We start from the raw sequence: 56,605 nt of genomic DNA on the forward strand, positions 1-56,605 counted from the left end.
CCGACCCAGGTGAAGCACCGCTGCTGATTCCCGCCATCGAACACCACCGGCGGATACCCGTGCGCCAACCGCCACAGAGTCCGGGTGATGAAGAAGCTACTGTCCTGACCGGGGCCGTAGACATTGAACAACCGCAATGTCGTGAACCTCAACCCACGCCGCCGCCCGAGATCGAACAGCAGTTGCTCGGCCAGCAATTTCGCCATCGCGTACACCCACCGCGGACGACTCGCGTCCCCGATCACGCAATCGGCCGTCTCCGACCACGGCACCTTCGGATTGCGGCCGAATACCTCACTCGTACTGACGAAGACCATCGGCAGGTCGCGTTCCAGCGCTGCGTGCGCCACCACCCGCGTTCCGTTGAAGATGACATCGGCCACATCCTCGGCGTCCCGCAGGTAATGCGAAATCCCTACATGAGAGGCCAGGTGGAACACCTGGTCCGCGCCGTCCAACGCCTCCGCGACCGCGCCCGCGTCGCGGACATCGACGACGCGGCAATCGACGTCGACGCCGCGCCTCGACTCGGCTACTCGTGAGCATTGCCCGACGTCGACCAGATCGAGAACCGCCACCTCATCGCCGCGCGCCTCGAGCCGCCCGAGCAGATGACCTCCGATGAACCCCATGCCACCTGTGAGCACGATTCTCGCCACTGTGCACTCTCCTCCCCCGAATCTATTGGCCCTGATTCGTTTCAACGTACAAAGCAGGGCCATCACCAAATAGTGTGAGCCACCAAAACAGCGAGTGTCAATCCCAAATATATTGCCCTGTAACGGTTTTCATATAGCCAGCGCGAAGTGGCGGTGTCGCGTCAACGTGAGCGCACCGCCGCGTCCGACATCGCAGAAACAGTTGTCTACCTGCCGATACCTCTCCAGATCACTTCGTCGATCTCTATCTCGGCCCCCGGAGGTCCCCTCTCAGCCCCGAGCATCGACGCACTTCGCCGCAGCCGTCTGCACGCCTCGCTCGCCATGTGACCGGCCGGCCACCTGAACCGCTGATTGCGGCGAACACCAACTTTCCCGTGCGGCCGATCGCCAGCAGCGGTGCACGGCGAAATTCGGCTTCGCCAGGACACCGCCGGACAGAATCTCGGCGATTTCCTCGCACCGCCGCGGCGTTCATGCCGATTCGTTCCCAGTGGGCCGCCGACGACACGGCAGGGCTCCGCCGTTGTCGACGTGGGCTTGGAGGTCGTCACTGATCGCGGCGTACACGGACTTCGCGTGACTGGTCGCGATCGTGGCGCTTTGCTCGCGGGTCCACCCCAAGCGGATCAGGATGCCGATGGCGGCATCGAGTTCACTGGTGTAGCGCGGCTGATCGTCGTGGCTGGCAGCCTCGATCACGCGGGTGAACGTCGCGGTGTATTCGGTGCCGTACTGGGCGATCAGCTCATCGATGAACGCCCAGGTGCGCAGCAGAACGATTCCTTCCTCACTCCGCAACGTCGGCTGCGGCACCTGAGGCGGTTGATCGATCATCCCGACAGCACGGCCCAACTCGACGGGCAGGCTCGAACAGACGCCTTCCGCCCGGATCTCGGTTCGGTGTTCCATGATTGGCCGCTTTCATAAGTGTGTGCGGTTGGCGCCTCTGAGGCCCAGGGCGTTCGATGTGTCGCTGATGAACGGCTGACTTCGGCGAGGACGAGAGCCCGGCTGGACCCGGGCTGGACGCTTCGACCGCCCGATCGAGAACTCTCGCCAAATCAGTCCTCACCAGCGCGGTAAGGCCGGGACCTCGCCGCGCATAGCGGCGGTGGCTTCCTCGCTTCGCGTGCAGTGCTTCTCGTATCGGCCGATTTCGGCAAAGACGGTTCCCGGGTGTGGTCGATCGCCCGACAGCGGCGGAATGAGCCATCGCCGTCCCCGGGTGCAGGGGCCGGGCAGGATCACGACACTGTCGGCGCTGACGGTCACGGCTTTCGCGGCCTCGAGTGCCTCCTGCCACCGCGCATACAGGTCGGCCGGGGTCGGGTCGGTCAGCATGATCCATGTGCCGTTCTCGACGATGATCACCGGGCCGGGTTCGGTGAGTCGATCGTGGACCCACACCCCTAACGCCTCGTGCATCGCGACCGCGCCGACGGTCGTCCAGCGCCGCACGACGATGTCCTGTGTTGCGCGGACGATGTCGCAGTCGAGACGGCAGAACCGCAGGTACTGATCTCGCTCCATCAGCACGTCCGGATCGATTTCCGGAGGAGACGGCCTCACGACTTCTCGCCCACGGTCGCGGCTCGTCGTTTCGGCGGCCTGGCCGTGGCGAGGTGTTCGGCAACCTTTACGCTCTCACTCATCTGGATCCGTCCTCTTCCCCGCCGGCAGCGGGCAACGGCTCGGCATCGAGCCGTTGACGCACCCGGCAATGCGGTGAGCACCGCTCGTGCAGTCGCTGCGCCTGGAGGGCTTCGTGATCGGTCAGTGTCCCGGAGTCGGAGAGGCAGTCCGCGAGGTTGGTGTAGAGGTGGGGCAAGGTGTCCGGGGCCAGGTATCCAGGCATCGATTCGCTCATAGGGGTCACGGTTTCCGTGCGAGGCCGCCGTAGGCGGGAAGCGTGCGGTGTTCACCGATCCGGGTGTGGTTGGGTCGCCAACGGCTGATCGATGTGAAGCCGGGCGCGACCAGGTCCAGACCTTCGAACACCGCGCGGAGCTGGCCCTTGGAACGCGGCACATAGGGGACGGCGCCGGTGGTGTTGTAGGTCTGGCACATCGCGGTGTACTCGGGGCAGTCGTCGGTGCCGTCCCACAGCAGCAGGTAGCTGCCCGGTGGGACGGCGGCCATGATCGTGTGGACGATCCACAGCATGTCGATGTAGGAGCGTGCATGGCCGAGTACGCCCATGAACATCACCGCGATCGGTCGCGTGAAGTCCAGGAGGTCGGCGGCACGGGTGAGGATCTGTTCGGGGTCGTGGAAGTCTGCCTCGAGGCAGGAGGTGGCCCCGTCGGGGGTGGTGCTGGTGAGCAGTGCCCGCGCATGGGCGATGACGAGTGGGTCGTTGTCGACGTAGACGACCTTCGATTCCGGCGCGACGGCCTGGGCGATCTCGTGGGTGTTGACCGCGGCCGGTAGGCCGACGCCGATGTCGAGGAACTGCCGTACACCCGCACCCGCAGCGAGGTAGCCGACCGTGCGGTGCAGGAACTGGCTGGACTGCACCGCCATCGTGGTGATGGCGGGATAGACGGCGGTGGCGGCGTCGCCAGAGATCCGGTCGAGGTCGTAGTAGTCCTTGCCGCCCATCCAGTAGTTCCAGACGCGTGCCGAATGCGGAATGTCGGTGCGGATCAGCGGGCACGCCGCGCCCGCGGGAGCTGCCGAGGCGGTCACAGGGTCTTCACCTGCTTGGCGACCGGTCCCTTGGCACCGGTGCCGGACTGGAATTCGACGCGCTGTCCCTCGGTCAGGACGCGGAATCCTTCGGCCTGGATCTCGGAGTGGTGGACGAAGATGTCTTTGCCGCCGTGGTCAGGGATGATGAACCCGAAACCTTTCTCGGCATCGAACCAACGAACGGTTCCGTGTTCCATGATCAAGGTCTCCTCGGCTGGGACGAGTGGTTGGCTGTGGGCTGTGGGCAGGTGTCGCGGTTGGTCGGAGACTCGTCGGCTGCCCGATGGCAGGCTGGTCGCGGAGCGGATCAGCGAAGCAGGAAATGGTCGCTGGTAGGGAAGCTGCTGTAGGTCGTCGACTGCGAGGCGGGCCAGACCTTGTCGCAGGGTGTGTTCTCGGCGAAGGGCTCCGCTACGCATCCGGCCGCCCGGTAGCGCTGGATCGGGTTTCAGCAGGCGCAGTCGAGCGATACCCGCGCGGCGGTCTCCTGCGGGATCCGGCCCCGTAGTGAGCCAGTGTGGGATCTCTGCGGCCATGACAATCCCCTTCCCTGTCTTCGAGACGCAACTGGTCACCTTGTGCTGTCATCGACTGGATTCCGCGGTGGAGCCATCAACCGCCCTCACGCCATCCAGGTAGGCGGGCAGGGACTGGTGTCCGTGGGAGATGAAGCTCGGCAACGGCTTCAACTCGACCGCCTCGACAGCGAGAGCGAGTTCGGGGAAGCGCCCGAACAGGGCAGACAGGGCCTCGACGGCTTCCAGGCGGCCAGGGCCGCGCCCAGGCAGTGATGTGGCCCGTACCCGAAGGACAGGTGCTCCTTGTTCGGACGGGCGGGGTCGAAGGCGTCAGGGTCCGGTTCGTGCCAATCAGGGTTGCGATTGGCGGCAGCGATCGCGGCGATGATTGCCTCACCCGCCTTGATATGCACGTCGGCGATGTCGATATTGGCGATCGCGTACCGCAACGGCAGGTTCGCCACCGGCGGCGCATACCGCAACGTCTCATCCACCAACTGTGACCAGGTGACGGTGCCGGTCCGCATTTGTCTCAGCAGTTCGGGCCTGGTCAGTACCTGATACACCGCCTGGTCGATGAGGTTGACGGTGGCGGCCCGATACCTGGCGTGCTCGGCACCGGAGCTGCGCAACGCGTTCGGACGCTTCTCCATCATCGGCCGCACCGGGCATTCCAACGGAATACCGCGCTGCCAGACGCTGGGATCGGCGGGGAAATATTCGGGATCGTTCAGAATCCCCAGCGCGGTCCAATAGCCGACCACCAACGTCGCGGGAACACCCGGAGCCAACCACACCGGCGCCAACGACCCGAACCGCTCCCACATCCGCTTGTATGCACCGTGTGGGTCGGCGGCGAAGTCGGCGGTATAGATCGGGACACGGAATTCGCTGCCTGTCTCGCGAGATCGCCCGTAATCCGGCGAGCGCGACGCTTCGAATGGGCAATCGGATGGCGCAATCATGAATAGCTCCAAATCAAGCGAATATTGGCAGTGGGATCACGGAGAGAGATCCAGAAATGGTCCTTGAATGCCGGGCCACCTCCAGCTCGACATCGCTGCCTCATCGCACGCACTCCGGCACTCTCGTCGGACAGGACTCGCCCGTGCGGTATCGGCGAGACAGCCGAACCTTCACGACGAGTGCGAAATTCATGCACCCCAGCATCGGCACACGATGAGGAAAGGGGAACTGCACTGCCACCGCACCGCACTGCAATACCACTGCACATCCACACTGGGCGACTGCCGCTCGCCGGCGGCTCGGTGGAAAACTGGGTGCCATGATGGAACTCAACGGCGCCCCGGTCACCGGCGCCGACCTCGCCTCTCTGGCACTGGTCGGCTACGGACACTTCACCTCGATGCGGGTCGAGGAAGGCAGCGCGGTGCGTGGCCTGAACCTGCATCTGGACCGGCTGACCCGCGACTGTCGCACGGTCTTCGCCGCCGAGCTCGACACCGACCGCGTCCGCGAATACATCCGGCACGCCATCCGCGAAGCCGCCGCGCCGCTCATCGTCCGGGTTACCATGTACGACCCGGCGCTCACCCTCGCCAGGCCCGGAGCCGACGCCCAACCACAGGTTCTCATCACCATGCGGACCGCGCCGCCCGCGGCCACCACCCCGCTGCGGCTGCAGTCGGTCGTATACTCCCGCGACCTGCCCAAGGTCAAACACGTCGGCCTCTTCGGTGCACTGCACCAGCGCGCCCTGGCCCAACGCGCCGGATACGACGACGTCGTATTCACCGAACCGGACGGCACGATCACCGAGATCGGCACCAGCAACATCGCGTTCATCCGAGGCGACGGTCAGCTGGTTTGGCCCCACGCCGAAGTACTCGTCGGCACCACCATGCGGTTGATCAACCAGGTCCGCGACGAAGAAGTCCTCACCGAGCGAGTCACCCTCTCCCAACTCCCCCACTACACAGGAGCCGTGGCGACCAACGCCGCGACCGGCGTCCGTGCCGTCACCGGCATCGATGACCACCAATGGCCCGAACACGCAGCCACGGCGAAACTGCGCGCGCACTACGAATCCATTCCGCCACAGCGGATCTAGCCTCAACCCACCACGAACGGCCACTAGGCTGATACGCCACCGCACACAAAAGGGGGGCTACGCGGAGATGATCAGCCTGGTTCAGCCGTGGACCGGAGTAGAAGTCGCAGCACTGCGCCGGGCCCGACGCATGACGCTCATCGAGTTCGCCGCCTACCTCGGAGTCAGCGAACGCATCGTGTCCACCTGGGAAGCCAAAGGCGCTGACACCACGCCGCGCCCAGTCAATCAGGCCGCTCTGGACACCTCGCTCCAGCGATTGAATCCCGACGAACTCGCCCGCTTCCTCCAGCTGGTGCCGGCTGAGGCCATCACCGACGCCCGCCAGGAGGAAGCCCTCGCCCAACCCGACCGCACCCGCCATCCTGTCGATGGACGGTGGATGAACAGGATCCCCGACGGCGTCTACCTGTCCGGACCGCTCGACCAACCCGTCTGGCTGCCCGAATACTGGATCGATACCTACCCGATCACCAATAACGACTACGCCACGTTCGTCACCGCCGCCGGCCACCCGCCACCCCAACACTGGAACGGCCGCCGCCCACCACCCGACATCACCGATCACCCCGTCGTATGGGTCACCCACGACGACGCCAGCGCCTACGCACAGTGGGCAGGAAAGCGACTCCCCACCTCCCAAGAGTGGGAAAAAGCCGCACGTGGCCCTCGCGGCGCGACCTGGCCCTGGGGAGACCAAGCAACCCCAGCCAAATGCAACTGCAAACGCGACCGCACCCAAGGCACCACCACACCCGTCGACCGCTACAAGTCCGGCGTCAGCCACTACGGCGTCTACGACCTCGCAGGCAACGTCTGGGAATGGCTCAGCACCGAAACCAGCTCCGGCCGGTACGAACTCAAAGGCTCAAGCTTCCACTCCCTGCTCGAAACAGCCGCAGCAGCGATCTTCAACGACGCCGACCGACTGATGCTCGACGACGACACAGGCTTCCGCTGCGCCACAACCGATCTGAAAGATCCGGCTGAATAGACTGCCACCGTTGTGAATCTTCGGCGATCTCGGGCCCAGGGCCCTTCGCGGTCACCGCAAGCTCCCCAGAACGCACTCCTCTGAATTGCTGCCAATGTGCATCGCAGTCGCGCCGTTCAAGCCGAGGCGTACCCGCGGTTTCGCGACGGCGATCGGGGCCGCCACGTCCAGGCGGGTCATCGAATCCGCTGTCCACGGCTTGGTCGAACGCCACCGCCGACCCGGGGACACGCACCTGTGTGTGGCCGGAGGTGTCATGGAGGACTTTGTCGCCGTCCGCAAACTCCGGACCGGTGCCGGGTTCGCCGATATCTACGCCGCGCCCGCGTGCGGAGACGCCGGCACCGCGCTCGGCGCGGCCCTGGTGGTCGCCGCCGCGCACGGCCACCGTCCGGATCGGCTCGAGCACATCCAGCTCGGCCCGGCCTTCACCGATCCAGAAATCCACGCGGTCCTGGCCGAGTGCGCGATCGCCTCCACCGTCACCGACGACCCGGCCGACAGCGCTGCCGAACTGTTGGCCCGCGGCCACATCGTGGCCTGGTTCCAGGGACGAATGGAGTACGGGCCCCGCGCTCTGGGAGCACGCTCGCTGCTGGCCGACCCATCCACCGTGGCGATGCGAGAGCGGGTCAACCGCATCAAACGACGCGAAGAGTTCCGCCCCTTCGGCCCGTCGGTACTGTCCGAACACGTCGCAGAGTTATTCGGCCGCAACGACATCCGCGCACCGTTCATGTCGTTCACCCTGCCCACCGCCGATCGCGGCCCTATCATCGCGGCCACCCACGTCGATGCCACCAGCCGACCCCAGACCGTGCCGCCCGGCGGTGGCCTGTATCGGCGGCTGATCGAGCGATTCCATCAGCGCACCGGCATTCCCGCTGTGCTCAACACCAGCCTGAACTCCGGCTGGGAACCGATCATCGCCGACCCGGCCCAAGCGCTGGCGTTCTTCTTTACCTGCCCGGCCGATGCGCTGGTGATCGGCTCCCACATCGTCACCAAACACCGCGACCGGCGGTGACACGCGATGTCGCAGCCGTTGAAGCTCCTCGCCGACCAGATCGCCACCCACACCCGCTACTCCGAGCACAACTTCGACCTCAACGCAGACGTCGCGGCCGCACTCAGGCTGTCCGGCAGCGAACAGACCATCGATATCGGATGCGGCACGGGACAATTCCTGCGAACCCTGCGCGAGCAGGGACACCGCGGCGACTTGTTCGGAACCGGAATCCGCCCCGAGGCCGCCGCCGCGGCCGCCGCCCTCGACGCCGTACACGCCGTGCACACCGATGCGCTCCAGCTGCCGTTCCCCGATAGCATGTTCGACCGCGCGACCGCCATGCACCTGCTCTACTACCTGAGCGACCCGGCAGCGGGGTTGGCGGAAATGCATCGGGTGACCCGGCCCGGCGGGACGATCGCGGTCACCGTCAACCACACCGTCACCGCTCCACGGTTGCGGGCACTGGTCGCCGAACACGCAGCACGGTACGGGTTCAGCCCGCGCCCAGCCTCCCATATCTGGGCCGAGAATCCACGCACCGCTGCACCGTTGGATGTCGATGCCGCAGCCGAGTTGATATGTGTCGAGTTCGGGCACGCCACCGCCTGGCGGCGCGACGACGCCCTGGTCTTTCCCACCCCTGACAGCGTGCTGCCCTACGCCGACGTGCTCGCCCGGTTCGTCTGCGGCGTCGGCGAGGACTCACCACATCGCGCGCAGATCCTCTGCGAGGTCGGGGCCGAGGTACGTTCCTGGTTCGCCAGGCACGGCCGACCGTGGCGTGACCCGAAGGGCTACACCATCCTGACCGCCGACACCTAGCGTGGGGCCGCCGCCGGACCGAGCCGGCTCCAGTCGAAACCGAGCTCACCCTTATCAGCGATGACCTGCTCCCACCACGACCGGTGCTCGACATACCAGGCGACGGTCTCGGCGATACCGGACTCGAAATCGTGGACCGGCGCCCAACCGAGCCGGGATTCGATCTTGTCCGGGTTGATCAGATACCGCCGGTCGTGGTTCGGCCGATCCGGGATGTGCTCGATCCACTCCCCCGGATCCCGCTCGAGCGCGGTGACCACCATGGTGGCGATGTCGATATTGGTGACCTCCCTGCGGGCGGAGATGTCGAAAATCGGCAACAGCCCCGGATCGGTCGCCGCCGCGGCCGGGATCGGGTCGAGTTCGGCGTGCAGCACCCGATGCACCGCGGCACAGTGGTCGGCCACATGCAGCCAGTCCCGACGCTGCAACCCATCACCGTAGACCGGGACCTTCTTCCCCCGCAGCACATTCGTCACCGCCAGGGGAATCAACTTCTCCGGCAACTGGAACGGGCCATAGTTGTTCGCGCAGTGCGTCATCCGCAGATTCAGCTGCGTATAGGTTTGCATGTAGGCGCGCACCATCTGATCCCCGGCCGCCTTCGCCGCCGAATACGGCGTCTTCGCGTTCAACGGCGACCGCTCGGTGAACCACCCTTGCCCCTCGGCCAGCTCCCCGTACACCTCGATCGTGGACACGTGCACATGCGAGCGGACCGGCACCAGGCGACTGCACTCGGCCATCACCTGCGCCCCCAGGGCGTTGCTGCGCATGAACGACGACGGCCCCAGGATCGCGCGGTCGTTGTGTGACTCGGCGGCGAAGTTCACCACATAGTCAGGCAGGTACCGCCGATACAGGGCCTCCATCACCGGCAGGTCGGCGATATCGGCCTGCTCGAACACGATCCTGTCGCTCACCGCGTCGAGGTTGGCCGGATTACCGGCGAAGCCGATGTAGTCCACCGCCACCACCCGGGCATCGGGCTCCCACTCCAGCAGCAGGTGCACATAGTTCGCGCCGATGAACCCGGCAGCGCCGGTCACGAGGTAGACGGACATGGTTGCCGAGCCTAGCCCAGATCCGATCCCGCAGCGGCCTCCACCGGAAGCGTTCAAAAGGCCTGATCAACACACCCTCCGCGTCCGGACTGATCACGCACGAAAAGCGAAGATCCGATGTCGACCCCAAGGTGCTCCAGTCCGTCTCTCGCCGGACCGTCCACACCGCGACCAGGGTCGATGCAGACCCCGGTCCGCGACGCCACCACGATCGCGACGATGTTCCACCGCTCGCTAGCATCCGTGATTCGATAACCGCACACCAATCGCTGGGAATCAGCCGTAGGCGCAGCCCTGCACCGCCCTGTCAATGGCCAGTTGGTTCTCCCCGCGGGCGGCCAGCAATCGTCCCCGCTGATGGCCGGTTGGTTTTCCCAACGGTGGCCAGTAATTTCCCCATCGAGGTCAGCGCAGTGGCTTCACCCACTTGCCGAGCACATGCGCATGAGCCTGCGCAGGAACCCTCGCACGTGATCCGGCGGTGCGCGGCGAGTTCCTCTCCCGTGTCAGCCGGTAGGGCGGGCGCGGGGCAAGTAGAGTACGCAACGACCTTGTCCCCATGCGTTTCCGGCGGAGTCTGACTGTGTCGATCAGTGATTCCCATATCGCGGGACTGCTGCACGAGTTGGTGACATCTTGACCTGCCCTACTGGTTGGGTTCCAGATCAGGTGGCTAACTGACGGCCTATCCGAAAGGCTGGCAGTCATGCCACGCGCCTACCCTCCCGAGTTCCGCAGCAGAGCAGTCGCATTGGTCCGAGCAGGACGACCAGCCAAGCAGACCGCGTTCGACCTCGGCATCCACCCGGTCACGCTGTCGAAGTGGCTGCGCCAGGACGACATCGACCACGGACGCCGCCCAGGGATCCCGTCATCGGAGTCCGCGGAGCTGCGTGCGGCCAAGCGGCGGATCCATGAACTCGAGACCGAGCTGGCGATCATCCGCCACGCCGCAAAGTTCCTTCAGGAGGACGTCTCCGGCCCAAAAGCAGGCTCTACCCGGTGATCGACGCTCTCGCCGCCGCCGGAGCGCCGATCGACCGCTGCTGCCGCATCCTCGGAGTCGCCCGGCAGAACTACTACAAAGCCAAACGCAGGCCGACGACACCGACCCAGTTGCGTCGCCAATGGCTGACCGGGCTGATCCGCGAGGTGCATATCGCTTCCCGCGGCACCTACGGCTACCGCAGGATCCACGCCGAACTCACCCTCGGCATGGGCATCCAAGTCTGTCCACGCACCATCTCGGTGCTCATGACCTTGGCCGGCATCCGCGGCCTACCGGGCCCGGTCCGGGTCAAACGCTTGCGCGGTGTCGCGACCGCCGAGGACCTGGTGAACCGCAAGTTCCATCGGCTGGCGCCGAACGAGTTGTGGGTCACCGACATCACCCAACACCGTACGAGGGAAGGATGGCTCTACTGCGCGGCGGTCCTCGACGCCTACAGCCGCAAGATCGTCGGCTGGTCCATCGACTCCCGACCCGACTCCACACTCGTGGTCAACGCCCTGGACATGGCCATCCGAAACCGGCGACCTGAACCGGGCGGTATCGTGCATGCCGATCACGGAACTCAGTTCACCTCATGGGTTTTCGGGGAGAAGATCCGCTCGGCGGGGCTGCTGCCCTCGTTCGGGACCGTCGGCGACGGGCTGGACAACGCCATGATGGAATCGTTCTGGTCCTCGATGCAGATCGAGCTGCTCAACCGCCAGCGATGGAAGACCCGCGTCGAGCTCGCGAACGCGATCTTCGACTACATCGAGATCTTCTACAACCGGCAACGCCGCCACTCCTCCCTCGGCTACCGCACCCCGATCGAGTACGAACTACTCTCCGAGAAGACACCCATCACCGCCGCCAGTTAGCCACCCGGACTGGAACCCAAAGGATGGGGCAGGTCATCTGATCTGTGGTGCCGTGGGGCACTGCTGGAAGGATGGACACCGTGCCCAAGCCCTATCCCAAGGAGTTCCGCGACGACGTCGTGCGGGTCGCTCGCAATCGAGAGCCCGGCCAGAAGCTCAAGCAGATCGCGGCCGATTTCGGGATCAGCGAGTCCTGCCTGGCCACCTGGATGAAGACCGCAGATGTCGAGGACGGTATTTCCGCTGGAACGACCGCCGCCGAGAATGCCGAGTTGCGGGAACCTCGGAAGCGGATCAGGTTGCTCGAGCAGGAGAACGAGGTCCTGCGGCGGGCGGCGGCGTATCTGTCGCAGGCGAACCTGCCGGGAAAATGACTCTTCTATGGCTTCTGTCAAGCGGGAGCCACTGTGTTTTGGAGTTGCCGGAAGACGGCGCGGCAGACGTAGCGTTTGAGGTTGCGGCGGATTTCGCGGGGTGTTTTGCCTTGCGCTCGACTGCGTTCGGCGTAGGCGCGGGTGTCGGGGTCGTAGCTGAGGCGGGTTCGGACGATGATGTCGAAGGCGCGGTTGAGTTGGCGGTCGCCGCCGCGGTTGAGGCGGTGGCGGACGGTGTTGCCTGACGAGGCTGGTTGTGGCGCGACGCCGGCCAGGTTGGCGAAGGCGGATTCGGATCGGATGCGGCCGTGGTGGGAGTAGGCGCAGTAGATGATGGCCGCGGTCACCGGTCCGATGCCCGGGGTGTCTTGCAGGCCGGGTGCGACCTTGTTGACGAGGTCGTTGAGGTGGGTGTGGTTGCTCTTGAGCTGGGTGTCGTAGTCGATGATCGCGCGTGCCAGGCGCCGGGCCTCAGCGCGTGCGACTTTGGTGAGGTGGTCGCCGGAGGTGGCGCGCCAGCCGGCGATGGCTGCGATGGTGGGGTTGGTGATCGGTCGGCGGGCGTCGATGCCGAGGTCGATGGTCCGAAGTAGTGCGGTGAGGGCGTTGCGGCTGGCGGTGCGTTGCTGGTCGAGCAGACGCCGCGCGGCGAGCAGTATCCGCAGGGCTGTGCGATCGCCGGTGGATCGCGGTGCAGCGACGTGTGATTCTTCGCGTCCCAGAACCGATCTTGCCGCTGCCTCGGCGTCGATTCGGTCGGTTTTGCCGTCCACGACCTGTTGTTTGCGTGAGGGCGGCCGGACCTCACCGACCGGGATGCCGGCATCGATGAGGGTCGCGGTCAGGATCGCCCCGTAGGACGAGGTGCCTTCCACCGCGGCGAATACTGCTCCGCTGGTTCGTGTGCGTATCCAGGTCACTGCTCGCGCGAGACCAGCTGGATGCGTGGGAAATTCGCGTGTGTCGACGACGGCGCCGGTGCGGGTTTCGATGGCGACGAAGGTGTGGGTGCGGGCGTGGGTGTCCACGCCGACTACGTATTCGTAGCGTTCGGCGATGCGAGTCATGCGGCTGGTTGTCCTCTCTGTGTCTCGGGCGGTGGGGTCGGCCGGGTCACTCGGAGGCAAATCTGTAATGGGTCACGCGTGGACTGCGCGGACATTCTTCTGATCAGGCCATCCGGGCGGGGTGGTCCGACACCCCGGCCCGCTGCGCGGACAAGTCATTTTCAAGACACCCGACGGATCGGGGTCGGATATACCCGGAGTCACGCGAAGCGAGCCGAAGCGTCAGCCTGCCAGCCGATCTCGGACCGGCCAAGACCATTACAGATCTACCCGCTCGTCCGCGAGCTGGCCGCTGACGGGATTCCCGTCGCGGTGACGTGCCGGGTGCTGAAGATCGCGCGCCAACCGTATTACCGGTGGCTGGCCGATCCGGTCACGGCTGCTGATCTCGAGCAGGCGTATCGGGCGAATGCCTTGTTCGATGCTCACCGCGACGATCCCGAGTTCGGGTATCGATTCCTGCTCGATGAAGCAGCCACCGCGGGTGAGCCGATGGCGGCGCGGACCGCGTGGCGGATCTGCTCGGTCAACAGGTGGTGGAGCAGTTTCGGCAAGAAACGCGGTGCCAAGAACGGCCGCTCGGGCCCTCCCGTGCATGACGATCTGGTCGCCCGGAACTTCACTGCTGATGCGCCGAACATGTTGTGGCTCATGGATATAACGGAACATTTCACCAGTGAAGGGAAGCTCTATCTTTGCGCGGTCAAGGACGTGTTCTCCAACCGCATCGTGGGGTATTCGATCGATTCGCGGATGAAGGCCCGCCTGGCGGTCGATGCCCTGTCCTCTGCTGCGGCCAGGCGCGGCGCGGCTGGTGAGCAGGTCGCCGGCTGCATCGTTCACAGTGACAGGGGGTCGCAGTTTCGGTCCCGGAAGTTCGTTCGTGCCTTGCGCTCTCACGCGATGGTCGGGTCGATGGGGCGGGTCGGTGCCTGCGGTGACAACGCGGCGATGGAATCGTTCTTCGCCCTGCTGCAGAAGAACGTCCTCGACCGCCGGCCTTGGGTCACTCGTGGTGAGCTCCGGATCGCGATCGTGACGTGGATCGAACGGACCTACCACCGCCGCCGACGCCAGGCCAGGCTCGGCAGATTGACCCCGGTCGAATACGAAGCAATCATGACCACAGCAGCCTCTCAGGCTGCCTGACCGAACCTGTCACCGCTTCGTGCAGCAGTCCCGGCCAGCGATGCGGTCTCATTCAGAGCGAGGTCGCGCAAGGACCCGCTCGACTCTTCCATGCTCATCGTGGAGAGCGTGGCGAAGGTGTCCACGCAACCGCCCTCGGAGCTGTGGGGTCTCATCATCGGTGACATCTTGGCGAACCTGCGCGCCGCACTGGACCATGCATTATTCGGCCACATCACCGCTCGCCACTCGCTGCCCGAAGAGCAGCAGAGGGCCATCCAGTTCCCGATCGTGGTCGACGCCTCGAAATGGCCGTCGAAGGACCGGCAGTACCTTCCCCTGGTGGATTCCGCAGTCTGGGCCCACATCTACACCAAACAGCCGTTTCACGCTGCGGATCCGCACAGCGGCGGGTTGCACATCCTCAACGATCTGGTCAACCGCGACAAACACCGAACCCTGCACGTGTTGGTGTCGGTGGGCACCGTAACCTTCGACCGGAACAACGCCCCGATCGCCGAACTTCCGTCCTCAGCCCGTCCGATCACCGACGGCGCCGTCATCGGTCACGCGCGGATGATGAAACGCCTGTGGGGCGAGGGGCCGAAGCTGGTGGACATTCCGGGAGGGGCCGCCTACATCGAACACATCGACGCACCGGGCTTCGATGGAAGGCCGGTCGGTGCTCTGGACCTGATGGAGAACCTAACAGCGGCCACCGAGACCTTCCTCGACGAGCTGCGCACTCTCGGCTGCTGAGAGGAGAAGGAGCGGACGCCAGGTGCCGAGCCCTGTAGCGTTGAGCAGCAACATATTGCATTGCATAGCGCGGGTTGGGCATGTTCGCGTCCAGGGTGACACGGTGGCTCGATCGCGCAGAACGCGGTACGGGCCTGCGGTCACCGGCGCAGGGGTGAGGTGATGAATGGCTCGGATGTGGTGAGAGGGCAGTTCGCGGATCGGAACCGATACGCGACAGAATGAGGGCACTGTTCGGCGCTGGTGCGCCCTGACCACGGGATCGTTTGCGAGAACCGTACCGTCGGCTTCCGCGCAAAGCCGTGGCTGCGGCGGCGGGGGGCACGGGGATCTCAACCGGATCGATGATCGCGGCAGGGCTGGTGTCGCTATGGGTTCTGGGCATGGCTGTCTCCGGTGGTCTCGTGTGCGCTCCAGCGGCTGATCGCCTCTGTGATCAGCCGTGCTGCCGCGCCCGGGGGCGCCGTGGTGGTGTCGATGATCAGATCAGCCGCAGCGCCCAGCCACTGCTCGCGGGCGTCGAAATAGGTCGGCAGATGTTGTAGACGCCACCCCGCCGCACGATGGAGCACCTCGTCCTCGCTGATACGTCGCCGCAACGTAGGTTCATCGGCTTCGACCAGGACCAGGCGCACCGTGTACCCGAGAGCACGCAGTCCCTCGGCCAACTCCTCCCAGTACTGCTGGTTCAGTACCGTCTGCACGATCACCAGGCTCTGATTCGTAGCTCGGGCGATTTCGTCAGCGACGATCGGGGTCAGCCTCCGCCACGACGGCAACTGCTGGAAGTCCGCGACACAGGAGTCGGCCAGCTGCGCGCGCAGCATGAACCCGACGAACTCCGGATCGAACAACCGCCACGCAGGCGTGGAAGCCACCAGTTCCTCAGCAGTCGTGGTCTTTCCCGAGCCGAAGGGACCGTTCAACCACACCATTTCGGACAATTTTCCTCCTGTACCGGGTATTCACGGACAAACCGAGACAAAGAAGCCACCAGGTGATGCACCTGCATACCCACCGCCGCCGCGCCGGGAAGATTCACTGCAAGATCATCGATCACCAGCACCCGCTGCGGCGCGACTCCCATCTCTCGGGCGGTATGGCGGCACAGCGCCGGGGCCGGCACGTGGTGTGACATCTCCGGAAACCACGGCAATGCGCCCACTGTCTTAGAGCTCTAAGGGTGCTTGCGGGTAGGTACCGCGACTGACGCGAGACGCGCTGGTGCGGGGCACACGCACGGTCAGCCGCTCAGCGCGGCAGGAAAAGTCGCTGGTAAGGAAGTTGTTGCAGGTCGTCGGTCACCAGGTCGTCGACCGTGACGCGGGCTAAACCCTGACGCACCGCGTTCTCAGCGAAGGCCTCGGCGACGCATCCGGCTGCCCGGTAGTGCTGGATCGGGACACCCGCGACACCGAAATCGACGATCACTCGGCGCTCCTCGATCACCGCAACGGCGGTCGGCCAGTCCATCCAGGAAGCCGCTCGAGGATGCGCCGCAAGGTCTGCTCGTCACAGCGATACCGCGAACCCTGGCCACCACTGGGACCGGTCCGATACGTCGAACAGCGGATCTCGCACTTGCCGGCGCCGGCGAACAGCGCAGCGCCCGGAACACGCTGCGGTAGAGAGTGATTCATTCGACCTTCCTCCCTGAATAGGTCAGCGAATCCCCCGAAGCCCGAACGGGCGAACTTGTCGTGTCGAGGTGGGCGACCGAGCGGCACACCGAGAGGTTGGCGTTGGCCGTGCCCGACTGCGATGCCCGAGTTCGGGGGAACCAGTCGAATGTAAGCTCCGCCACACAAACAGTCAACCACTTTGCTAGCAAAGTGCTCTGCCATTGGTGATGTCTGCTACTGATACCGTGAAGGTCGTGGCTAGCGAGATCACTGACGAGCGGTCCATCCAGACGCGGATTGCCGACGACATCCGGGCACGCATCGAACTCGGCGAGTACGCCGCGGGCGACCAGCTGCCCACCTACGACGAACTGCGGCAGACCTACCTGTGCAGCACCGGTGTGGCGCGTAAAGCCATCGACCTGCTGCGCCAACAGGGACTGATCATCTCCAGGCAAGGCAAAGGGGTGTTCGTCCGCGAGCGAGCCCAGCCCAAACGGCACGGCATCGAGCGCTACGCCCGCAGCCGCTGGAAGACCGGCGGCACCGCCATCCACGACGCCGAAGCTGGCAGCCAGGGACTGCCGGTCAGACAGCTCTACCGCGAGCTGGGCGAAACACCCGCGCCCGCGGTCGTCGCGACCGCGTTCGGGATCGAGGAGGGGACGCCGGTCTGGGTGCGTAAACGCACCACCGTCATCGACGGCCGTCCCCATCAGCTCGCCGATTCCTACTATCCCCTCGACCTCGCCGAAGGCACCCTGCTCACCGAAGAGAACTCCGGGCCCGGTGGTGGGTTCGCCCGCCTCGACGAAGCCGGTGAACCACTGGCCGAGATCAGCGAGGAGTGGAGCGCCCGCATGCCCAGCTCCCCGGAAAGCGTCGCGCTGCAGCTGCCCGGCGGCACCCCGGTCCTGGACCTCACCCGCATCGTCTACGACACCACCGGACGCGCGGTCGAAGTGATGCTGGCGGTGATCGCCGCCGACACCGTCCGCATGAGCTACCGATTCGCCATCCCCGACTAACCAGCGCCCGGCCAGGAGAACGCGATGCAGCCTTCGATCCCCACCGTCGCCCTCAACGACGGGACCACCATCCCCCAGCTCGGCTACGGGGTGTTCCGTGTCCCCGACGACGAAGCCACCCCCGCCGTGGCTGCTGCCCTCGAGGCCGGCTACCGCGCCATCGACACCGCCGCGTACTACCGCAACGAACCCGGCACCGGCGCCGCGATCGCCGCTTCCGGGATCCCCCGCGAGCAACTGCACATCACCACCAAGGTCTGGCACACCGACCTCGGCTACGACGCCACCCTCGCCGCCGTCGAACAGAGCCTGGCCAATCTGAAGCTCGACTGCCTGGACCTGTATCTCATCCACTGGCCGGTGCCCTCCCGCGACCTCTACGTCGAGTCCTGGCGGGCGCTGGAGAAGATCAAGAGCGACGGCCTTGCCCGATCGATCGGCGTCTCCAACTTCCCGATCCCGCAACTGGAACGACTGATCGCCGAAACCGGCACCGTGCCCGCGGTCAACCAGGTCGAGTTGCATCCCTGGCTGCCCCAAACCGAACTCCGCGAATTCCACACCCGCCACGGCATCACCACCCAGGCATGGAGCCCCCTGGGCCACGGTCGGCTCGTCACCGACCCGACCGTCGAACAGGTCGCCGCCCGCCACGGCAAGACCGCCGCGCAGATCCTGCTGCGCTGGAACATCGAACTCGGCAACCTCGTGATCTCGAAATCCGTCACCTTCCAACGAATCCAGTCGAACCTCGAGATTTTCGACTTCGAACTCACCGGCGAGGACCACGACCTGCTCGCGACACTGGACAACGGAACCCGCACCGGCCCCGACCCCGCCGTCTACGGCGCCCCCTGACATACGGCCCGACCTCGATCGGTGCCCACGACGACTCGGCGAGCCCAGCTGGATGCTCATCCGGATCTCCGTGGGATGACCGTCTGCGGCACCACCAGCGTGCAGGCCACCGTCAACGCCTTGGCGGCGGTGCCGAAGTGCGCCAGGCTCGGTGCCAAGATCGCCGCCGCCCGGGCCGTGTGAGCGGTGTGGGCGATCAACGTGGTCGGCATGAACGTCTGATCGTCGATGGTGAGTACGTCGGTGATGTGGCAGCCGTGCCAGGCCGCCAACTCGGCGAGGGCAGCCCGGTCGGCGGGCTCGGACTCGCTGACCGTGAGGTTCAGCACGGCGATGGCGGTGTCCATGAATCACTTCCGATCAGTCCGCGGTCGCGGAAGTACTGGTAGTCGTTGTCGCTGACGCGCATGGCCGCGACCCGGGTCGAGCAATGCCACGGGCACTCGCCATGCAACTGCAGCGCGTTCGCGGCATCGGCCGGTGACCGCACCGGCCAGCCCGGGTTGTCATGGCGGAGCTCCTCGGCCCGGGCCGTCGAACCGCGGATGCGGCCGATCGAGATGACCTGGGCGGCCGACGGTAAGGGGTTCGTCTCCCGGGTATCAGGGGGCACGGCCGCCTCGTCCACTGGTGTGATGACAGACCTCCCGCTATCGTCCGGCCGCGATGCCGGTGATGAACGTGCGACCGTCCCGGTCCTCGGTGGTGATCTTTTGGACGCGCGCCGCGGTGGGTGCCTGAGCGGGTATTGGGTGGTCAGCGCGACCCTCCACACCCGCTCATTGCCCTCGGTGCCGGTTCCCGCAGCCGGGCTGATCTGGACGCAGTACCGGGTCCCGACCGGGGTGTTGTCGATCCCGAGTTGGATCACCTCCGCTGCGGGAACGGCAGCGTCCGCGGTGGTCAGGGACCGAGCAGTGTGTCCTGAACGGGCCACGAAGTAGGCGTGTTCGAACGCCAGAATCACCCCCGGCCCGCTACCCGGGTCACCGACCCTGCTGCCCGAAACCGCGTCACCGCTGACCTGCTCAATGCAGCCGTCCGCCGTCCAGTCAGCCCTTTCGTCCAGCGCGAGTCTCGACCCAGCGGGGGCAGATCCAACAAGATTCTCGTGTGCACCCATGGTCGTGACCGCCAGGATGCCCACGGCGAGAGGGCCAGCAACCGCCACCGCGCGTCTCAGGAGACGCCATCGGGCGACACCCACGCGACGCACTGCTGCGGGGTCCGGCCCCGCGGTGAGCCAGTGCGGAATCTCAACAGCCATGAACCCGCCCTCCCCCATCGCTGAACAACACCGACTCGCCCCGGGCTGTCATCGACCGGATTCCGCGGTCGAGCCACCAACGGTCCCCACCCCATCCAGATAGACGGGAAGCGATCGGTGCCCGTGGGAAATGAAGCTCGGCATCGGCTTCAACTCACCCGCCCCGGCAGCCAGGGTCAGTTCAGGGAACCGCCCGAACAGGGCAGGCAGCGCTTCGACGGCCTCCAGGCGGGCCAAGGCCGCGCCCAGGCAGTGATGCGGACCATATCCGAAGGAGAGGTGCTCCTTGTTGGGGCGGGCCGGATCGAACTGGTCGGGGTTGGGGTCGTGCCGGTGCGGGTTGCGGTTGGTGGCGGCGATCGCGGCGATGATCGCTTCACCGGTTCTGATCCGCACATCAGCGATGTCGATATCGGCGACGGCATACCGCAGCGGCAGGTTCGCCACCGGCGGTGCGTGCCGCAACGTCTCCTCTACCAACTGTGACCACGTGATGGCGCCGGTTCGCAACAGTCTCAGCAGATCGGGCCGGGTCAACACCTGATAGACCGCCTGGTCGATGAGATTGACGGTCGTCTCATAGCCGGCACTGATCACCAGTAACAAGGTGTGGACGAGCTCTTCCTCGGAGAGCCTGTCGTCGTTGTCACGGTGCTCGATGAGCAGGCTGGTCATGTCGTCCCCCGGCTCGGCCCGGCGCCGCTCCACCAATGTGGTCAAGGTGGCGACCAGTTCGGTGAACGTGTCGTGCGGGTCGCGCTGCGGGGTGGTGGAGAAGATCTCGTCCACACACACCCGCAGCCGCGGCTGGAGATCGTCCGGGACGCCCATCAGGGCGGTGATCACCCGCAGCGGGACCTGGGTGGCGTATTCCTCGCGCAGGTCGACCAGCGACCCGACCGGTCGGGCAGCGAGGCCGTTGAGCAGATCGACGATGATCTGCTTGATCTGAGGCCGCAACGCAGTAACCCGGCGCGGGGTGAAAGCGGGGCCGATGAGCTTGCGCAGGCGCTGGTGCTCTTTGCCGTAGGCGGTGAACATGTTGCGCACCGACACCCAGGTGATCAACGGCCAATCCGGGGGCACCTGCCCGGCACGGAATCGCGGCCAGTGCTGGTGGGCGTCCTTGGATACCCGCCAGTCGGTGAACAGCTCCTTGAGCACCTCGGCGTCGGTGACAGCCCAGGCAGGAATATCGCCGGGCAGCACCACCCGGACCAGCGGTCCCTTCTCTCGCAGCGCGATGGCCTCGCCGAGGATGTCAGTGCCGGTGACATCCAGCACCACCCGATCAGAATCAGAATCAAGCTCAGGAGCAGGGGCAGGGGCAGGGGCAGGGGCAGGGGCAGGTTGCAGATCAGTCATTGCGGTTGCCTAACAGTCAACGATCGGACGAAACGGGAAGCGGCGGGGCGGGTTTGAAGACCACCGGCAGCGCTTCCAAGGACCGGTGAAACGGTCCCGGGCGCCACCTGAGTTGGTCGGCGGGGACGGCGAGTTCGATTTCAGGTAGGGCGTCGAGCAGTTGATCGATCGCATCCCCGGCGATCAACTCCGCCGGTGTGCGCGCCGGGCAGCGATGCGGTCCTGCACCGAGGCCGAGGTGAGATTCGTTGCCGTAGATGTTGCCGCCGACCACGGCCGGGTCGTTGTTGCAGGCGGCCAGGCTGATCACGATCGGTTGATGCGCAGGTACCCACATCTTGTCGTCGATCAGCTGAGGTTGGCGGGGATAGGACATGCAGAAGTTCGCTAACGGGGGATCACGGAACAACACATGGGTGAGCGCGTCACGCGTCGAGACCGCGCCTCCGACGACCCGGCCTCCGAAATCCGGGCGGGTCGTCATCAGCGACACCGTGTTCACTATCAAATTCGTCGATGGCTCGGTCGCCGCCGCATACAGAGTGAACAGCTGATGCACCGTCTCGGTGTCATCCAGGCCGGCGGGGTGAGCGAGCAGCCAGGAGGTGATGTCCTTGCCCGGACGGACACGCTTGCGGGCGACCAGCTCGGCCAACGCCGTCACCGCGAGTTGATTACCCTCTGCCGCCTCGTCGGTGGTATCGAACATCATCGCCATCCCGGCAGCGATTCGCCCGCTGATGTCGGGGTTGCAGCCGATCAACTTACTGATCACCTCGAAGACCAGCGGGAACGCGTAATCCGCGAGCAAATCCGCCTGCCCCTCGACGCAGAACCCGTTGATCAGCCTGACGGCGGCGGCCTCGACCACCGCATGTAGCCCGACCAGGTCCACGCGATCGAGCGCATCGACGGTGGCGGACCGGTAGCGGGCGTGCTCGGCACCAGTGCTGCGCAACGCGTTCGGTCGCTTCTCCATCATCGGCAACACCGGGCACTGGGCGGAAATGTTGCGCTGCCAGATGCTCGGATCGGCGGGGAAATGCTCGGGATCGTTCAGAATCCGCAACGCGGTCCAGTAGCCGATCACCAACGTCGCCGGCACTCCGGGTGCCAGCCAAACTGGCACCAGTGACCCGAACCGCTCCCGCATCCGCGCGTACGCGGCGTGCGGGTCGGCAGCGAAGTCAGCGGCGTAGAGCGGGACACGGACCTCGTTGTCGGCATCCATTGGAGAATCACGCCCGACAGGGCAACGGATGGAAGGAGAAATGCCGGGTTGCACAGTAGGCAAGGGGATACTCCCGAATCAATCGAACTGCAGGCGATGTGTTTCGTCGGAGCAGGCGTGGGGCGGCGCACTCCTTTTCTGTCCAATCTCATTGCCCACCTGACGATGCTGGTCGACACCCGGCGCCGAGGACTGAACGTTCCATGTCGACCCGACGCCGGGGCCTGTCTTCAGCATCGCCCTGCACACCCGGCCCATACCTGAGCCATGACAGCCCACTTGGGCCCATATCCGGCCCATTCCTCTCGCGACATCGTCTTCGTGGGGTGGAATACCGATACCGTCGGACGACGAAGGGGAGATGGAGAAACGGATGGGGCAACCACGGACGAGGCTCGAACAGCTCACCACTCAAAGGGGAATCAGCACGAGCGATTTCGTACGTGAATTCAGCCGTCGTGCTGACGAACTCGGCATCGCGGCAGGAATCTCGCGCAGCGCGGTGAAACGGTGGGTGCAGGGCACGTCCGGACCACCTCGCGTCCCTGCCCGTCGGGTTCTCGAAACTTGGTTCGGTGAACCAGCATCCGTCTTACTCGGTCCGCCTCGAGTCGACACCCCTATCGCAGCCACGGAGAAGGATCTGGCAGTGAATGCAGCACACGAATCGGTGAACCACGCACTCGACGCCGCCTCGGCACTCGATCCATCCGCTCTCGAGCATCTCCATGCGGCCGCTGGACACGCTGCCTGCGCCTACTACGTGACGCCACCGCTCGATATGCTCACCGACCTTGTTCTGCTGCGTGACACCATCTATCAACAGCTCGACCGCACCCACAAGCCGCTGCAGCAAGCGGAGTTGTACCTTCTCGCTGGTCAGGTCTGCGGACTGCTGTCGTCGGTCACGTGGGACCTCGGGCTGGTCGAGGCGGCTGAGGAACAAGCACGCGCCGCTTACACCTACGGATCGGTGATCGACCATCCGTCGTTGCAGGCGTGGGCGCGTGCACTGCAGGTCACGCTCGCGTTCTGGTCAGGACACCCGCGCCGCGCCCATGCCATCGCGACGGCGGCCCTGCCTACCGCGCCGGCGGGAACCGCGCGGGCACGTCTGCATTCGGTGAACGCACGCGCGCTCGCTCTGTTGGGTGCACGTGGCGAGGTTCGATCCGAACTCGACGCCGCGACGGATCAGCTCGATCAGGCCGGCAATGACACGCTTCTCGATGCGGTCGGCGGGGAACTGTCGTTTGATCGGCCACGTCGCGCGCTCTGCGCTGGTGCCGCCTATGTCGCGCTCGGCGACGGCGACCAGGCCGAACGTGAGGCCTCAGATGCAGTCGACCTGTTCGGGCAGGTTCCCGCAGAACAGCGATGGGCACTTGGCGCACTCGGCGCCCAGGTCGATCTCGGAGCGGCACGTACCCTTCGCGATGACCTCGCAGGCGCGCAGACAGCTCTGCAGCCCGTGTTCGATCTGCCCGCCACCCGCCGCACCGAGGCGATCGCATTACGACTGCACGCGCTGGCCCGCACGCTCGGCACCGCCCGCTATCGCGGAGCTGTCGAGGCGTTGCAGCTCGGTGCCGCGATCGAGGACTTCACCGAAGTCTCCTTGTCCCGCACGACCGGGATGAGAGCACTACCGAAGTAGAGATCAGGCACCGCAGTGGTCGAGCTGAACGGCATCCCACAACCGCAGGATGTCACGCTCGCGTGCAGGACTGATCCCCAGCTCGCCAGCACGCTCATGTTCCACTGCCGCACCGCCGGCCAGCAACCACTGCCAGGTGTCGGCGACCGTCTCGTGGATCGGCCTGCACGTGAGCCCGGCCTGCCGTGCGTGGTCGGCGTCCACAGACCACGCACCCTCGTAGGAACGCCACAACGGCAGCTCCGTCCACTGCCGAACACCTTGTTCGATGAGCCACTGTTCATCGGTCACCCACTCGAGGACGGCCGTACTGCCGGTCACGGTGGAGCAGGCCGTCAGAAGGTCTCCCATCGTGTCGCGGCCCTTCGCCACGACATTGAAGGTCCCCGTCAAATGCGGACGGAGTGCGAAAGCGGCGACATCACGTACGTCGATCGGCTGGATCGACCGTCCGGATCCCCCCGGCGCCAGCACCCGTCCACCGCGCACCATGCGTCGCAGCCACCATTCGAGGCGGCCTACGTACTCCCACGGGCCCAAGATCACGCCCGGACGCAAGAGCAGAGTCCGGGCCGAGCCGAACACTTCGAGGACGGCGCGCTCGCATCCAGCCTTGCCGAATCCATACGTTGTCGGGCCAGGGTCGCCGTCGTATCCGTAGTCGGGCCCGGCATCCGCAGGACAGTCCAGGACCGGCGAGTCCTCTGTGAGCGGATGCGTCGGCCATCCCTCATACACCGATACGGTCGACACCAGCACGTACCGGGTGGTGACCGGCTCCAGCGCACGCGTGAGTGCAAGCGTCTCCCGCGGCACGAACGACGACGTGTCGATCACGACATCCCAGGGGCCGGCCTCTGCGAGCCGGACAAGGGAAGCCGGGTCGGTGCGGTCGCCACGAATCACGTTGACACCACTGACATCACTGCCGGTCCGGCCCCGCCGAAATGTTGTGACATCATGACCGCCGGCGATGGCTTGTTCGGCGATGGTTCGGCCGAGGAACCAGGAGCCGCCGAGAATCAAAAGCCGCATACCTCATTCGTACCACTCGGCGGACACAGTTGCGCTCATGCGATGCCCTGGTCGTTGCCGATTCATCGCACGCGGGATCGGCCCGTCGTTCGAGCCAGCAACCCACCCAGTAGCGCTGCACGCTCGGGCATCCTGTCGATGAGGACGTGTTCATTCCAGGCGTGCGGATGCCCCCCGACCGCGCCGAGGCCGTCCAGGGTCGGTATGCCTAGCGCTGCGGTCAGATTGCCGTCGGACCCGCCGCCCGACCGCACAGCGGCCAAAGGCCCGATTCCGAGCGACTCCGCGACGGCCGCGGCCTCGGCATACAACGTGCGAGCAACAGCCTCTTCGAACGGGGGCCGCTCGATGCCTCCGACGACGTCGACCACAGCGCCAGGAAGCTGCGCGGTCAGCCGGTGCATGGCAGCATCGACCCGCTCGAGTTCGGTGATCGTCCACGACCGTGCGTCGACATGCACCCGGGCGAATTCTGGCACCGTGTTGGCGGTTGTTCCGGCCGACGCCAGCGTCGGAACCACCGACGTCTCGCGATTTGAATCACCTATCCCCGTGATCCGAATGATTTGATGCGCAAGCTCGACACTCGCGTTCACTCCCAGATGAGGTTCGAGACCCGCGTGCGCCGCGCGACCGGTCACTTCGACCACGTAGTTCGCGATGCCCTTCCGCCCGACCTTCACCGCTCCCCCGTCGGCGGACGGCTCACACACCACAACGGCACCGGCATCCTGCGCCAGCTCCGCGATCAACGCACGCGAGGTAGCCGAGCCGACCTCTTCATCACTGGTCAGCAACACACTGACGCGATCCGGGTCGGGCAGCGACTCGATGGCGGTCAGTGCCTGCACGATGCCGGCCTTCATGTCGAAAATGCCTGGCCCTCTCCCGATTCGGACACTCTCATCGATCGAGAACGGCCAGTCACTGACCGTGCCGACCGGCCACACCGTATCGAAGTGCCCCAGCACCAGCACCCGTGGATCGGGCGCACGGGCGACCAGGTGCGCATTCTCCCCCACACGGGTGACCTCAGCGGGGCGATGCAGCGCCGAGGACAGCCAGGGCTCGATCAGCGACGCACACTCCTCGAGATGACGCGCCGACGTCGATGGCGACTCACAATCGACGAGCTGGCGCAGCCTGCCGATCATCGTGGGCAGATGTCGTGCCGCGGCGGCGACAGTATCCAGGGGCATACGGACGATCATGCCCTTCGTCCGCCGACCGCATCACCGTAGTGGTCCGCCGAGGCCAACGACGTTGGTCCGCCCGAAGCCCGTTCGATCGTGGCAGCGGTCGTCTTCGCCAGTTAGGGAGACACCACCCACGGGCCAGTCTCGACGAGTTGCACAAACTGCGTGACCGCACGACCCAGGTTTGCCGCACTGACACAGCACCACTCATCGAATAGGGCCGCGCTCTTCTTGTTGAACGGGTACCGCCCGGCCTCGTAGGCATGTGCGAGCAGGCTCATGAGGTCGTTTTCCCAAGCGGCGTGCACGCATTGCCGATTGCTCACCTGCCGTTCTTGATCGAGGAGCGAGCCGAGTTTGTGCTCAAATTTCATCGTCGTACTCGCATCCTTCCAAGACACGATCGACTTCTTGAGAACAAGCTCGCAGGTGTGGTGAGCGGTGAACACCAGCGGTCGAGCAAACCGCCAGCCGATGCGCTCAGTGTCATCACAGGAGGTACCGCTGGTATGCGCAACGAGGACTCGCATCGTCTCCATGTACTCGTCTAGGCACTGGCCCCACCGGTCTACCTCGCTGGAGGCTGCCATCGACAGGCAGCATGAATCGGCGGCATGCTCGTCCGATTCGTCGGTCGCGCTGAAGAAGATACGATCAAGATCGGCAAGCTCGTTCGTGTCCACAGTGGTCCGTTCTGGTCAGTTGTATGCGATGACCATCGCAGCACGTAGCAGGTCTAGTCGAATGAATTTCTGAGTTGGCCGAGCATCGCGCGTATGTGCTGACCCCGATGTGCACCTTCCGGCGACTCTACTTGCGATTAGCGACGGCCGCCGAGCTGACCGCGACCAACCGCTCACCCCGACTGATCGCCACGCTCACCGACGTGCGCATCAAGATGCACCGATGGGATAACGCTTCACCGGTACTGGAACTCGACACCGACCTGCGGCGCTACCGGCTCCCGGTCCCGGTCGCCAACTCCCGCACATAGACGTCGAACACCGGCGAGGTCCAGCCCGCGTCCGGGGGACTATCCTGTGTGCCGACCAGAATCCACCCGGTGGCGCTGTAGAATCGGGCCGAATCCGACAGTGCCGGAATCACTCCCAGGCTGGCGCGCTGCTCTCTACGCCCGCCGAGCAGGGTCTCCATCAGCCGGGCACCGACGCGTTGCCGCCGCCACCGTACGCTGACCCCGATGTCGATCACCGCGAAGGTGCGCCCCGCCCATTCGGTGGTGAATCCCTCCGGCACCGGATCACGCAGCCCCTCCCACCACCGGCCCGAGGTCAACCCGTAGCCGTAGGCGAAGCCCACCAGTTCCTCGCCGCACTCCGCCAGCGCGCACCCAAAACTCGGATCCGCCAGCATGCGCACCATCGACGCGTGATGCTCTGCGGGCGACTCGGCCACATTCGGCGGCACACTGAATACCTGCTGGTACAAGGCGCTGATGGCGTCCAACCGTTTCGCGGCCTCAGCCGCGGTCACCGCCTGCACCGAAACCTCGCTCACACCGGCGAGGATAGGGCCTGTGGCGATCTGACCGCCCTCACGATGCGGGCCTTTTCCCGAGATGTGTAGGACTCGCGCGAACGCGAGCCGGCAATGTGCTCGCCGCCGTCGTTTGATCGGCCACGACACCGGCCGCGACCCGGTCCGCTTCGCCGTGCTCAACTATCCGGAACAGCTGTGGGCAGGCGATCGCCGGATGCCCCGGTCGGTGCTGATCGAACCATACGCCGATCAGGTTGGTGGCCACTACCGGCACCACCTCAAGCCGGACGACTCGTCGCTGATCGCCGCGGTCGCCCGTGGACCGGCGCCGGAGGCCGCCGGGCCCCAGCACTGTCTTTTCTGGGTCGCAGCCCCTGTCTACGTCGAGGGTGGCCGCAGACCGGCGCAACCGGCGAAGGGCGAGCCAGAGTGACGGCACCCTGTAGATCGGTCTATCAGGTGATCGCCTGAAGGTGATCCGGCGAGAAGAGGGAATGCCTTCTCATGTGCCACATCAGAGAGTGGCAGTTGGGACGGGCTGCCAGTGGTGGGTGCCGCCGATGGTGGCGACGCAGCCGAATTGGGCGTCGGCGAAGTGCATACCAAAACCGAGCGCGTCGGGGCAGGTGAGTTGCTCGATGAGCCAGCTGGCACTGGCGCGGGACCGGGCGGGGTCATCGTCGGCAGAGCTGGTCAGGTCGGGGTGGGTGATCTGGACCGGGGTGGTGATGGCGTCGCCGAAGATCAGCAGCTGCTGACCGCCGCTGGTAAGTCGGTAGCTGGTGTGGCCGAGGCTGTGGCCGGGGGTCGGGACGGCGTGCACGCCAGGGAAGATCTCTGGTTCGCCAATCGTGCGGATCTGGGCGGCGATCGTGTCGAGAACTTCCGGTGGTGTCCCGTCGGCGATCGCGAGGTGGGGGTTCTGCCATTCGGTGTGGGAGACCAGGATCGGGATGCCGCCGAAGATGCTGATGCTGGTACCGGGGTGGAACTGCCACAGCCATCCGAGGTGGTCCATGTGCAGGTGGGTGAGCGCGACGAGATCGAGGTCAGCGACGCTGCGACCAGCGGCGGCCAGGCTGGCCAGGAGCTTCCCACCTCGGAGAAGTCCGACCGGGGTGGGAACGGCCAGGGGGCCGAAGCCGGCGTCGATCAGCATGGCGCGGTCGCCGTATTCGATCAGCAGGGCGCCGACACTGGCGGCGAGGTAGCCGTCGCTGTCGATGTGGTCGGCGAATCGTTGCCAGATCTTTTCGTCGGCGTCGGGAAGCCAGCGGTAGGGGTCGATGCGGGCGACGCCGTCAGGCAGGTAGGTGACGCGGTGGTCGCCGATGTCGAGGCTGCGCAGGTCGATAGCTTCTCGGTTGAGGCGGTCTCGGGTGATGGTCATAGCGGGTTCTCCTGGTGAGGGTTGTGTCCGAAGTCTTCTGGCTTGGGACACTGCGGGGAGCCGACCTCGGCGGTGGGCGTCGGGTCGGGTGGAGTCGCGTCGTCCGGGTGGCCGTGTCACATCTGCCATGGCGCACTCCTGCGGATATGGCAGGGCGTCGGATGTGTGTTCACGGGTCCGGTCCGGCATCGATAGCAGCGTTCGGGCCAGGCACTTCCTCGAGTCCGTCACTGTGGCGATAGCCGGGCTCGTTTCCGAGGATGGGTCCGGGGATCGCGGCGGTGACAGCGCATTCGATGCCGTGGTTGTGTTCCGGCGGTCCGCCGCCAGCCAGGTGGGTGCGGGCGTGGTCGAGCCAGTGCTGTGGGTCGTGTAGTGACAGGTTCGCTCCCCAGCTGGAGGCTGGTGTTGCGGTGATGGATCGGCGGTAGGTGTCTGCGAGGCCGCCGCCGGTGTAGGCGTGCCAGAGGGTGTGGATGTCGTCGAGACTCATGTCCCGGTAGGCACTGATCCGCTGGGTGAGGTCGGCTGCGGCGGTGGTGGTGATGCGGGCGCATTGGGTATGGCTGAGCTCGATGAGCTCAGCGGTGATGACGCTGCGTTGCCAGATGGCGCTCATGTTGCGATGGAACTGGGTCGTCGCGGCGGCGGTGGTGTCGTTGGTGGTGGTGCGGTGGTGATGGAGCAGGTGGTCTCGAACGGTGCTGACTGCGGCCATGTCGACGAGTAGGTGGGTGTCGGTCGCGACTCGGTTGCGGCTGCGACGCTGAGGATCTGTGCGGGCCGGGGGCAGGATCTGGTTGGGATTCCAGGGGTGCTGGGAGGTTCCGAGTCGTCGTGCGACAGCGATCCACGCTGCGGGTACGCCTCGGCTGCGCAGATCGATTTCCAGCAGTGCGCGGTCGCGGTCGGTGGTGTCGGCCCGGTGAAGCAGATTCAGCCGGTCGGCGGCCGTGTTGGTGGTGTTGAGAGCGCGGTGCAGTCGGGTGCTTTCGGTGGTGAGCTGGTGGATCCGGCGCAGTCCTTCGGCGTGGTCGGCGGGTATGTCGCGGACGCGTGGCGGTGGCGGGACCGGACTCACCAGTCGGCTCCGTCGATGCTCGAGAATATCGGCGCGACTTCGCTGTTAGCGGGGCTGGTCGTCCATGGCTGGTCGGCGCCTGGCGAGGCGCTGAAGACCGTCTCGGCGGCCGGGGCGGAGGGTGATGTGGTCGCGGCGTCGACCGCTGAGCTGATGGACGAACCGACGGAGACGAACTGCGCCTGAATGTTGCCCAGCTCTGCCGTGATGGCGGCGCGCAATTCCCCGGTCGGCGGGAGTAGCGCAGCGTCATCGACGGGGATGGCGGCGACAGTGGCCAGGGCGGTGGCTTGTCCGGTGTAGGCGCGGGTGTCGGTTTTGGTGGCGGCGTGCCAGCGGTGGATGATCTGTTCGGCGGGGATATCGTCGAGCGTGGCGGCGGCGTAACGCGCCCAGTCCGAGAGATCGCCCCACAACTCCACGGCCAGGTCGGTGGTGAGGCCGAGGAGGTTGGCGACTCCGGCGGTACGCATCCGTACCCCCTCGAGCTTGGTGCGTAGGCCCGTTGGAGCGGCCTCGCCGGTCGCGTGTGTGAGTTGGTGGTAGGCGGCGTCGAGCGCTTCCCATTCCTGGATGCGGGCGACATCGGCGGTGAGGTTCGTCAGTATCCGGTCCCAATCGGTGGGGCCGGGGTCTGGCAGGGGCGAGTTCGGGTTCCATGCGGTGCCGCGGTCGCCGCGGGATTGGACGTGGTCGATCCATGACTGGGGGATCCCGCCGGCGGTCGCAGCGTCGGTCAGGTCCGCGCGGGTGAGGGCGTGGTGATGGTAGGAGACCAGCCAGGCATGCTCGGCGGGACCGTCGAATGTTGCTGCTCGGGTGAGCAACTCGGCGATGGCCATGCTGTGGTTGTGCAGGGCCTCGAGCACGCGGGTCTGGGTATCGGTCGGTGCGATTCTGGGGCCGGTCACGGTGTTGCCCCGCGATCGGTGTCGGCGAATGCACGAAAGTCGGGGCCGAAACCGGCGCGTTCGATCGGGGTCCGGGCGCCGGGCGGGCCGAACCAGTGGTGGGGAACGCGGGCGGTCGGCAGGCCGGGAAGGTGCAGGTGGTCGGCGGGTGTGCAGCGATGTAGTGGCCCGTGGGCGGCGTCGAGGATCACGCGCATGGTGGGGTCGATCTGGCGCACGAAGAGGTTCGACATCGCGGTGTGATCCTTGGAGATCACCGCGGCCTCGAAAGCGGCGTGGAGCAGGGCGAAGCGGACGGCCACGCCGTGGTGGTCGAACCAGCGTGAGCACCAGGTGTAGGTGCCTTCCCGCTGCTGGGCGGCAATTCTGACCGCGGTCACCGGGAGCAGCCATTGCTGCACCCACGACGCGTAGTGGCTGAATCGCGGCGGGGGCGGCTTCTTCGTGTTGTCACCGTCATCGGCGACGCTGTCGGAGCTGCTGGCGTTTCCGGCCGGTGCGGCCTTCTCACCGGTGGTGCGGGGTCGGGTGAACCATTCGTCGGGGACCGGTTCGAACGGCAGCGATGGGGTGGGTATGTGCTCGGTCGGGGTGCAGCGGTGCAGAGGTCCTTTCGCCGCGTCGAGGATGGTGCGCAGGTGGGCATCGACGTGGCCGGTGACGTAGCTGCTGGCGGCGCTGCCTCGGGATGCCTCGAAAGCGGAATGCAGGTGGGCGATGCGCACCGAGACGGGGCGGTGTACCCACCAGTGCGCGCACCAGGTGTAGGTGCCGTCGCGTTGGCCGTGGGACAGGCGGACGCTGATCAGCGGCAGCAGCCATTTCTCGGCGAAGGCCGTGAAGTGCGGGTAGGCGGGTTTGCGCGGCTTCTTCTTTCCTGTGTTGCTGGTGTTGGCGGTCGGTGGGGTCGCGCTGGTCACTGTGTGCGCTCCTCGGTCGTTGGGTCGCCGTCATCGGGAGCCACGGCGACCACGGTCGGTGCGTTCGGGTTGGTGAATCGTCGAAGGGATTCGCGGATGAGCGGTGCGTACTCGGTGTCCTGCCACCAGGTTTTCGCGACGACGACGGGGCCGTGTCCGGGCAGGCGTACCAGTGCGCGGTCTTTGGGTAGTGCGGCGAGTTGGGCGATGTCGAGGATGGGTTCGGCTCGCCAGGAAAGGGTTCGGTTGGTGCCGCCCGCGCCGCGGCTGCGGGAGCGGTCGGCGACATCGTGCTGGCCGGTCATCTGGGACCAGTGCTGGAGGTAGTCCACTGCGGCGATGCCGCCGCCGTAGACTTCGATCGACTGGGCGCGCATGGTTTTCAAACCGTTTGTGCCCCAGAGGTCTTCGCCCTGTTCGAGGACTTGCAGGATCGTGATGAGGATGATGCCGCAGCCGCCGGCGTAGGTGTAGTAGCTGGGGAGCTCGGCGATGCGGGCGCAGTTGGCGGCCTCGTCGAGCACTGCCAGCAGGGGTATCGCGAGTCGGCCGTCGGGTCGCGCGCGGGCTGTGGTCAGGGCTGCTTCGATGATCTGGCCGACCAGCGCCGAGGTCAGTGGCGTCGCGCCGTCGGGGCCGGCCATGCTCAGCGCGTAGACGGTATCGGTGGAGGTGACGAATTCCAGCGGTCTGAATTCGGGCAGGTCGTGGGTGGGTGGGAGTTCGGTTTCCTCGATCACGACGGTCGTGTCGCCGGTGCGTTTATCGGTCTGTTCACGCACCCGCAAGCGGGTGCGGGCCGGTGGTGTGACCATGCGCGCGTAGTCGGCGTCGGCGAGCACGTTGAGATATCTGCGGGCCATGTCGTACAAGCCGTCGCGCTGGCGGGCGTAGAGGGCCTGGGATTCGCGGATCCGGTCAGCGGGGCGGTGCTGGCCGTGGTTGTCCAGGATCAGCGCGGGTGTCTGGTCCTGGTCACGGCCGAGCCATTCGGCCACATGCAGCAGGTCGCCGCCGGAGCGGGCAGCGGCCAGGATGTAGAGCGCTAAGAGTTCTTGGGCTCCGCCGTCGAAGTAGGAGTCGACTTTCGCGTTCGCTGCTTGCGCTGCCGATCCTGAGGCGGCAGAGACGAAGAAGCCGGCCAGTTTGCGGGCAGCGGGCAGGTTGGTGACCTGGGTCAGCAGGTTCACCCAGAAGCCGCAGGTCGGTGTTCCGGTGACTCCTTGCAGGTCCGACAGCCAGATCCGGCCGTGTCGTTCACGCCCGGTGAGGGTGTGTCGGTAGAGATCGGGCTTGTTGGAGGTGGCCAGGCACGGTCCCCACGCGGCGAGCACCGCCGGGATCGCCCAGGCCATGGTTTTTCCGGTGCGGGTGCCCGCGGCGATCGTCACTCCGAGTTCGGCGGGGACGAATAGTTCGACACTGCCGATGACGGTCGACCCCAGCGGTGGTCCTTTCATCGCCTGGACGTCTGCGGGTGCATCCGCGAGCAGTCGCCGGTTGGCTGCCGTGTTGTCGACGGCGCGGGCAAGCCGGATCTGGTTGGGGCGTTGCATGGTTCGTGCGGCGGCATCGATTTCGCTCGGTGGGCGCAGCAGGCGTCGGCCGGCGATGAGTATCGCGGCCTCGGCGGTGTAGAACAGCACTGCGGCCGTGGTGGCCTGCCACGGCCACACCAGGGTGCCGAGCGTGACACCGATCAGCGCCGAGGCTGGATGTCCGGCGATCGGCAGTCCGGCCCACCAGCTGCCCATCGCGAGCGCTGCCCATGCGGTGCCCGCGACCGCGAGCACAGCGCCGAACAGCAGCAGTAGCGTGGTTTCCTCACCGAGCCCGCCTTTGATGCGTCGGCGTGTCTCGCGGTTCGAGATCATCAGCAACCTCCTCGACTGATGATGGAATGCGGTTCTCGGGCAATGGTTTTCACAGCGCCGCCCCGATGTTCTGGTCGATGGCGATGTCGAGTTCATGGGCCGGTTCGAACTCCGCAGCGATGCCCTCTTCGGCCTGTTCGCCGATCGCGGCGGTCACCGCCGTGTCGATCCGGGCTGCGGCGTCGGGTTGGGCCTGCTCGCGTTCCGAGTCTGGTTCGGGCTGTGCGGCGCTGTGGTAGTAGGTGCCGTCGCGGCCGGCCAGATAGGCGGTGTGGATGTGTTCCGGGCTGGCGCCGGCCTGTTCGGCGGCGCTGCGCGCGAGCCTGGTTCGGGCGAGCAGTCCGTCGAGGTGACCGATCAGTTCTTGGTCGAGGCTGGGGACGCCGGTGAAGCGTTCGCTGGTGTGGGTGTGTTCGGCGGTGAGGTCTTGGACTTGCCGCAGCGCGTTCTGGCGGGCCACGGCGCGTTCGTCGGCGCCGGTGTCGAGGTCGCCGTCGCGTTCTTCGGCTTCGAGAAGTTCGTCGGTGGCGGCGATGATCGCGTCGATCTCGGCCAGCGAGCCGATGTCGGGGCCGCGTCCGCCGAGGGCGCGGTCGAGTAGGTTCGCCGGGTCCGCCGCCGTGCCCAGAGCCCGGTCTTGGGGGCGTGAGCGGGCGCCGTCCTGGTCCGAGCCGGTGATGCCGGGCTCGATGCGGCCGGTGATGATCGCGGCTTGGCTCAGGGTCCGCCATGTCTGGTCATCGACCGGGAGGTCACCAGCGGCTTTTGCGTGAGCGAGCTGGAAGTAATGGGCGCGAGCGGTTTCCGGGCGGGTCTGCCAGACCGCTGTGGCGGCATCGAGTTGCGACCACAGGCTGCGTTGCTCCATCGGTCCCGACCGGGCCCATCGGGCGCTCAGGTCGGCGGCTCGAGCGGTCAGTTCGGCGATCTGATCCGGGGTTTCCCCGTAGGGCGCGATTTCGCGGAGGTAGTGGTAACGGGTGAAGTCCGCGCGCAGCTTGGCTTCGCGGGGGCTGGCCGCGTCCTGGTAGTAGCCGGGATCGGTCGGTGTGCCGGTCCGGCTGTGTGGCCAGTTCATCAGCGTCTCCCGGCGTTGTCACGACGGCGTGGTGGTGTCGGGCTGGTCGAAGAGTGTGGTGTGGACATCGGGGCGTCCTCCGGTTCGAGCGGAACGGTTCGTTGTCCCCGGCGAGAAAGGTTCGATGTCGCGGTCAGTACCCGTGACCGCAGATCGACGAAAAGGCTTGTGACACTGTCAGTGCAGAGGCGAGTGATCAGGGATCGTTGCCGTAGTCGGCGTGATATCCCGACTCGGGCGCGCTGCCGAGGTCGGTGTCGGAGCCGGGTGCTGCGGTGGTGGGCGTGTCCGGTAGGGCGCCGTCGACGGCGGCGGAGATGGCGCCCAGAGCCGTCATGCCGGTGTCGGGGCCGGCGAGCGCGGTATCCCGGGTTTCCGAGCGCAGGGACGCCTCGGCGGCGGCGATCATCTGCTGAGGCGTCGGCGGGAGAACCGGTGTGTCGGAGGTCGCGGTGCTACCAGCGGGTTCAGGGGGAATGTAGGGCGGGCTGGCGAGTTCATTCGTCGGGCGAGCGTAGGAATTCCATTCCTGGATCAGGGCGAGTTCGTCGCTGCCGTGCAGGTGAATCGCGTGTTGGCGACGTACCGGTTCTGCGCTGCTGCCCCACAGTTCCTCTGCCTCGGCTGCGGTGATGCGGGCGGCGGTAGCCAGGGCGGTGACGCGCTGGTGGTACAGGTTCATGTTGGCGACGAATCCGGCCTCGGTCGCCGGGTCGGTGCCGAAGCTGTAGCGGCCGACGGCGTTGCGTTCGTTGCGGGCGGCGGCCAGTGCGGCCATGCGTTCCAGTCGCCACAGATCTACGACGAGCATGTCGACGTAGAACCCGGTCGCGGCGTCGTCTCGGGCCGGTGAGGACAGCTCGCGGGTGGCGGCGTCGACTCTCGGGCGGGTGCGCTGCTGACCCAGTGCTGCGGCGTCGGCGATCAGTCCCGGGTCGACGCCGGCGCTGAGCGCGGTCTGTTCCAGACGTTCGCGTTCGCCGTCGAGGGCATCGAGATGCTGTTGCCATGCGGCTTCGGGGCCGCCGCCGTCGAGGGCATCGAAGCCGGTCCAGCCGGCATCGAGGATGCGGGCATGTTCGGCGGCCAGATGTCCGATCGTGAGCAGTGTCCGTGCCTGCCACTGCTCGACGGTCTCGGCTGGGTCGTTCGGTGTGGTCATGGGGTCTCCGTCGGTTCAGAGTTCGATGCCGGGTTCGGTCGTCGTGATGTCGGAAGGTGGTTCGACCAGGTCTGCGCCCACGCTCGGCGTTGCCCTCGAGGGCGGGAGCAGTGCGGCGTCGAGGGCGTGATCGACTCCCGCGGCGGCGGGTGCGGTAGCGCCGATGTCGTGCACAGCGGCGCGGACGCGGTCGAACAGCACTGTCGGTGTCGGGGGCCGGTGGCGGTTCGGGGTGGTGAAGGCCTCGACCTCGCCGGCGAGGTTTTCGCTGCTGCGGTTCAGGTTCCATTCGATGCCCGGCCAGGCCTGGGCCCGCCAGAGCTGTTCGAGGTCGGCGTCGTCGTAGCCGGCGACGCTGACCTCGACCAGCCGCCGCCACCCGGGTGCGTCGCGTCCCCACAGCTCGCCGCGCTCGGCCACCGACAGATGCGCGACCGCGGCGGTCAGGTCGATGCGCTGCCACAGCGCGTCCATGTTGCGCAGGTACTGCTCATGACCGGCCCTGTCGGTCGGGTCTCCGACCCCGCGATGTTCGCGGGCGACCCCGAGGGCGGCCATGTGCTCGAGGGTCCACATGTCCTCGGCGATCTGGGCGATCATCTGCGCGCGGACCGGGTCCTCGCCGTAGCGGGTCGTCGGGGGATTGCGTGTGCTTTCCTCCCACCGGCGTGCCTGCGTCCCGCCCTCGATCGCGGCGGTGATCATCGCCTGCGGGATGCCGGAGGCGGCGGCGCGCACGATCAGTTCGCGCCGTTCGGCCGCGAGGTCGAGCAGGTGTGCGCGCCAGGTCGCGATCGCGACATCCCCGCGCCCGGCGGCCGGGTCGTAGTCCGGGTATCCGCGGTAGAGCACGCGCGCGTGATCGAAGGACAACTGCTGTATGCGCGCGAGGAGTCCGGCTTTCCAGCCGGCCAACTCACCGGCGTCCTCGCCGAAAGGGGCTGTGGTCATCGGTCGGCTCCTTCGCTCAGGTCGAGTTCGGGGACTGCGCTGGACTGCTCGGGCAGCGGTGAGTCGCTGTCCCCGGGTTCCGGGTCCGCGCCGGTATTCGTGGCATCGACTGCCGTCTGGATGGCGACTGCTGCCCGGGGCAGCGTCCGGGACGTTGTGTGCGGGTGTTCGGTGGCGGTGAGTGCGTCGATGACCTGGGCGACCATGCGGTCCGGGGAGGTCGGCATCGCCGCGGCGGAGTCTTCGGCGGTGATGCCGGCGGCTTGGAGCACGACCACCGGGATCGTGGCGGCGCTGAAGTCGGTGGCGACGATCCGGTTCCAGCGCTGCGCCAACGACTTCGGGTCTGTGTTGGTGAACTGGGCGGCGACCGCTGTGGACCAGTGACGGTCGCTGCGTCGCCACACCTGATGCTGTTCCTCGGTGCTCAGGCCCAAGGCGTGGGAGATCGCGCCCAGCCGCTGCCAGGTCATGCCCATGACACGCCGGAATCGGGCAACCACGTCGGCGTCGAGTCCGCCACGACCGATATAGATCGCACCGACGCCGGCCATGTCCTGCAAGCCGCGGACCTCGCGCCCGAGCACCGACAGCAGGTGCTCACGCTCGACATGGCCGGAGCCGAGCAGCGACTGTCCGGGCGCCCAGCGCATCCCGCGCTGCCCGGCCGCGCGGGCGTAGTCGATCCAGGGCTTGGGCACCCCGACACCGAGCGCGACCTGCTCGAGCTGGGTCAGCGACCGCTGCCCGATCCCCAACTGCTCCCCCGCCGCCGCCGACATGCCGGCTTCGGCGAGTCGGGCGCGGTGGCGCTCGTTGTCCAGTGCCAGATTCTGGATTCCCTTGAGCAGGTGCGCTTGCAGCCCGGTCGGTGTGGCCATCACAGCACCCCGCGCCGACTCGACCCGCGTGCACACCTGGCCAGCGGCGCGCTCATGGCTCCGGCTCCCATGCCTGCTCGGAGAAGACGCCGGCGCTGAGCGGGTCGAGTTCGACCGCTTCCTCTGCTGCTGTGCCGTCGCTGTCGCCGACCGCCGCGATCAGGGCGTCGTTGACGGCGTCGAACCCGGATACTTCGGTGTCGGGTTCGAGGATCGCGGCCGCCGCGTGGGTGAGGTGGATCTCGGCGGTCAGTTCTTCGGCGAGGCCCCGTATCGCATCCAGCGACACCGGCGGGTATTCCGGTTCGGCGACCTCGTCGCGCTCCTCGTCGAGGCCGTGGTCTGCGGTCGTATCGAGGTCATCACCGAAGTCGATGTCCACGGTTTCGGCGTCGATCACCTCGGCGCCCTCCGGTGTCGCGTCGGCGCTGTCGACGACAGCGTCGATGACGTCGGTGGCGGTGCGGCCGGTGTCTTCGGCGAACCGTTGCTCATAGGCGTCGGCGGCGCGGGCGTGGTCTGCGGACAGGTCGCGTTCGGCGTCGGCCGCCGCGAACGCCGCCGCTGAGGCGGCGGCCTCACCGACGTGCCCCTCACCGGACAAGGTCTCGGTGAAACCTGCCGCGCGTCGCCGGATGTCGATCAGCAACTTCTTGTATTCGACGTCGAGGGAATGCAATTCGTCGGCGCGGGTTTCGCGTCCGGTGTAGGCCTCACGCTTGGCGTCGTGGATTTGCTCGTTGTGCCGGTACTGCTGTCGCCCCAGCCGGTTACGTCGCGACAGATCCCGATCCGCCCGGCTGATCCTGGCATCGGTCTCCCGCTGGGTGAGCTGGTGGGCTTCGGCGTTGAGGGTGATCCGGCCGCGGATCTCCTCGACGCGGGCATCGTTGACCCGCACTTTGGAGTTCGTTTCGGCAATGGTCGCGTCGACCCGCACGGTGTGCTCCCACAACGAGCGCGCTTCCCGGTTATCGGCATGCTCGAGACGTTGGTCGTGTTCGGCGCGGGATCTGCTGTCACCGCCTCGGCCACGCATCAGCGCAGCGGTTGTGTGCGCGGTTTGCAGCGCTTGCACGAATCCTTGACGTACTTGCTGACTGCTCTCCTCGACCGGGTCCCCGCTCATTGCGGCACTCGCAATCCGGCCAGCCGCCATCCTTGCCCGTCACCGGCGCGGATCACGATGGCGTACACCGGGAAGCCGATCACCCCATCGGTGGGCACATCGAGTTCGACGCCGAGTACACGGGCCAGCCGGGTAGGGGTATCGGGTGGATGGTCATCGGCGGTGAGCCGCACGTGGGTGTGAACCTCTGTACGGTTCTCACGCCACTGCTGCCACCGGGCAGGAGTAATCGGCCCCCACACCTGTGTCGTCGACATCGCCTGCGCGGCGAAACGGTCGTCGAGCAGTGGCCGCGCCGATCGCAGCGCCTCCGCCAGATCGCGCTGGTGCAGCGGCTGATAGGTGAATACGGCCCGGACTGCGACGGCGAGCACCTGCTGGCCCGCGCAGGGATCGATCTGGTCGAACGGCGCGGGTAAACCCGCTGCACGACACACACTCCGATCCGCCGCAGGCATGTGGACGGTGTCCGCCGCGCACCCGGCGACCGTGGCCGCGACCATGGCGCCGACCGTCGTCGCGCGCAAGCGGGCGATCATGACAGGCCTTCCTCGACAGCGATGAGGGTTGCCGGGTCACTGCCGTGCCAGGACAGAGTCGAATCACCATCGGCCTGGGCGGCGAGAGCATGTGCCGGATCGGTCACCAGCTCTAGCAGCAGGTTCGCCGCTAGAGCGCGGTGGTGGAGCCCGAGCAGGTCGACCCCGTGGGTGCGGTCCATCGTCAACCGCAGCGCGGCCGCCTCGGCTCCCCACTCGACACGAGCCCGGCCCGCCACCCGAATCGCCTGCTGGGCAGAGGACTTTGCCGCCTGGGCCAAGCGCACCGGGCAGGCATGAGGGTGGCGGTCTCGCCAGATGAGTTGCCCTCCGGCGCGGGCCACCGCGAAATGGGTGCGGGTGCCCGCGCACCACAGCGCTAAGCGCGGACCGCGCGACGCCTGCTCGACGAGCACGGGATCGACACGCTTCTGTGCCAGATTCAGTGCCCGGATCGCGTCGATGTCCACACCGGCGAGGTGCCGCAAGGCGTGCACGAACATGCCGAACGCCTGCTGATCACACAGTCCGTTCGTGGCGGCGAACCGCTCGAGATCCAGCACGCGGGTCATCCGACGCAGGCAAGCCGTATGGGCGGCGACCAAGGCCATGATCTCGGGCGGTGTGATCCCCCTGCCGACGGTGATGTCGTTGTTCTCGCTGTCGGTCATCGTGTGTCCTCCGATACCTCGGGTAGGAGTTCTCGTTGCGGGTGAGCCGCTGGCGTGAAGTGGTGCGCGACAGGTGCGCTCTGCTCGGGCGAGGCGGAGTAGCGGCGTATGTCCATGCGTTCGCCTTCCCACGCGCTCAGCGGCGTGAAAGTGACGGTTTGGCTGGATTGCGGGGCGTGGAGCAGCAGGTCACGGCCTTGCTCGTCGCGGCCGTAGTAGATGCCGACGTGGTGGGAGTCCGCACTGCCCGGCGCGGTGAAGAAGATCAGGTCGCCCGGCTGTCGCTGCGTCAGTGGCACGACCTGCGCGGTGGGATGGTCTTGTTGGGCTTGGGTGTAGTGCGGCAGCCGTATCCGGCCGCCCGAGGCGTGATAGACCGCATACAGGGTCAGGCCGGAGCAGTCGAAGCCGCCCGAGGTGGGCCCGGAGGTGTCTCCGCCACCCCAGACATACGGGGTGCCGATCCAGCGGGCGGCATGCTCGATCACCGCCCGCCCGAACGCGGATGCTTCCGCGGGTGTCAGCGGGGTTCCCGAGACCGAGCCACAGCCGGGCCCGGAGACACCGGTGGAGGTGTGTGTGGCCGGTCCGGGATCGATGTCGGCGAACAGTTCAAATAGTCGGCGCGCCAAGGGCAGTTGGCCGGCGTAGGCGTTGACGGCGCTGCGTTCGATGGCTTGGGCGAGGTCGGCAGGCGCCATCCGTTCGGCGGCGGCGCCGAGTTGATCGGCGTGGTCGTAGAACCAGTTGATCTGGTAGACGGGGTCCATGAGTGTGGCGATGCCGACCGATCCCCAGATGCTGGCGCGCAGTTGATGGGGGCCGACCGAGTCGTGGTCGTGGCCGAGCCCGTCGTTGGCGTAGCTCAGTGAGTCGGGCACCGACGGGTTGGCGAGGTTACGGAACGAGGACTCGGTGGCCTGGGCGGCGAGTTCGGCGACGATGACCGATTCCGGCATCCGCCGCTGGTTGCCGATCGCGACCCCCTCACGCGCTAACCGCAGCTGGGACTCCGACAGCCCGGCCACCGTCTGTCCGGTCGGCTCATCGATCACGGCACCGGCAGCAACCGGTGTCGCACAGGAGGACTCGTCCTCGACGACAACAGCCACCAGCAGGACCAGCAGCAGGAGAATCGGCCCCAAGATCAGCGCCGCAGCCGGGGTTTTCGACGTCGAGTTCACCGGCGCTCACCACCGGGCATACCGCCGCCGGGCAGGTTGTCGAACCGGCGATTCGTGTTGTGGACCTGGCTGGTTCGCTCCGTGAGTGTGAAGCCGAGACGGAAGGCCACGCCGGGTTCGGCGGCCTCGCCGGTTTTCAGCAGGAAGCAGCCCGTGCCGGGTGGCGTTTCGCGCCGGGTCGGGTCGAGGTCGTCGTCGGTGGGTGGGCGCGGCGCGGCCCAGGAGGTGATCAGCAGTTTCTCGGTGTCGGTGATCCCGACCACGGCGCGGATACGGTCGACTTCCTCGGGCCCGACCGGGCCGATGATCTTGGCGCGGGCGCGTTCGAAGAAACCGAGCGCTTTGGCCTGTGCGGCAACAGAGTCGAAGGCAGCGAGGTCTTTGATGGTGTGGCTGCACATGATCAGCCCGGTGCCCAAAGTCCGGTTCAGGCGGGTCAGGGCATCGACGCGATCGACCATGAAATCACCGGCGCCGAGCACGCGCCAGATCTCGTCCATCACCACTTCGAAAGTCCGAGGCGGCGCCAGGCCGGCATCCGTGAGCGCATGGGCGGCGGCGACCGCGCCGAACCCGTCGCTCCAGCACACCATCAACACCGCGGCCAGCAGCTTGGTGTCGCCCTCAGGGATCCGTGAGACATCCACGCAGACCGCCGGGCTGTCCAAGTTCAGCCGTGTGGTGGTGGGGCCGTTGAAGATGGCCCCGAACGGGCCTTCGACCAATGCCCGCAGCGATCGCCGCAAGGTTTTGGTGCTCGCCCGATAAGAGGGCTCGTCATCCTCCTCGGCGAATCGGCGCAGCCGTTCACCGCCGGTGGAGATGACCTCGAGCAGATCGGTCAGCAGCGGTGCGTGCCCGTAGCTAAACCCTCCTTCGGGGCTGTAGAGCTCACGCAGGCCAGCGGCGATGAGGACTTCCTCGTAGTCGGCGACCCGGGAGCCACGCACCAGTTCGATCAACCCGGCGACCACGTTGACCTGCCCGGCCTCGACCCTCGCAGTGACCTGCCGACGCTGGTCAGGATCGGGGAGCCGGTCGATGATCGCGCCGAGTGCGCCGACGTCGAGGGGGTTGAGGGTGCCGTGTCCGTAACCGACGTCGACGACTTGGCCACCGAGGCGGTCCACCAGGTCGCGGTAGTCGGGTTTGGTGTCGCCCATGCACAGCACTGTCTCCCCCGCCGCGACCGCGCCGGTCACCATCCGCCGAATCAACGACGACTTACCGAAACCGTTGAGCGCCAACACGAACGCGATCGGCGCGCTGATGAACCCGCGCAGGAACCACGACATCGGGTCGAAATGGACCGGGGCGCCGGTGATGTAGTGGGTGCCGACCGGGGTCCCGACCGTCGGGGCGCTCGCGCCGACCGAGAACGGCCACAGACCGGCGACCTGGACGGTGGTGGCCCGCCATTCGGGGGTGGCCGGGACGACGGCCGCCCGGCCGCCGCCCGGCCCGCGGTATCCGCGATCGGTCAGCGTTGCCGGCGATCGTTCGAAGCCATCGTCGGCACCGTGGGTTTCGGTGCGCCGGGCAGCGGTCGCCCGGCGATGATCATCTCTGGACATCGCCAGCCGCGCCCACCAGCCCCCCGGCCCGGGCTGGGCGGCGGCAGCCTCGGTGGCCGCCCTCGCTGCGGGAGTCAGCACGCGCACGCCTGCGACGGATTCGGTCCGCTTCCAGCGTGGAGTGTCGGTGCGGGTCATGCGCTCACCCCCTTGGAGATCGAGGAGTGTTCAGGCAGGACGAGTCCGATCCCGAGCGAGGCGGCGAACGCGCTGGCCTGGAAGCCGTAGCAGCGCCGCACCGACAGGCGTGCGGCGGCACTCATGGCCTTCACCGATGCCTCGATGCCGGGCAGATCCCCATCGAGGTGGTCGGTCACGGTGACCAGCACGCCGAATCGGGTGAGTCCCGCACCGCGGGCCTGTTCCTCCCGAGCGGCGCTGGTGTTGCCGACCCGGATCCGCGCCGCAGCCGACGCGATGCCGCGTTCGGTCTGTTCGGCGGCGATAGCGTCGCGGAAATCGGAATCCACCAGGCTGGTGGCCTCGGCGGCCGAATGCAGCCGGTACACGATCGCCACCCGCTTGCGAGGCACGTCCGCGCGCGGGCGCAGCAGTTCCTCGAGCACGGTTTCCATGACCGCGCCGCGCGGGGCGGCGTCCATCTCCCAGGTGACCGAACGGGCGCCGTCATGGACGTAGTGATCCCAGCGATCCACGTGCGAGAGCGGACCGACAGAGTCCCAGGACTGGGTTTGCGCGAGTTCAGCGCCGGCGGCCTCGATATCGCGTTGGGAGGCAAGGTCGTAGCGGGTACGCACCAGGGCCAGGACTTCCCACGCCTGTAGCGGGGTGGCGGGCAGGCCTGCGCGGGCAAGTTGGGACAGCACCCCTTGCAGGCGCTGGCCGATCTCGCGGGCTTGTTCGGCTTCGTCGCGGCGGACTCTGCCTTTGCCGATGGCGCGGTAGGTGATCGCGATCCGCGCCTCGATCCGCACCCCGATGCCGCCTGTGTCGGCGGCGGCCTCCTGCATCACCGCCCGTGCGTACTCCGGCGCTTGCGGCCGGATCAGCCGGGTGACCTCCCGGCCCTGCTTGAGACGGGTCTCGACCACGTTGTCCAGCACCGCGGTCACCGCGACTACTTCCCCGCCGCGGCTCTGGGTCGCCAGGAACTGTCCGTAGCCCTCCACCCACGCATCGATCTGCGGCTGGTCGACCAGCTCTTTGCCCCGAGGAACCACCCGCAACACCACCGTGTAGTGATCGCTGCGGCGCAGATGCAGCATCGCGAACCGTCGCCCGCCGGCGGTCTCGTACTCCGACAACCGCGAATCAGCCAGCAGACCGGGCAGTTTCGCCACACCGGGAATCCGGGCGAACCGGCCTGCACGGTAGATGTGCTCGCCCCGAGCACGCGCCGCGAGGAACTGGAGTCGCAACAGCACCAGCTCCCACCCGGTGCGCCCCCGGATGGTGACCGCGACCGGCACGAACACCATCGCCGCCCCCACCACCAGGCCCAGCGCGACACTCAACGAACGGGTGAGCAGGAACCCCACCATGACCAACACGATCAAGGCGAGCCCGACCATCGACACTCCCCAGGTCAGGCCGAAGAATCCGGCGCTGCGCGGCCGCTCCCATCGCCCATACATGCGACTGCTCATCGCCGCACCTCCCCCGGGCCGAGAGAATCGCCGCTCCAGCCGCCGTCGGCCGCGTCACGCGTCTGCGCCTCCACCGCCGAAACAGCCTGATCGCCAGCAGCTTTGATCTGTTGGGCGGCCATCACCACGGCACCGGCCACCCCACCGGCCGTCGCACCCGCGCCACCGGCGGCTTGCGAGCCGCCCGCACCCTGCGCGCCCGAGCTCGACCCCGAAGCCGCCCGGCCCGATGGCGCCGTCGAGCGGGCGGCCCTGCCACTGCCGCCGCTGCGAGAACCGCCGTGACCGCTGGCGCTGCTCGCCTCGGAGGCGGGGGCAGATCCGCCATCACCGCCGCCCATAGGACGACCACCACCGAAGCCGCCGCCACCGGCGCCCGGACTCGCTCCCCCGGATGGTCCCGCCCCCTGGGCGGCGTCTTCGCCCTCGCTGACCTTGCGCGCGGTGCCGCGACTTCCGGTCGACCCCATCGCCACACCCGCCGCACCACCAGCCAGGACCGCGGTTGCGCCGCCGCCGCTGCCGAGCGTGGACACCGCCGGAGCGACCAGTCGCACCAGGGCGGGCAGGACGACCACGCTCATCACCAGCAAGATCAGCCCCAGCAGGATCTGATGCGGGTCGGTCTGGTCTTCCTCGCCGATCACGGTGAACGCGATCGCATAGACCAGCGCGCCGACCGGTTTGTAGAGCACGAACGCCAACGCCCATGACAGCAACCGCTTGTAGGACTGCGAGCCCGGCCCGGTTCCCGAGGCGGCAGCGGCCAGCGGAATCACCGCGACGACCAGGATCAGCAGCGCTTGCCGCAGCACGAGCATCACCAGCTGGATCAGGGTGCCGATCAACCCGAGGAGCCCGATGATCAGCAGGACGCCGGTCCCGAGACCGGATCGAGTTTCCTGGTCGAATCTCGTCAGCCGGTCTACCGCCCCGACCATGTCGCCTTCGCTGGCGGAGAAGATGACCCAGTGGGAGAAACTGTCCCCCGCCCGGGTTCCCATGGTGACCAGCACCGCGATCGCCATCGACATGAAACTCGCCCGCGCGAGCATCAGAAAGCTCTCCTGCGCCTCGCCGGCGACACCGCCGCGTTTGGCCAGCGCCAAGCGTGAGGCGGCGAACATGATGCCGGCGATCAGGAACACCACCTGCAATCCGCCGCTGTACTCACGCACCGCGGTCAACGCCGAACCGGGCTCCCCGGACGCACCGGTCAGCTCTGGGGACGGGAAGTCGGTCCACCACGCCATCGCCATCCTGATCAGCCGGGCGAAGCCGTCGACCAGAGTGTCGACGAGATTGTCGATGGCCGAGTTAGCGACGTCTCCCACGACCTGTTCGACCTGCTCGCAGGCCTGTTGTGGGCCGAGCGGGATGTCGCAGAGGCTGGGTAGCGACGGTTGCTCTCGGACAGTTGTGGGCATCGCGTGAGCGGTCGTGATCGGGCTCATGCGACGGTCCGCCATGTGCCGAAGCCGCTCAGTGAGTCGGTGTATGTCCCTGGACCCCAGAGCGTTTCGATGTCGACGGGAACGGCGACGCGCCAATCGCCGTCGAGCCAGGTCATCGGCCAGCGTGCGATCCGGTAGCCCAGCCTGTCGCGGGCAGCGAATTCAACGACAGCGAAGTCAGGGCTGTACCCGGGCACGACGCGCACCCCGTCGGGGACGACGACGTAGCGCGCAGCGTCCGGGGTGCGTGCGCGCGAGCGGGCGAACCGATCCACCAACGCCTGCTCGGCGCCGTGGTAGCGCTCGACGACCACGCGCTGCCAGGTGCCCTCCGGCGCGGCCAACACACGAGCCAACGCATCCGCGGCGGCTAGAGCCGCGCCTTGCGGTGTGCGGGCGAACCCGGAGGCGATCCCGTCGCGGATCGTGGCGGGTCCATCGCTGACCGAGGTCGGCAGCGCCGCACCACCCCACCCGCGCTGCCATCGCATCTGCGCGGGCGGGCTCACCAGGTAGTCCGGGTGGGCGGGGTCGGGTCTCGCGCCGGGGTCCTGGACGACGGCATCACCGGCTTCATCCGCCGGGATCTCTAGGCGATTGCCGAACAGATCTGCGCTGAATTGTCCTGCGGGGGCCGGTGAGAGGCGGTTGGCCTGGGTACTGGAGGGCGCCGACGTCGGGACCGTGGGCCGCTGTTCACCGCGGGTGATGGTCAGCACCAGCACCGTGACCACGATGGTGGCGATCACAGCCAGAAGGATGATCAGGATTCGATAGGAATGCATGCGGCACAGTCGCTTTCAGGATGCTTGGAACGCGATGAGTTCGGGCGGGAGGTTTTCGACGGCGGTCACCACGGGTCTGGCGGTAGGGGTGAGGGCGGGCAGGGCCAGGCGCCAGTCGTCGTACTGCCACAGCACGGTGGTGTGGTGTCGGGTCACCGAGTTGTCGGGGTGGCGGCTGTAGAGGTCGACGTCGCTGGCCTCAGGGGTGTAGTGGGTGATGACGTAGCCGAGTGGCCGTGGCGCGCCGCTGGTGATCGGTGCTGTGATCGAAATCTGTGCGCGGGCGACCGCCCAGGCGTCGCGGCCCGCGCCAGGGGCGAGCATGCGCGCGCCGATCTGGGGCCATTGACTGTCGGTCGCGATCGAGACCCGGACACTGGCCTGCGCTGCCGCGACTGCCGCACCGGCCGGGGACCTGTCGAACCCGGCGACGACGAGGCCGTCGCTGTGGTGAGGTCCCTGGTCGGTCACCGGCAGGTCGACGCCCTGAAAAGGCCTCCAGCGCAGGCCTGTCGGCGCGGCGTGGATATCGGTCACCGTGCCGTCGAGGTCGCCGCTTCCCACGGGGGTCTCGGTGCCGCACGCCAGCAGTGCGGCAGCAGCGATCGGGCCGGTGAACGCCAGCACGGCGGTCACCGCCAGACAGTGAATTCGGTTCGGACGCAAAGGTATCGACCTCCTCGACGGGGGTGGCGGTCAGGTGGGTGGGAGGACGGCCAGGGCCAGGGAGCTGGCCATGCCGAGCAGGGCGGCGCCGAGCAGGGCGCCGAAGAGTCCTTCGAGGCTTTCCTCGCGGTGAACGCGGATCGCCAGCAGCCCGCCGACCCAGACCGTGCGGGCGATGCACAGCAGCAGCACGCACCAGGCCAGATAGCCCAGCAGCTGGGTCAACGGCGACAGCACGTCAGCGGGCAGGTCCGCAGCGAGGGGTGTCCTGCCCGCCCGGACCGGGCTCGGGTCGGGGCCGCGCATGTCAGGCCCCTCCGCTGACGACCGCGTTCATGATCGGGCCCGCGCTGGTGGCCAGAATTCCTCCGAACAGCGCGCCGAGCAGGATCTTCGGAGATTCGACCGACCCGCCGTGCCAGCGCTCCCAGCCGAATTTGCCGCCGGCGTAGATGACGGCCGCGATCCCGGCCAGGGTCACGAACCAGGCCATGAAGTTCACCAGGCCGATGACCTTGTTGGCTCCCGGCGGAGCCGTGGGGGTGATGGTGATCTCCTGCGCCAACACGGTCACGACCGTGTCGGCGACGGCTACGGCAGTGCTCATGATGGGGCCTCCGAATCGTTGCGCGCCGCGCCTGTCCGGGTCGCGGCCAAACCAGTGAGAATCTGGGTGCCGGTGCGATACACGTCGACGGGAACCGCCTGCCGCAGCCGGGCACGGCGAGGCGGTGGCGGATCGAACGGCGTGAATTCGGCCAAGTCGGTGAGCTCGGTGGCCAGAAGCTCGTCCTGCCAGCCGATCTCGTACACCGCGTCGACCAGGTCGGTGACCACCGACCGGTAGCGGCGCACCACCGCGGGCACCCCGCCCGGGCGTGCGGCGGTGAGCACCAGCCCGATCACTTCGACTCCGGGAGCGGCGAGACCGGCGTGCCATTCCCGGAGTCGGTCGGCGGCGGCGGTGAGTCCGGGCATGCACAGGCGGGCCGCGACCAGCACCAGCTGGGTTGTCGCCGGTGAGGCGGGCCAGGCCAGTCCGGTGTCGGCGGCCGGCGCCCACCACCGCGCCAGGGTGGAGGTTCCGGCGCCGCCGTGCGCGCCCAGCACCGCCCACAGCGGCGGGTGCGCACCGGTTGTCGGCAACGGATCGGTCCGGACCGGCGCTGTCCGGTGCGGCGTGGACAGTGTGTGCGGGTCGAGGCGTCGGCCGGATCCAGTCGGCCGGGTGTGTTCGAGGCGGGAAGCGGTGGCGCGCATGTCAGCCTCGCTTCTGGATGTTGGTGATCAGCACCTCGCCGTGGGCAGTGGTGCGGGTGTTGATCAGTTGCAGATAGTCCACGCGGCTGCCGTCGAGGTGGAGTTCGGCAAGGTGCACTTCGGCGGCGGTTTCGGCGATCGGGGTGATCGCGACGCAGTGCGTCGTCCCGGCCGGGATCGAGGCGATCCCGGCGGCGAGCGCATCGGTGGTGAGTCCTGCCTCGGGGGCAACAAGTCCCAGCGCGGCCGCGGCGTCGCGGCGCCGGTAGTAGGCATGCTCGAAGGCTGCGATCACCCCGGGCATCGAGCGGGTATCGCCGGCGACATCGGTGACCGATGTGCCTGTCAACCCTGTACAGGCTTGCCCGAGTTCTGCGGTCGCCGCTGGTGGTGCGGCGGTCAGCGTGGGAATCACCGCGGCGGTCTCCGGTACATCGATGACTGCTCGGATCCCCGCACCCGTCACCGTGGCGGCGAGGGTCAGAGTCGCGGCGAGCGTGATCCACACCGTCCGGTGTCCCCGTGAGGGCAGCCGGTTGTCCACGGCCGCGGGCACACGAGCCGCCGGTTCGTCGTCGAGCCAGTGCCATTGGTCGCCGACCTGGCAGCGAACTTCGGTCGGCGCGCCCGGAACTCGGTGCGGTGCCGATGGTTCGGCGCGCAGCCAGTCCGCGCCGTGGCCGGTGTCGATGGGGGTGTCGTGCCGCATGGGTTGGTGTCACCTCCTCAGAGCGATGACGGTCGGAATGGATTGGGGCCCTTCGGGCGGGTCGCCGGGTGGAGGATCAGCAGACTGGTTGGGTACGTCGGCCGAACCAGCTCCGCCCGAAGGGGTCTCAGGGAGCGCCGTCGCCGGGGACCGCGGACCGCTCGGTCGCTTGCGTCGGCACGCTCGGTGTGGAACGCGGCGGCGGCGCGGTCTCAGATGTGGTGGATGACGATGACTCAGGTGGTGGGGCGGTCGACGCGTCGCGTGCGATGGCGATGAACCAGTCCGCGACGGTGCGCAGCGTCGAGCTGCCGGTGCTGGTGGCGGGGACAGTGCTGTATGAGCCGTGGCGGCCGGTGGTGTCGCTGTAGTGGGCGGTCGCTGCCAGGGTGTAGAGCTGATCGGGTTCGGTGATCGTGGTGGTGATCGCGTCGAAGGCGTCGTTGACCCAGCGGCTGGCCGTCTGTGGCGGGATGAGTTCGACGACCGCGTCGGCGAGTTTCGCGGCGAGGACCGCGACCGCCGCCAGCGGATCGGCCATGCCCACGGTCGCCAGTTCGGCCACGGTGGCCGGGGTGATCACCGTCCGCGCCACCGTGATCGCGGCCTCGAACCCGATCGTGCCGATTTTGAACAGCGCATCCAGTGCTTGTGTGTGAGTGGGTGCGGCGGTGGCCGGGTCGGAGGCTTCGGCCAAACGCTGACCGAGAGATTTGGCGGGTTGGTAGGACAGTTGGTCGAGGCTGGTGCCGGACAGGTCCTCGTTGACCACGTTCACCGCGGTGGTGAAGGCAGTGGCCGACAGGGCGGTGGCGATTGTGGTGATCGCCGCGATCGGGTCGCGGGTATCGCTGCGAGCGGCGATGTTCGCCGCGGTGGTGGCCAGCGCGCTCCCGGCCGGGGTGTCGCAGGCGCCGTCACCGGCGACGCACAGGTCCGCGACGCGACCGCTCAATTCCCCGTACCCGGACGCACCCGTCCCGGTGCTGGCGATCCCGGCTCCGGCCGGCGTCTGGGTGAGCAGAGTGATGGTGGCGACCTGGTCGCCGCTGGTCCCCGGAGCCGGTGACGGTGTGCTCGCCTGCGGGCGGCCCGGCAGAACCGGGGTTCCGGCTGCGCGAGCGGGATTGGCCAGCAGCGCCACAGCAGCGACCTGATCGGCGCCGACACGACTGCGGCCTGCGCCGACGTCTCGGGCGAACCGGTCGGCCGCCGCGGCGCCGTGGCCGTATCCGGCGACGGCCAGCAGTGTTCCGGGGCAGCGGTCCACGACCTCGCCGGCCATATCGCCGAGCCGTCGGGCGGCGTCCTCGACTGCGACAGGGTAGGTCAAGAGCATGCCGTCGCCGGTGTGGCCGTAGGGCACGTACGCGCGTTGCACGTACTCCCCCGCTGCGGCGGTCACCGGCCCGAACACTTGGCCGAGTGCACCGGTATCCGCGCCGGTCTCGGTTGCGCCTTCCTCGTCGCCTTGAACGCCCAGCACGTACAGGACCGGGCAGGCTTCGATGTCTGGCCCCTCGGGGTGTGCTGTTCCTGTCGGGAACGCGGTGGCCGCGAGTACCAGCGCGATCACGGCACTGCGGAGTTGCGTGCGGGTGGGGTGAAAGTGCATTGGTGTCACCTCGATCGGGGTGCCTGCCCGCCCGCTCAGGCGGGGTACGGCGGGCGGGCAGACACGCATTCAGGTGGTCTGCGGTGGTGGTGTGTCGGCGTGGCGGGTGGAGCGGCGGCGGAGATGGGAACTCAGGACCGTCAGGGCATCCGCGGCGGCGTCGAAGCCGGTGCGGATGTGGCCGGTGGGGTAGTCGCACCAGCTCAGATCGACGTCGGCGAGCCGGTATTCGGCGAACAACGCCTTGCTCATCGCGATCGGGATGAGTCCGTCCTTGCTGCCGTGATACAAGTGGACCGGGACCTGCGGTCGTCGGTGGGCTGCGGCTTCGGCCGCCAGGACGTAACGCCACAGCGGGTCGTTCCAGGGTTCGCGGCGTTCACACCACGTTCCGAGTGGAATGTGGCGGTATGTTGCGACCAGTTGCTTCGCGGTCAGTGTCTGAGCGTGGGCGAAGCGGTGGCGTCCTTCTTCGGTGAGGACGTGGGTGACCGGTAGGTGGGCATAGGCTCGGGCCAGCCCGACCAGGCCCGCCATCGCCAGCCCCGACAGCGGACCGCCATCGATGTCGGCGATCAGAGCACGCGGGTTGGCTGGGACGGCGCCGGCGGCGACCCCACGCAGATCCACGTCTGGGGCATAGCTCGGGTGATGCTCGGCGGCGAAGAGCGCCGCCCGGCCACCGTCGGCATAACCCCAGACCACGAACCCGCCCGAGACGTCCAGATCGGCGAGTGCGGGCAGGGCGCGCGCCAGGTCGAGCACGGTGTGCGCCGCAGCGAGCCCTGACAGGAATGGGTGCACACCCAAACCAGTCATTCCCAGGCCCTGCCCGTCGGGAATCGCGACGGTCCAGCCACGTTCCAGCGCCAGCGCTACCTCTGGGAACGCAGAGTCGTCGACGGCCTCGGGCAGGAGTTGTGACGGTGCGATCCGTCCACCCAGACCCCGGAAGCTCGGGCAGTACAGCAGGGTAGACGCGCCCTCGCTACCTGGTGTGGCGGTCGGGGTCACGATGAGTCCGGATGCCGGCAGCGGGGCGTGGAAGCTGGTGCGAGTCGAGTACACCACCTGCCAGGCCTGCGCCGCGCCGCTCAGGCCCGGCACCGGGACTTCGCGGGTGCGCAGCAATTCCCCTGTGGGCGCGGTGAAGTCCTCGGATAGGGGTTGGTAGAACTGGTCGCCGGGAACGGATGGGGTGACGGTCGGGCTGGTCACAGGGTCACCGTCCTGCGAGGTCGTGGGCGAGGGCGACCAGCCAGGCCACTCCGGAGGCGAGTTGACCGTTGGTGGCGTAGCCGTTGTGGCGGGCGATGGTGTCGGCGTATCGCAGCAGCACCGCGGGGTTGACCAGGTCGGCGTTGTCGGCGATCAGCACGCCCCACGCCACCGACAACTGCCCGGCCAGCTTCGGCAACAGCCCCATCGGATTCGCCGCGACCGCAGCCACGATGTCATTCCATCGAGCGCCTGCCGCCCCGGCATCCGGCGCCGGGGTACGCGGGTCGGCGGCTTCGACCAGCCGACCCGCCAGGCCCTGCTCCGGCCGGTAGTCGATGTCGCCGCCCTCGACCACAAAGTCGTTGAGCAGCATGGTGTTCCACGCCTCGCCCAGGGCTGCGTGCAGCAGTCCATTCAGGGTCACCAGGGCCGACAGAGGATCGCGCAGGTCGGCTTGGGCGGCGATCGCGGCGCCGACGCGGAGCAGGGCCGCGCGGTCGGGAGCCGAGCAAGCGAGGTCTCCGTCCGTGCAGATATCGGCAACACGGCCCGCGAGCTCGCCGTACCCGACCCCGGACGCGATGCCACCACCGGGAACGGAAGGATTGGTCAGCGCGACCCGCGACACCGCAGCCCCGCTGGTGCCCGGTGCCGGATCAGGCACGACCTGACCCGGCCTGCCAGGCAGTACCGGTGCACCGGGCGCGCGATCGGGATTGGCGTACAACGCGATTCCCGCGATCCGGTTCGCCGGAACCGGGCCGACACCGGCACCGACATCGGCGGCGAAGCCCGACATCGCCTGGGCGCCCTGGGAATAGCCGACCCCGGCGATCAACGTGGCCGGGCACGCGGCGAGTATCTCGACCGCGGCGGCATCGAGCCGGTGGCGTGCGTCGGTGACCGACACCGCGTACGGTTCGACTCCGCCGCCGGGCACCGCGCCGCCGAAGCCCGCACCGTAGGGAATGTAGGAGCGCTGCACCACCCCAGGAGCCGCATCCACGACCGGCCTGATCACGGCGCCGACGACACCGGTGTCGGCGAGCGGGTCCGCCGCCGGTGAGGACTGGCCGGTGCCCTGAACGCCCAGCACATACAAGGCAGGGCACTCGGGGCCGATCGGCACCGCTCCCGCAACAGGTAAAACGGTCGATATCGCGGCACCGGATCCGACGGTGGCCACTACCACCATCGCGATCCTGCGCGCCGCAGCGCGGCGGCGTTGTCCGTCGTTGATCATGGTTGCCCCACGCCGACTCCGGCGCCGAAGCCGGCACCGACCGTGCCCGCCGCCACCGCACCGACCGCACCGACCGGGATGCCGGTTACCACCGCACCGGCTGCTGCACCGGCGGCAGCACCGAGCGCGGTTCCGGCGACCCCGGAGGTCACGGTGCCGATTACCGGGACCGGCACGACCGTGCCCAGGGCCGCTCCGGCGATTCCACCGATGGTGCCGCCAACCAGGCCACCGACCACTGCTCCGGCGATCGCTGCCGGTCCCCCGGCGGCCACGGCACCGGCGGCTCCGCCGATCCCGGCGCCGGCGAGCGTGGCACCTGACACCCGGTCCGAACGTCCGGCCGGGATGCCGATCGAGTCCAGCGCTGTGGCGAGCTGCGCCTCCGCTCCGGCCGCCGTGTCATTGATCGCGTCAGCGCATTCGGGAGGGAGCCAGTCCGGCCGCGGAGCCTGCCACTGCCCGATCCGAATGGTGTTCTCCGGGGCTTCGATCGGCGCTACCGGCTCCACCGGCTCCGGCAGATGCAACTCCTCGATACGGACCGGCTCGACCGGCGCCTGCTGTGGAGGCGCTGGACGTGATGGGGCATTACGAACTTCAGGCGGCTGCACGTGGTACATCGGCGGTTCAGGAGCAGGAGCCGGCGGAACCGGTTCCGGAGACGGTGCGGGTGCGGCCGGCGGTGGCGGCGGGGTCGTGCCGGGCTGCACGGGCCCGGTCACCCCTGGCTGATCAGCGATGGCGACCAGCGGATCGGCAGCATGGGCGCCGCCGGCGGTGATGACCATCGCGGCCAGCGGGATCATCGTGACCGCCGCGACGCCGCCCGTGCGAGCGACAGACGAAGGGATGCGAGATTTGGGCATGACGAAATAAGCCTTCCCACCAGGAGACTTGGACTACGAGGTGAAGTCACCGCGCCGACGGCACGGCGTTCCGCGGACCGCTCCCGCAGCCCGAACGAGCTGCGGGAGGCCGCTTTTCAGACCGGATCGGTCAGATGAAGGGCAGGATCAGGCTCAGCGTCTGCGCAACGACGAACAAACCGTTCGACAGCACCGACAGACCGGCATTCACATAGCCCAGGATCGTGAAGGGGTCCACAGTCCACTTCCTTCCAGAATCTTCGGATTCGCGAGTTCATAACCGAACGCGCACTCTCATCCAAACTCCGAACCCCCTGAGAATCCAGCACTTTGGGTCATGCAGTTTGCGGTACCGACATTTGCGTAGCCCGCTTTACGGGGTGAGACCAGCGAGTTTGCTGCCGAAGTGCCGATATTTGCGTCACAAAACTCCCATGCCGAAACGACAGCCCGACACACACGCACCCCCAGGTAGAGCAGCGCACATCTGCACACACTCAGCTATCCACTTGGATGATCGTGCAGCCGGCGCAGTTGCCGGTCCATACCCATTCTGGTAGGAAAAAACCACTACCCGGGGGGCCAACCGATCAAGATAACTCTCTTCAGCCTGCCACGGAAGACAATCAAAGGAGGGGGACTCCGTTGAGCCGAGATCCCGCACGCCGCAGACCGCCGCATCGTCGACGCCCGCTACTACCGAGCATCCCGACCGTGGGCGCCACCTGCCGACTGATCCGTGAAGAACTCGACCTCAGCCGCGACACAGCCGCCGTCCGCCTGGGAATCAGCCGCAGCCACCTCGGAGACATCGAACGCGACCGCCGGGCGCCAACCGAAGAGTTCCTCGAACAGATCATCGCCGGCTACCAACTCGACCTCCCCCTCGCTCGCCACCTACGCGAGCTACGGGCCGCCGCCGACACTCTCGAACCCACCGCCGCCCTCCGCGACGCCGTGACCACCAACCCAGCCCTCATGTGCCACCTACACGGGCTACACGAGCGCGGCGAGCTAGCCGCCTACGTCGACTCCGCCTGGACCCTCCTGGCCTGCAACGACGCCTTCCGCGAATCTGCTCCCGGGCTCCACCCCGGAGCATCGATCCCGGTCTGGATGTTCTCCGACGACGCCAGAAAGCTGTTTCCCCGTTGGCCCCACGAAGCCGACCACGCAACGGCCAACGTCCGCGGCATCGTCGGCCGCTACCGCGGCTCCCAGCAAGTCCAGACAATCTTGCACAGCCTCCGCCCCCTCGAGGACTTCCGAACCCGCTGGAACGACGGCGTGCACACCGCCTACGGACGCGACCCCAGCGACCTCATGCACGCACACCACCCCACCACCGGCCGAACCAGGTCCTACAGCCTCACCATCACCAATCAGAGCGAACACATCTTCCTCATCATCCTTTCCGAGCATCCCGGCAGAAACCTCGGGACCAACCGACCCTAGTCAATTTGCGACACGCCCACCGACACGCCGAAAGGAGCTGGCAGAGACCGCATATACAGCCCTGCTCTATTGATCTTGATCCGCCCGCAAGTTCTATACGGAGTCAGGCAATCGGCCAGCCAGATGCCTTCCATAGAGCTATCAAGTGGCACCGCGACGAGGCCGTTGCCAATACAGACGCACCACACGATCGACACGCAATGTCTCTATGAATAGCCGAAACTGAGGTGAACGGATGACAGAACTGTCCCGCAGTCACAACATTGGCCGAGGAGGGGTTTCTCGACAACCAATCCACTATGGAGCTGACCATGGACAAAGAAGGCAATAGACCGCCCGAATTCGCGTCTCGCGCACACGAGACCTATGAGCAGACCTACCCCGTGTCCCACGGAGCTCGTGCAGTGCGCAAGTCCGAGCGCTGGTACCTCCAACAACTGCGCTCCGGCCGCTTTCCCGGCCACAAGGCAGGCCGCACCTGGTATCTCACCGCAGCCGACATCACCGCAGCCATTGAAGAAACCCGCCGACCGTCGACGGGCCCACGGAAGCCCCCTCAATCGGCCAACAAGGCCCGACCAACCTC

58 protein-coding genes and 3 pseudogenes are annotated in these 56,605 nt (G+C 67.2%); 15 read left to right on the forward strand and 46 right to left on the reverse strand.

Annotation, left to right across the window (positions count from 1 at the left end):
- The 7 genes from ON26_RS19970 to ON26_RS31715 form a co-directional block, all read right to left on the reverse strand.
- Positions 1-722: NAD-dependent epimerase/dehydratase family protein (locus ON26_RS19970; RefSeq protein WP_245545921.1), on the reverse strand; the 722-nt coding region annotated here is incomplete at its 3' end.
- A 411-nt stretch (positions 723-1,133) separates the two neighbouring features.
- Positions 1,134-1,571, reverse strand: coding sequence for a hypothetical protein (locus tag ON26_RS19975; protein WP_040797740.1), 438 nt, complete (start codon positions 1,569-1,571; stop codon positions 1,134-1,136).
- A 159-nt stretch (positions 1,572-1,730) separates the two neighbouring features.
- A complete protein-coding gene (locus ON26_RS19980; RefSeq protein ID WP_040797741.1) occupies positions 1,731-2,192 on the reverse strand; it encodes a hypothetical protein in 462 nt (153 codons plus the stop codon).
- Between the two features lie 118 nt (positions 2,193-2,310).
- Positions 2,311-2,529 carry a hypothetical protein gene (locus tag ON26_RS32435; protein ID WP_083884226.1) on the reverse strand — a complete coding sequence of 73 codons (219 nt, stop codon included), beginning with the start codon at positions 2,527-2,529 and terminating at the stop codon, positions 2,311-2,313.
- Positions 2,530-2,534: 5 nt separating this feature from the next.
- Entirely contained in the window at positions 2,535-3,350 is an 816-nt protein-coding gene (locus ON26_RS19985) for an SAM-dependent methyltransferase (protein ID WP_051027264.1), read from the reverse strand.
- Entirely contained in the window at positions 3,347-3,550 is a 204-nt protein-coding gene (locus ON26_RS19990) for a cold-shock protein (RefSeq protein WP_040797742.1), read from the reverse strand. The genes ON26_RS19985 and ON26_RS19990 overlap by 4 nt, the downstream gene beginning before the upstream one ends.
- A 488-nt stretch (positions 3,551-4,038) precedes the next feature.
- Positions 4,039-4,848 carry a cytochrome P450 gene (locus ON26_RS31715; protein WP_218000608.1) on the reverse strand — a complete coding sequence of 270 codons (810 nt, stop codon included), beginning with the start codon at positions 4,846-4,848 and terminating at the stop codon, positions 4,039-4,041.
- Between the two features lie 308 nt (positions 4,849-5,156).
- Here ON26_RS31715 and ON26_RS20000 point away from each other — a divergent pair, with 308 nt between their 5' ends.
- The 4 genes from ON26_RS20000 (at position 5,157) to ON26_RS20015 (ending at position 8,770) form a co-directional block, all read left to right on the forward strand.
- The gene (locus ON26_RS20000; RefSeq protein WP_040797743.1) at positions 5,157-5,942 is read left to right on the forward strand and encodes an aminotransferase class IV family protein; all 786 of its coding nucleotides are present in this window, start codon (positions 5,157-5,159) and stop codon (positions 5,940-5,942) included.
- A 67-nt stretch (positions 5,943-6,009) separates the two neighbouring features.
- Complete coding sequence (locus ON26_RS20005) at positions 6,010-6,936, forward strand: SUMF1/EgtB/PvdO family nonheme iron enzyme (RefSeq protein ID WP_218000609.1); 927 nt, start codon at positions 6,010-6,012, stop codon at positions 6,934-6,936.
- 94 nt (positions 6,937-7,030) lie between these two features.
- Positions 7,031-7,963 (forward strand): carbamoyltransferase C-terminal domain-containing protein, encoded by a 933-nt coding sequence (locus ON26_RS20010; protein ID WP_051027266.1) that lies wholly within the window; start codon positions 7,031-7,033, stop codon positions 7,961-7,963.
- A gap of 6 nt (positions 7,964-7,969) precedes the next feature.
- Entirely contained in the window at positions 7,970-8,770 is an 801-nt protein-coding gene (locus ON26_RS20015) for a class I SAM-dependent methyltransferase (RefSeq protein WP_040797745.1), read from the forward strand.
- On the opposite strand, the gene ON26_RS20020 is transcribed toward ON26_RS20015, so the two are convergent.
- The gene (locus ON26_RS20020) at positions 8,767-9,834 is read right to left on the reverse strand and encodes a dTDP-glucose 4,6-dehydratase (protein WP_040797746.1); all 1,068 of its coding nucleotides are present in this window, start codon (positions 9,832-9,834) and stop codon (positions 8,767-8,769) included. The two genes, ON26_RS20015 and ON26_RS20020, sit on opposite strands and share 4 nt — an antisense overlap.
- Before the next feature lie 706 nt (positions 9,835-10,540).
- Between ON26_RS20020 and ON26_RS20030 the strand changes: the two are divergent.
- Positions 10,541-11,703: pseudogene (locus ON26_RS20030) on the forward strand (IS3 family transposase).
- Positions 11,704-11,783: 80 nt separating this feature from the next.
- Positions 11,784-12,077: a transposase gene (locus ON26_RS20035; RefSeq protein ID WP_040797804.1), complete on the forward strand. Its 294-nt coding sequence runs from the start codon at positions 11,784-11,786 to the stop codon at positions 12,075-12,077.
- 17 nt (positions 12,078-12,094) lie between these two features.
- On the opposite strand, the gene ON26_RS20040 is transcribed toward ON26_RS20035, so the two are convergent.
- Entirely contained in the window at positions 12,095-13,144 is a 1,050-nt protein-coding gene (locus ON26_RS20040) for an IS110 family RNA-guided transposase (RefSeq protein ID WP_040797749.1), read from the reverse strand.
- 237 nt (positions 13,145-13,381) lie between these two features.
- Here ON26_RS20040 and ON26_RS20045 point away from each other — a divergent pair.
- Both ON26_RS20045 and ON26_RS31720 read left to right on the forward strand, forming a co-directional pair.
- Positions 13,382-14,293: pseudogene (locus ON26_RS20045) on the forward strand (IS3 family transposase); the annotation flags it as partial.
- Positions 14,294-14,461: 168 nt separating this feature from the next.
- On the forward strand, positions 14,462-15,031 hold the full coding sequence (locus tag ON26_RS31720; protein WP_157171951.1) for a hypothetical protein: 570 nt from the start codon (positions 14,462-14,464) through the stop codon (positions 15,029-15,031).
- A gap of 368 nt (positions 15,032-15,399) precedes the next feature.
- On the opposite strand, the gene ON26_RS20055 is transcribed toward ON26_RS31720, so the two are convergent.
- The 3 genes from ON26_RS20055 to ON26_RS20060 all read right to left on the reverse strand — a co-directional run bounded on the left by ON26_RS20055 (position 15,400) and on the right by ON26_RS20060 (position 16,504).
- Positions 15,400-15,966 (reverse strand): P-loop nucleotide/nucleoside kinase family protein, encoded by a 567-nt coding sequence (locus tag ON26_RS20055; protein WP_051027269.1) that lies wholly within the window; start codon positions 15,964-15,966, stop codon positions 15,400-15,402.
- Positions 15,954-16,169: an HAD-IA family hydrolase gene (locus tag ON26_RS33500; protein WP_169333748.1), complete on the reverse strand. Its 216-nt coding sequence runs from the start codon at positions 16,167-16,169 to the stop codon at positions 15,954-15,956. The genes ON26_RS20055 and ON26_RS33500 overlap by 13 nt, the downstream gene beginning before the upstream one ends.
- 113 nt (positions 16,170-16,282) lie before the next feature.
- On the reverse strand, positions 16,283-16,504 hold the full coding sequence (locus ON26_RS20060; protein ID WP_040797750.1) for a hypothetical protein: 222 nt from the start codon (positions 16,502-16,504) through the stop codon (positions 16,283-16,285).
- A 403-nt stretch (positions 16,505-16,907) separates the two neighbouring features.
- On the opposite strand from ON26_RS20060, the gene ON26_RS20065 reads away from it, so the two are divergent.
- A complete protein-coding gene (locus tag ON26_RS20065; RefSeq protein ID WP_218000610.1) occupies positions 16,908-17,681 on the forward strand; it encodes a GntR family transcriptional regulator in 774 nt (257 codons plus the stop codon).
- A 24-nt stretch (positions 17,682-17,705) separates the two neighbouring features.
- On the forward strand, positions 17,706-18,539 hold the full coding sequence (locus tag ON26_RS20070; RefSeq protein ID WP_040797752.1) for an aldo/keto reductase: 834 nt from the start codon (positions 17,706-17,708) through the stop codon (positions 18,537-18,539).
- 56 nt (positions 18,540-18,595) lie between these two features.
- On the opposite strand, the gene ON26_RS20075 is transcribed toward ON26_RS20070, so the two are convergent.
- From ON26_RS20075 to ON26_RS20090, 5 genes and pseudogenes are all read right to left on the reverse strand, one after another.
- Positions 18,596-18,886: a hypothetical protein gene (locus tag ON26_RS20075; RefSeq protein WP_040797753.1), complete on the reverse strand. Its 291-nt coding sequence runs from the start codon at positions 18,884-18,886 to the stop codon at positions 18,596-18,598.
- Positions 18,862-19,167: a hypothetical protein gene (locus ON26_RS34255; protein WP_040797754.1), complete on the reverse strand. Its 306-nt coding sequence runs from the start codon at positions 19,165-19,167 to the stop codon at positions 18,862-18,864. Before ON26_RS34255 ends, ON26_RS20075 begins: the two co-directional genes overlap by 25 nt.
- 117 nt (positions 19,168-19,284) lie before the next feature.
- Positions 19,285-19,824: pseudogene (locus tag ON26_RS35225) on the reverse strand (DUF8176 domain-containing protein); the annotation flags it as partial.
- Between the two features lie 30 nt (positions 19,825-19,854).
- A complete protein-coding gene (locus tag ON26_RS20085; protein ID WP_051027270.1) occupies positions 19,855-21,093 on the reverse strand; it encodes a cytochrome P450 family protein in 1,239 nt (412 codons plus the stop codon).
- A gap of 94 nt (positions 21,094-21,187) precedes the next feature.
- Positions 21,188-22,402, reverse strand: a complete 1,215-nt coding sequence (locus ON26_RS20090) for a cytochrome P450 (protein ID WP_051027271.1) — start codon at positions 22,400-22,402, stop codon at positions 21,188-21,190.
- Positions 22,403-22,775: 373 nt separating this feature from the next.
- On the opposite strand from ON26_RS20090, the gene ON26_RS20095 reads away from it, so the two are divergent.
- A complete protein-coding gene (locus ON26_RS20095) occupies positions 22,776-24,059 on the forward strand; it encodes an NsdA family TPR-like regulatory protein (RefSeq protein WP_505770236.1) in 1,284 nt (427 codons plus the stop codon).
- 3 nt (positions 24,060-24,062) lie between these two features.
- Here ON26_RS20095 and ON26_RS20100 read toward each other — a convergent pair whose 3' ends face one another.
- The 3 genes from ON26_RS20100 to ON26_RS20110 all read right to left on the reverse strand — a co-directional run bounded on the left by ON26_RS20100 (position 24,063) and on the right by ON26_RS20110 (position 26,973).
- Positions 24,063-25,094, reverse strand: a complete 1,032-nt coding sequence (locus ON26_RS20100; protein WP_040797757.1) for an NAD-dependent epimerase/dehydratase family protein — start codon at positions 25,092-25,094, stop codon at positions 24,063-24,065.
- 62 nt (positions 25,095-25,156) lie between these two features.
- The gene (locus tag ON26_RS20105; RefSeq protein ID WP_218000611.1) at positions 25,157-26,305 is read right to left on the reverse strand and encodes a M20 family metallopeptidase; all 1,149 of its coding nucleotides are present in this window, start codon (positions 26,303-26,305) and stop codon (positions 25,157-25,159) included.
- Between the two features lie 101 nt (positions 26,306-26,406).
- The gene (locus tag ON26_RS20110; protein ID WP_040797758.1) at positions 26,407-26,973 is read right to left on the reverse strand and encodes a hypothetical protein; all 567 of its coding nucleotides are present in this window, start codon (positions 26,971-26,973) and stop codon (positions 26,407-26,409) included.
- A gap of 74 nt (positions 26,974-27,047) precedes the next feature.
- On the opposite strand from ON26_RS20110, the gene ON26_RS20115 reads away from it, so the two are divergent.
- Positions 27,048-27,284 (forward strand): hypothetical protein, encoded by a 237-nt coding sequence (locus tag ON26_RS20115; RefSeq protein WP_040797759.1) that lies wholly within the window; start codon positions 27,048-27,050, stop codon positions 27,282-27,284.
- Here the strand turns inward: ON26_RS20115 and ON26_RS20120 are convergent.
- Positions 27,245-27,808 carry a GNAT family N-acetyltransferase gene (locus tag ON26_RS20120; protein ID WP_051027273.1) on the reverse strand — a complete coding sequence of 188 codons (564 nt, stop codon included), beginning with the start codon at positions 27,806-27,808 and terminating at the stop codon, positions 27,245-27,247. The genes ON26_RS20115 and ON26_RS20120 overlap by 40 nt on opposite strands.
- 112 nt (positions 27,809-27,920) lie before the next feature.
- Here ON26_RS20120 and ON26_RS20125 point away from each other — a divergent pair, with 112 nt between their 5' ends.
- Complete coding sequence (locus ON26_RS20125) at positions 27,921-28,223, forward strand: hypothetical protein (protein ID WP_040797760.1); 303 nt, start codon at positions 27,921-27,923, stop codon at positions 28,221-28,223.
- A gap of 81 nt (positions 28,224-28,304) precedes the next feature.
- On the opposite strand, the gene ON26_RS20130 is transcribed toward ON26_RS20125, so the two are convergent.
- From ON26_RS20130 to ON26_RS20250, 25 genes are all read right to left on the reverse strand, one after another.
- Positions 28,305-29,180 carry an MBL fold metallo-hydrolase gene (locus ON26_RS20130; protein ID WP_051027274.1) on the reverse strand — a complete coding sequence of 292 codons (876 nt, stop codon included), beginning with the start codon at positions 29,178-29,180 and terminating at the stop codon, positions 28,305-28,307.
- A 169-nt stretch (positions 29,181-29,349) separates the two neighbouring features.
- On the reverse strand, positions 29,350-30,261 hold the full coding sequence (locus ON26_RS20135) for a hypothetical protein (RefSeq protein WP_040797761.1): 912 nt from the start codon (positions 30,259-30,261) through the stop codon (positions 29,350-29,352).
- Positions 30,258-31,172: a hypothetical protein gene (locus ON26_RS20140; protein ID WP_040797762.1), complete on the reverse strand. Its 915-nt coding sequence runs from the start codon at positions 31,170-31,172 to the stop codon at positions 30,258-30,260. Before ON26_RS20140 ends, ON26_RS20135 begins: the two co-directional genes overlap by 4 nt.
- Positions 31,169-32,092, reverse strand: a complete 924-nt coding sequence (locus ON26_RS31725; RefSeq protein ID WP_051027275.1) for a DUF4913 domain-containing protein — start codon at positions 32,090-32,092, stop codon at positions 31,169-31,171. The genes ON26_RS20140 and ON26_RS31725 overlap by 4 nt, the downstream gene beginning before the upstream one ends.
- Entirely contained in the window at positions 32,089-33,966 is a 1,878-nt protein-coding gene (locus ON26_RS20150; protein ID WP_051027276.1) for a type IV secretory system conjugative DNA transfer family protein, read from the reverse strand. The genes ON26_RS31725 and ON26_RS20150 overlap by 4 nt, the downstream gene beginning before the upstream one ends.
- A 49-nt stretch (positions 33,967-34,015) precedes the next feature.
- Positions 34,016-35,044 carry a hypothetical protein gene (locus tag ON26_RS20155; protein WP_040797763.1) on the reverse strand — a complete coding sequence of 343 codons (1,029 nt, stop codon included), beginning with the start codon at positions 35,042-35,044 and terminating at the stop codon, positions 34,016-34,018.
- Between the two features lie 196 nt (positions 35,045-35,240).
- Positions 35,241-36,206 (reverse strand): hypothetical protein, encoded by a 966-nt coding sequence (locus ON26_RS20160; RefSeq protein ID WP_040797764.1) that lies wholly within the window; start codon positions 36,204-36,206, stop codon positions 35,241-35,243.
- A 15-nt stretch (positions 36,207-36,221) separates the two neighbouring features.
- Entirely contained in the window at positions 36,222-37,157 is a 936-nt protein-coding gene (locus tag ON26_RS20165; RefSeq protein ID WP_040797765.1) for a hypothetical protein, read from the reverse strand.
- Entirely contained in the window at positions 37,154-38,038 is an 885-nt protein-coding gene (locus ON26_RS20170) for a hypothetical protein (RefSeq protein WP_040797766.1), read from the reverse strand. Before ON26_RS20170 ends, ON26_RS20165 begins: the two co-directional genes overlap by 4 nt.
- Before the next feature lie 52 nt (positions 38,039-38,090).
- Positions 38,091-39,167, reverse strand: coding sequence for a hypothetical protein (locus tag ON26_RS20175; protein ID WP_157171954.1), 1,077 nt, complete (start codon positions 39,165-39,167; stop codon positions 38,091-38,093).
- A complete protein-coding gene (locus tag ON26_RS20180) occupies positions 39,164-39,706 on the reverse strand; it encodes a hypothetical protein (RefSeq protein WP_040797768.1) in 543 nt (180 codons plus the stop codon). The genes ON26_RS20175 and ON26_RS20180 overlap by 4 nt, the downstream gene beginning before the upstream one ends.
- The gene (locus ON26_RS20185; RefSeq protein WP_040797769.1) at positions 39,703-40,377 is read right to left on the reverse strand and encodes a hypothetical protein; all 675 of its coding nucleotides are present in this window, start codon (positions 40,375-40,377) and stop codon (positions 39,703-39,705) included. The genes ON26_RS20180 and ON26_RS20185 overlap by 4 nt, the downstream gene beginning before the upstream one ends.
- On the reverse strand, positions 40,374-41,561 hold the full coding sequence (locus tag ON26_RS20190; RefSeq protein ID WP_245545922.1) for a C40 family peptidase: 1,188 nt from the start codon (positions 41,559-41,561) through the stop codon (positions 40,374-40,376). Before ON26_RS20190 ends, ON26_RS20185 begins: the two co-directional genes overlap by 4 nt.
- Positions 41,558-43,273, reverse strand: coding sequence for a putative type IV secretion/conjugal transfer ATPase (locus ON26_RS20195; protein WP_051027277.1), 1,716 nt, complete (start codon positions 43,271-43,273; stop codon positions 41,558-41,560). Before ON26_RS20195 ends, ON26_RS20190 begins: the two co-directional genes overlap by 4 nt.
- Positions 43,270-44,742, reverse strand: a complete 1,473-nt coding sequence (locus tag ON26_RS20200) for an SCO6880 family protein (protein WP_040797770.1) — start codon at positions 44,740-44,742, stop codon at positions 43,270-43,272. The genes ON26_RS20195 and ON26_RS20200 overlap by 4 nt, the downstream gene beginning before the upstream one ends.
- Positions 44,739-46,169, reverse strand: a complete 1,431-nt coding sequence (locus ON26_RS20205) for a hypothetical protein (RefSeq protein WP_157171955.1) — start codon at positions 46,167-46,169, stop codon at positions 44,739-44,741. The genes ON26_RS20200 and ON26_RS20205 overlap by 4 nt, the downstream gene beginning before the upstream one ends.
- A 23-nt stretch (positions 46,170-46,192) precedes the next feature.
- Positions 46,193-46,981 carry a DUF8175 domain-containg protein gene (locus tag ON26_RS20210; RefSeq protein WP_040797772.1) on the reverse strand — a complete coding sequence of 263 codons (789 nt, stop codon included), beginning with the start codon at positions 46,979-46,981 and terminating at the stop codon, positions 46,193-46,195.
- Between the two features lie 15 nt (positions 46,982-46,996).
- On the reverse strand, positions 46,997-47,617 hold the full coding sequence (locus ON26_RS20215; RefSeq protein ID WP_051027278.1) for a DUF8175 domain-containg protein: 621 nt from the start codon (positions 47,615-47,617) through the stop codon (positions 46,997-46,999).
- Between the two features lie 60 nt (positions 47,618-47,677).
- Positions 47,678-47,953 carry a hypothetical protein gene (locus tag ON26_RS20220; protein WP_051027279.1) on the reverse strand — a complete coding sequence of 92 codons (276 nt, stop codon included), beginning with the start codon at positions 47,951-47,953 and terminating at the stop codon, positions 47,678-47,680.
- Position 47,954: 1 nt separating this feature from the next.
- Positions 47,955-48,254 carry a hypothetical protein gene (locus ON26_RS20225; protein ID WP_040797773.1) on the reverse strand — a complete coding sequence of 100 codons (300 nt, stop codon included), beginning with the start codon at positions 48,252-48,254 and terminating at the stop codon, positions 47,955-47,957.
- Positions 48,251-48,793 (reverse strand): hypothetical protein, encoded by a 543-nt coding sequence (locus ON26_RS20230; protein ID WP_245545923.1) that lies wholly within the window; start codon positions 48,791-48,793, stop codon positions 48,251-48,253. Before ON26_RS20230 ends, ON26_RS20225 begins: the two co-directional genes overlap by 4 nt.
- 115 nt (positions 48,794-48,908) lie before the next feature.
- A complete protein-coding gene (locus ON26_RS31730; RefSeq protein WP_051027281.1) occupies positions 48,909-49,616 on the reverse strand; it encodes a DUF8176 domain-containing protein in 708 nt (235 codons plus the stop codon).
- A 127-nt stretch (positions 49,617-49,743) separates the two neighbouring features.
- Positions 49,744-51,231, reverse strand: coding sequence for a cutinase family protein (locus tag ON26_RS20240; RefSeq protein ID WP_040797774.1), 1,488 nt, complete (start codon positions 51,229-51,231; stop codon positions 49,744-49,746).
- 69 nt (positions 51,232-51,300) lie between these two features.
- Positions 51,301-52,449 (reverse strand): lipase family protein, encoded by a 1,149-nt coding sequence (locus ON26_RS20245; protein WP_040797775.1) that lies wholly within the window; start codon positions 52,447-52,449, stop codon positions 51,301-51,303.
- 4 nt (positions 52,450-52,453) lie between these two features.
- Positions 52,454-53,647 (reverse strand): cutinase family protein, encoded by a 1,194-nt coding sequence (locus ON26_RS20250; RefSeq protein ID WP_051027291.1) that lies wholly within the window; start codon positions 53,645-53,647, stop codon positions 52,454-52,456.
- Between the two features lie 50 nt (positions 53,648-53,697).
- Here ON26_RS20250 and ON26_RS33905 point away from each other — a divergent pair, with 50 nt between their 5' ends.
- Together ON26_RS33905 and ON26_RS20260 are read left to right on the forward strand one after the other, a co-directional pair.
- Entirely contained in the window at positions 53,698-54,018 is a 321-nt protein-coding gene (locus ON26_RS33905) for a hypothetical protein (protein WP_169333750.1), read from the forward strand.
- A 1,260-nt stretch (positions 54,019-55,278) separates the two neighbouring features.
- Positions 55,279-56,019: a helix-turn-helix domain-containing protein gene (locus tag ON26_RS20260; RefSeq protein WP_040797776.1), complete on the forward strand. Its 741-nt coding sequence runs from the start codon at positions 55,279-55,281 to the stop codon at positions 56,017-56,019.
- Positions 56,020-56,605: the final 586 nt, after the last annotated feature.

This window comes from Nocardia higoensis NBRC 100133 (assembly GCF_000308595.1).
Lineage (GTDB): Bacteria > Actinomycetota > Actinomycetes > Mycobacteriales > Mycobacteriaceae > Nocardia > Nocardia higoensis.

Coding starts and splice junctions, on each gene's coding strand:
- ON26_RS19975 (WP_040797740.1), bottom strand. CDS start 1,571: ATGGAACACCGAACCGAGATCCGGGCGGAAGGCGTCTGTTCGAGCCTG.
- ON26_RS19980 (WP_040797741.1), bottom strand. CDS start 2,192: ATGGAGCGAGATCAGTACCTGCGGTTCTGCCGTCTCGACTGCGACATC.
- ON26_RS32435 (WP_083884226.1), bottom strand. CDS start 2,529: ATGAGCGAATCGATGCCTGGATACCTGGCCCCGGACACCTTGCCCCAC.
- ON26_RS19990 (WP_040797742.1), bottom strand. CDS start 3,550: ATGGAACACGGAACCGTTCGTTGGTTCGATGCCGAGAAAGGTTTCGGG.
- ON26_RS20000 (WP_040797743.1), top strand. CDS start 5,157: ATGATGGAACTCAACGGCGCCCCGGTCACCGGCGCCGACCTCGCCTCT.
- ON26_RS20005 (WP_218000609.1), top strand. CDS start 6,010: ATGATCAGCCTGGTTCAGCCGTGGACCGGAGTAGAAGTCGCAGCACTG.
- ON26_RS20010 (WP_051027266.1), top strand. CDS start 7,031: ATGTGCATCGCAGTCGCGCCGTTCAAGCCGAGGCGTACCCGCGGTTTC.
- ON26_RS20015 (WP_040797745.1), top strand. CDS start 7,970: ATGTCGCAGCCGTTGAAGCTCCTCGCCGACCAGATCGCCACCCACACC.
- ON26_RS20020 (WP_040797746.1), bottom strand. CDS start 9,834: ATGTCCGTCTACCTCGTGACCGGCGCTGCCGGGTTCATCGGCGCGAAC.
- ON26_RS20040 (WP_040797749.1), bottom strand. CDS start 13,144: ATGACTCGCATCGCCGAACGCTACGAATACGTAGTCGGCGTGGACACC.
- ON26_RS20055 (WP_051027269.1), bottom strand. CDS start 15,966: ATGGTGTGGTTGAACGGTCCCTTCGGCTCGGGAAAGACCACGACTGCT.
- ON26_RS33500 (WP_169333748.1), bottom strand. CDS start 16,169: ATGTCACACCACGTGCCGGCCCCGGCGCTGTGCCGCCATACCGCCCGA.
- ON26_RS20060 (WP_040797750.1), bottom strand. CDS start 16,504: ATGGACTGGCCGACCGCCGTTGCGGTGATCGAGGAGCGCCGAGTGATC.
- ON26_RS20070 (WP_040797752.1), top strand. CDS start 17,706: ATGCAGCCTTCGATCCCCACCGTCGCCCTCAACGACGGGACCACCATC.
- ON26_RS20075 (WP_040797753.1), bottom strand. CDS start 18,886: ATGGACACCGCCATCGCCGTGCTGAACCTCACGGTCAGCGAGTCCGAG.
- ON26_RS20090 (WP_051027271.1), bottom strand. CDS start 22,402: ATGGATGCCGACAACGAGGTCCGTGTCCCGCTCTACGCCGCTGACTTC.
- ON26_RS20095 (WP_505770236.1), top strand. CDS start 22,776: ATGGGGCAACCACGGACGAGGCTCGAACAGCTCACCACTCAAAGGGGA.
- ON26_RS20100 (WP_040797757.1), bottom strand. CDS start 25,094: ATGCGGCTTTTGATTCTCGGCGGCTCCTGGTTCCTCGGCCGAACCATC.
- ON26_RS20105 (WP_218000611.1), bottom strand. CDS start 26,305: ATGATCGTCCGTATGCCCCTGGATACTGTCGCCGCCGCGGCACGACAT.
- ON26_RS20130 (WP_051027274.1), bottom strand. CDS start 29,180: ATGACCATCACCCGAGACCGCCTCAACCGAGAAGCTATCGACCTGCGC.
- ON26_RS20150 (WP_051027276.1), bottom strand. CDS start 33,966: ATGATCTCGAACCGCGAGACACGCCGACGCATCAAAGGCGGGCTCGGT.
- ON26_RS20155 (WP_040797763.1), bottom strand. CDS start 35,044: ATGAACTGGCCACACAGCCGGACCGGCACACCGACCGATCCCGGCTAC.
- ON26_RS20160 (WP_040797764.1), bottom strand. CDS start 36,206: ATGACCACACCGAACGACCCAGCCGAGACCGTCGAGCAGTGGCAGGCA.
- ON26_RS20165 (WP_040797765.1), bottom strand. CDS start 37,157: ATGACCACAGCCCCTTTCGGCGAGGACGCCGGTGAGTTGGCCGGCTGG.
- ON26_RS20170 (WP_040797766.1), bottom strand. CDS start 38,038: ATGGCCACACCGACCGGGCTGCAAGCGCACCTGCTCAAGGGAATCCAG.
- ON26_RS20175 (WP_157171954.1), bottom strand. CDS start 39,167: ATGAGCGGGGACCCGGTCGAGGAGAGCAGTCAGCAAGTACGTCAAGGA.
- ON26_RS20180 (WP_040797768.1), bottom strand. CDS start 39,706: ATGATCGCCCGCTTGCGCGCGACGACGGTCGGCGCCATGGTCGCGGCC.
- ON26_RS20185 (WP_040797769.1), bottom strand. CDS start 40,377: ATGACCGACAGCGAGAACAACGACATCACCGTCGGCAGGGGGATCACA.
- ON26_RS20195 (WP_051027277.1), bottom strand. CDS start 43,273: ATGACCCGCACCGACACTCCACGCTGGAAGCGGACCGAATCCGTCGCA.
- ON26_RS20200 (WP_040797770.1), bottom strand. CDS start 44,742: ATGAGCAGTCGCATGTATGGGCGATGGGAGCGGCCGCGCAGCGCCGGA.
- ON26_RS20205 (WP_157171955.1), bottom strand. CDS start 46,169: ATGCCCACAACTGTCCGAGAGCAACCGTCGCTACCCAGCCTCTGCGAC.
- ON26_RS20210 (WP_040797772.1), bottom strand. CDS start 46,981: ATGCATTCCTATCGAATCCTGATCATCCTTCTGGCTGTGATCGCCACC.
- ON26_RS20220 (WP_051027279.1), bottom strand. CDS start 47,953: ATGCGCGGCCCCGACCCGAGCCCGGTCCGGGCGGGCAGGACACCCCTC.
- ON26_RS20225 (WP_040797773.1), bottom strand. CDS start 48,254: ATGAGCACTGCCGTAGCCGTCGCCGACACGGTCGTGACCGTGTTGGCG.
- ON26_RS31730 (WP_051027281.1), bottom strand. CDS start 49,616: ATGCGGCACGACACCCCCATCGACACCGGCCACGGCGCGGACTGGCTG.
- ON26_RS20240 (WP_040797774.1), bottom strand. CDS start 51,231: ATGCACTTTCACCCCACCCGCACGCAACTCCGCAGTGCCGTGATCGCG.
- ON26_RS20250 (WP_051027291.1), bottom strand. CDS start 53,647: ATGGTGGTAGTGGCCACCGTCGGATCCGGTGCCGCGATATCGACCGTT.